The organism is Pseudocitrobacter sp. 73, assembly GCF_008369545.1.
In the GTDB taxonomy this organism is placed as follows: domain Bacteria; phylum Pseudomonadota; class Gammaproteobacteria; order Enterobacterales; family Enterobacteriaceae; genus Pseudocitrobacter; species Pseudocitrobacter vendiensis.
Genome location: NZ_VTZO01000003.1, coordinates 1 through 57,671 on the forward strand (window position 1 = coordinate 1; position 57,671 = coordinate 57,671).

The following is a 57,671-nucleotide window of genomic DNA, read 5'->3' on the forward strand; positions in this document are numbered from 1 at the left end:
ACAGATTAAATTAACCGGCGTAAGCGGGTTAATACAACAGAATTTGCCTGGCGGCACTAGCGCGGTGGTCCCACCTGACCCCATGCCGAACTCAGAAGTGAAACGCCGTAGCGCCGATGGTAGTGTGGGGTCTCCCCATGCGAGAGTAGGGAACTGCCAGGCATCAAATAAAATAAAAGGCTCAGTCGAAAGACTGGGCCTTTTGTTTTATCTGATGCTTGTCGGTGAGCGCTCTCCCGAGCAGGACAAAACCGCCGGGAGCGGATTTGAACGTTGCGAAGCAACGGCCCGAAGGGTGGCGGGCAGGACGCCCGCCATAAACTTCCAGGCATCAAATAAGCAGAAGGCCATCCGGAAGGATGGCCTTTTTGCGCTGGCGCGAAAAAAACAATGCCGGATGGCGGCTGCGCCTTATCCGGCCTACAAAAGAACAAACCCCACCGAATGGCACGAATCCGTAGGCCCGGTAAGCGCAGCGCCACCGGGCGACACAGCGCGCACTACCCCTTCAAATACGCCAGATTCAACAACGGATACGGCTTCCCAAGATCGTCCACCTCGCTGTGTCCTGTCACTCTAAACCCCATTTTCTTATAAAACCCAACCGCCTGCTCGTTCTGCTCATTCACGTTGGTCGTTAAATCAGGTGCCTGAGAAAGTGCATGTTCTACCAACAAACGGCCAACTCCCATTCCACGTGCATCAGGATCTACAAACAATGCATCCATATGCTGCCCGCTCAACAGCATAAAACCAACCGGCTCATCTTGCGCATTGGCTGCAACCCAAAGTGGTGCTTCCGGTAAAAATGAGCGTACCAGCCTTTCCAGCTCAGCCCGATACTCAGCGGACAAAAAATGGTGCGTGGCATCAACAGAACGGCACCAGACAGCCACCAGCTTTTCCCCTTCATCGTGCCGGGAACGTCGAATACTAATAACCATAGATACTCCTTTTATATATTCTTATATTCTACGGTAATGTTGTCGGTGAAACTTTCTCACCTTTCACATGCAGACTCGACATTTCACTTATTCCTGGTTATTGTCAGCTATCTGGATGTCTAAACGTTTATACGTATGTTGTGAGGTAACAAGGTTATGCCGATTCGGGTACAGGACGAGCTACCAGCCGTCAATTTCTTGCGTGATGAAAATGTCTTTGTAATGACCACATCACGCGCAACAGGTCAGGAAATCCGTCCGCTTAAAGTCCTGATTCTTAACCTGATGCCGAAGAAAATCGAAACGGAAAACCAGTTTCTGCGTCTTCTCTCTAACTCGCCGTTGCAGGTGGATATCCAACTGTTACGTATTGATGCGCGGGAATCGCGCAATACACCCGCTGAACACCTGAATAACTTCTACTGTAATTTTGACGAGATCCGCGATCAGAACTTCGATGGCCTGATTGTCACTGGTGCGCCGTTGGGGCTGGTCGAATTTAATGATGTCGCCTACTGGCCGCAGATAAAGCAGGTGCTGGAGTGGGCAAAAGATCACGTTACCTCCACGCTGTTTGTCTGTTGGGCCGTCCAGGCCGCGCTGAATATTCTTTATGGCATTCCAAAACAAACCCGCAGCGACAAACTTTCTGGCGTCTATGAACACCATATTCTTCAGCCACACGCCTTGCTTACACGTGGGTTCGATGACAGCTTCCTGGCACCGCACTCACGCTATGCCGATTTTCCGGCAGCGCTCATTCGCGACTATACCGACCTCGATATTCTGGCGGAAACGGACGGCGGGGATGCTTACCTCTTTGCCAGCAAAGACAAGCGCATTGCATTTGTGACGGGTCATCCTGAGTACGACGCTAACACGCTGGCAGGCGAATTTTTCCGGGACGTGGATGCCGGTCTTAGCCCGGAAGTACCGCACAACTACTTCCCGAAAAACGACCCGCAGAATAAACCACGCGCCACCTGGCGAAGCCACGGCAACCTGCTGTTTGCCAACTGGCTCAACTATTACGTTTACCAAATCACACCATACGATCTGCGGAATATGAATCCAACGCTGGACTGATCGTCTACGTCCCTCGATCCTAAAGCGTTTCAGCACTCTTCCTCAGGCACCTTCGGGTGCCTTTTTTATTTCCGAAACGCACCTCAATCATTTAAAAAAATTTAATTCCATTCTAATCATCACGTTACATGTAATTTAAATTAAAAATGGAAATCGTTTTTGATTTTTATTAATTCCTGGATAGTCTTAAAAGTGTTGAATGAAAACTATGCAGTGATCGTCCGTTCACCCCAGGGGGATCGATCGGAATACATAATGAGGATCAGCACAATGACACAACAGGCAACAACGGCGGATGAACTGGCGTTTACCGAACCTTTTACCGGGCAGGAGCAACAAATCTTAACGGCAGAAGCCGTTGAATTTCTCAGCGAACTGGTGACACGCTTTACGCCGAAGCGCAATAAACTGCTGGCTGCGCGCATTCAGCAACAGCAGGATATCGATGATGGAAAGTTGCCTGATTTTATTTCGGAAACCGCTTCCATTCGTAACAGTGACTGGAAAATCCGTGGTATTCCCGAAGACTTACAGGATCGCCGTGTAGAGATCACCGGCCCTGTTGAACGCAAAATGGTGATTAACGCCCTGAACGCCAACGTAAAAGTCTTTATGGCCGATTTTGAGGATTCGCTGGCACCGGACTGGAACAAAGTGATTGATGGGCAAATCAACCTGCGCGATGCCGTGAACGGCACTATCAGTTACACCAATGACGCCGGGAAAATCTACCAGTTGAAACCCAATCCCGCGCTGCTGATTTGTCGCGTGCGCGGCCTGCATTTACCGGAGAAACACGTTACCTGGCGCGGTGAAGCCATTCCGGGCAGCCTGTTTGATTTCGCGCTCTACTTCTTCCACAACTACAAAGCGTTGCTGGAGAAAGGCAGCGGCCCTTACTTCTACCTGCCGAAAACCCAGGCCTGGCAGGAAGCGGCCTGGTGGAGTGAAGTCTTCAGCTATGCGGAAGATCGTTTTGACCTGCCGCGCGGCACCATCAAAGCGACTCTGCTGATTGAAACGTTGCCCGCCGTCTTCCAGATGGATGAAATCCTGCACGCGCTGCGCGATCACATTGTCGGCCTGAACTGTGGCCGCTGGGATTACATCTTCAGCTACATTAAAACCCTGAAAAACCACCCGGACCGCGTGTTGCCTGACCGCCAGGTGGTGACGATGGACAAACCGTTCCTCAGCGCTTATTCGCGCCTGCTGATTAAAACCTGCCACAAACGCGGCGCGTTCGCGATGGGCGGCATGGCGGCGTTTATCCCGAGTAAAGACGCCGAGCGAAATACGCAGGTGCTTAACAAAGTCAAAGCGGATAAATCGCTGGAAGCCAATAACGGTCACGATGGCACATGGGTGGCGCATCCGGGACTGGCGGATACTGCGATGGCGGTTTTCAACGATGTGCTCGGCGAGCATAAAAATCAGTTATTCGTGACCCGCACCGACGATGCGCCGATCACCGCTGAACAACTGCTGGCCCCCTGTGACGGTGAACGTACCGAAGAGGGCATGCGCGCCAATATTCGTGTCGCGGTGCAGTATATAGAAGCGTGGATCTCCGGCAACGGCTGCGTCCCTATCTATGGCCTGATGGAAGATGCGGCGACGGCGGAAATCTCTCGCACCTCTATCTGGCAATGGATCCATCATGAGAAAACCCTGAGCAACGGCAAAGCCGTCACCAAAGCGCTGTTCCGCCAGATGCTGGCTGAAGAGTTATTGGTGATTCAGGAAGAGCTGGGCGAGCATCGCTTCAGCAGTGGGCGCTTCGATGACGCCGCGCGCCTGATGGAGCAGATCACCACCTCCGACGACCTTATCGACTTCCTGACACTGCCAGGCTACCGCCTGTTAGCGTAAATCACCACATAACAATATGGAGCATCTGCACATGAAAACCCGTACACAACAAATTGAAGAATTACAGAAAGAGTGGACTCAACCGCGCTGGGAAGGCATTCGTCGCCCCTACAGCGCCGAGGAAGTGGTGAAATTACGCGGCTCGGTTAACCCGGAGTGCACGCTGGCGCAACTGGGTGCGGCGAAGATGTGGCGACTGCTGCACGGCGAGTCGAAGAAAGGCTACGTCAACAGCCTCGGCGCGCTGACCGGCGGCCAGGCGTTGCAGCAGGCGAAAGCGGGTATTGAAGCTATCTATCTTTCCGGCTGGCAGGTAGCGGCTGACGCCAACCTGGCATCAAGCATGTATCCGGATCAATCCCTCTACCCGGCGAACTCGGTGCCTGCGGTAGTGGATCGGATCAACAACACCTTTCGCCGTGCGGATCAGATCCAATGGGCGTCCGGTATCGAACCGAATGATCCGCGTTATACCGATTATTTCCTGCCGATCGTCGCTGATGCGGAGGCCGGTTTCGGCGGCGTGCTCAATGCGTATGAACTGATGAAATCGATGATTGAGGCCGGTGCAGCGGCTGTTCACTTCGAAGATCAGCTCGCATCGGTGAAGAAGTGCGGTCATATGGGTGGAAAAGTGCTGGTTCCTACGCAGGAAGCTATCCAGAAACTGGTTGCGGCACGCCTGGCCGCTGACGTTATGGGCGTGCCGACGCTGGTTATTGCGCGAACAGATGCGGATGCGGCGGATCTGATTACCTCTGATTGCGACGCTTATGATAGCGAATTTATCACCGGCGAACGCACCTGTGAGGGCTTCTTCCGAACCCGTGCGGGTATCGAACAGGCGATTAGCCGTGGTCTGGCGTATGCGCCGTATGCAGACCTGGTGTGGTGTGAAACCTCCACGCCGGATCTTGACCTCGCGCGCCGTTTTGCCGAGGCGGTTCACGCGAAATATCCAGGTAAATTGCTGGCTTATAACTGCTCGCCGTCGTTCAACTGGCAGAAAAATCTGGACGATAAAACCATCGCCAGCTTCCAGCAGCAACTGTCGGATATGGGCTACAAATACCAGTTCATCACCCTGGCGGGCATTCACAGCATGTGGTTCAACATGTTCGACCTGGCGCGCTCCTACGCGCAGGGTGAAGGAATGAAGCACTACGTTGAGAAAGTGCAGCAGCCAGAATTTGAAGCGGGCAAAGACGGTTACACCTTTGTTTCTCATCAGCAGGAAGTGGGGACGGGCTACTTCGATAACGTGACGACCATTATTCAGGGTGGCGCTTCTTCAGTAACCGCGTTGACCGGTTCAACGGAAGAGTCACAGTTCTGATCCAGATGCCCGGTGGCGCGTCGCTTACCGGGCCTACACCGTTTTGTAGGCCGGATAAGCGTCAGCGCCATCCGGCATACCGCGCACCGGACGAGGTCGATTATGCCGCGTGGCCTGGAATTACTGATTGCCCACACCATTTTGCAAGGTTTTGACGCCCAGTACGGGCGTTTTCTGGAAGTGACCTCCGGCGCGCAGCAGCGCTTTGAACAGGCCGACTGGCACGCTGTGCAGAAGGCGATGAAAAGCCGTATTCACCTTTATGATCACCACGTTGGTCTGGTGGTGGAGCAGTTGCGCTGCATCACTGATGGCAAAGGCGCGGATGCCGAATTTTTGTTACGCGTGAAAGAGCACTACACCGCGCTTCTCCCCGATTACCCTCGCTTCGAAATCGCGGAGAGCTTTTTTAACTCGGTTTACTGCCGATTATTCGATCACCGCTCGCTCACACCGGAGCGGCTTTTTATTTTTAGCTCACAGCCGGAGCGCCGTTTCCGCACCATTCCACGCCCGCTGGCGAAGGATTTCTTTCCTGAACACGGCTGGGGGCTGCTGCTCAATCGCCTGCTGACTGACCTGCCGTTACGTCTGCCGTGGCAGAATAAACAGCGTGATATCAACTACATCATTGCACATCTGAATGAAACCTTCGGCCTGGCGATGCTTCAACAATCGCACCTGCAGGTGGCGAACGAACTGTTTTATCGCAATAAGGCAGCGTGGCTGGTTGGCAAGCTGGTGACACCCTCTGCTACGTTGCCCTTTTTAGTCCCCATTCACCGCACGGATGAAGGAGAGCTGTTTGTTGATACCTGTCTGACCACCGCGACGGAAGCGAGCATTGTCTTTGGCTTCGCCCGCTCCTATTTCATGGTTTATGCGCCACTGCCGGCGGCGATGGTGGAATGGTTGCGCGAGATTCTGCCCGGCAAATCCACCGCGGAACTGTATATGGCGATTGGCTGCCAGAAGCATGCAAAAACAGAAAGTTACCGCGAATACCTGCACTATATCGCCGGTACTGATGAGCAGTTTATTGAAGCGCCGGGTATTCGTGGCATGGTGATGCTGGTATTTACGCTGCCAGGCTACGATCGCGTTTTCAAGGTCATCAAAGACAAATTTGCTCCGCAAAAAGAGATGAATGCCGCGCACGTTCGCGCCTGCTATCAACTGGTTAAAGAGCACGATCGCGTCGGGCGGATGGCGGACACTCAGGAATTCGAAAACTTTGTGCTGGAGAAACGGCAAATCTCGCCTGCGCTGATGGCGCTATTGCAGCAAGAAGCGCCGGAGAAAATCACCGAACAGGGCGACCACATTGTTATCAGCCATCTTTACATCGAACGGCGAATGGTGCCGCTTAATATCTGGCTGGAGCAATCCGAGGGCCAGCAGTTGCGCGATGCGATTGAAGAGTACGGCAATGCCATTCGCCAGCTCGCCGCCGCCAATATTTTCCCCGGCGATATGCTGTTTAAAAACTTTGGCGTCACCCGTCATGGCCGCGTGGTGTTCTATGATTACGATGAAATTTGCTACATGACCGAAGTGAATTTCCGCGATATCCCGCCCCCGCGCTACCCGGAAGACGAACTGGCCAGCGAACCCTGGTACAGCGTCTCGCCGGGCGATGTCTTCCCGGAGGAGTTTCGCCACTGGCTCTGTGCCGACCCGCGTATCGGCCCGCTGTTTGAAGAGATGCATGCCGACTTGTTCAGCGCCGGCTACTGGCGCGGCCTACAGACGCGCATCAAAAATGGTCATGTGGAGGATGTTTACGCCTACCGTCGTCGCCAGCGTTTCAGCGTGCGTTATGAAACCGATCGTAGGTTGGATAAGGCGCTTGCGCCGCCATCCGGCGTTATGCCTCGATCAGCCTGATGGCGATTTGCTTATCAGGTATTCTGCAATGTATTGAATTAGCGAGGTTTGTAGGCCGGATAATGCGTTTACGCGGCATCCGGCAAGAACAACACGCACTTTGTCGGCCATCTGGAATACCCCATCAGCGATGGGGCATTTTTGTTATCGAATCCCACCATACGCCAGCGTTACTTCCTTCGCCGCCTTGATCACCATCGCGCCAAACTCAGTTACCCGGTCGTCGGTAATGCGTGAAATCGGCCCGGAAATGGAGATCGCTGCAAACGGCTCGCGGTGCTCGTCATAAATGCAGGACGCCACGCAGCGCAGCCCCAGCGCATGCTCTTCGTCATCAAAGGAGTACCCGCGCTTGCGCGTTTGGGCGAGGTCTTCCTTCAGATGTACCGGCGACACCAGCGTCGCATGGGTATAGGCGTGCAGCCCTTTGCGGTGCAGTAAGCCGGTAACTTGCTCTTCGCTCAGCTGCGATAAGAACGCCTTACCCGCACCGGAGGCGTGCATCGGAAGTTTGCCACCAATGGGGGCAGACATGCGCATCAACTGGGTACATTGCACCTGGTCAATAATAATGGCCTGATGGTCGCTTTGATCCAGCACCGCCAGGTTGACCGTCTCGCCGGAGTCTTCCATCAGTTTGCGCAGGATAGGGTGGACAATTGCCAGCAAATTACGGCTCTGCAAAAAACTGCTGCCGACGATAAATGCATGCGCGCCCACCGCCCAGTGCCCCAGCTCGCCCACCTGACGGACGAAACCTTGCTGCTGCATGGTGGTCAGTAAACGGTGAGTGGTGGAATTGGGCAATCCGGCCTGCTGGGCGAGTTCAGTCAGCGCAACGCTGCCGTTTGATTCGGCAATCCATTCCAGTAATTTCAGCCCGCGCGTTAAAGACTGAACCTGGCCACTCTGCGGAGCGGCGGCTGCGGCGGGTTTTCTTCCGCGCTTCGCGGGAACGGTGGCAACCATAGCGAACTCCTGTTTCTGTATCGTGGAAATCATTTTCGTTTTATTTGATTATAATGCAATCGCCAGACTTACTGATCCGATGAGTCATGGTGAACTTGTCTCATGTAGCGCGTTGTTCTCTTTTCCACCATCAGGGTTTATGCCAGTATGGTCTATTGCCGTTTTTTTCTCTGGGTTTGGTTGAGCGTGGTCGGGAGTGCGTGTGAGCAGCAAAGTTGAACAATTACGTCAGCAGTTAAATGATCGAATTCTGGTTCTGGACGGGGGCATGGGCACCATGATCCAGAGCTATCGCCTGAGCGAAGCGGATTTTCGCGGCGCGCGTTTTGCCGACTGGCCGTGCGACCTCAAGGGTAACAACGACCTGCTGGTGTTGAGCAAGCCGGAGGTGATCTCCGCCATTCATGATGCCTATTTCGAAGCGGGCGCGGATATCATTGAAACCAACACCTTTAACTCCACAACCATCGCCATGGCGGATTACCAGATGGAATCCCTGTCGGCGGAAATCAACTTCGCTGCCGCCAAACTGGCGCGTGCCTGCGCCGATGAGTGGACCGCACGCACACCGGAAAAACCGCGCTATGTGGCAGGTGTTCTTGGCCCCACCAACCGTACGGCCTCCATCTCACCTGATGTTAACGACCCGGCATTTCGCAATATCACTTTTGATGGGCTGGTGGCCGCATACCGCGAATCAACGAAAGCATTGGTGGAAGGCGGCGCGGACCTTATCCTGATTGAAACCGTCTTCGACACCCTCAACGCCAAAGCGGCGATTTTCGCAGTAAAAGAAGAGTTTGAAGCACTGGGCGTTGACTTGCCGATCATGATTTCCGGCACCATCACCGATGCCTCCGGGCGAACGCTCTCCGGGCAAACCACTGAAGCATTTTACAACTCATTGCGCCACGCCGAAGCGCTGACCTTTGGCCTGAACTGTGCGCTGGGGCCGGATGAACTGCGCCAGTACGTACAGGAACTGTCGCGTATTGCGGAATGCTACGTCACCGCCCACCCTAACGCCGGGCTGCCAAACGCCTTTGGTGAATACGATCTCGATGCCGACACCATGGCAAAACAGATTCGCGAATGGGCGGAAGCGGGCTTTCTGAATATTGTCGGCGGTTGCTGTGGTACCACGCCGGAACACATTGCCGCGATGAGCCGTGCCGTTGCCGGGCTGCCGCCGCGCAAGCTGCCTGAACTGCCCGTTGCCTGCCGCTTGTCTGGCCTGGAGCCGCTGAACATTGGCGACGACAGCCTGTTTGTGAACGTGGGTGAACGCACCAACGTCACCGGTTCCGCTAAGTTCAAACGTCTGATTAAAGAAGAGAAATACAGCGAAGCACTGGATGTGGCTCGCCAGCAGGTGGAAAGCGGCGCGCAGATTATCGATATCAACATGGATGAAGGGATGCTCGACGCCGAAGCGGCGATGGTGCGTTTCCTCAACCTGATTGCAGGTGAACCGGATATCGCGCGCGTGCCAATTATGATCGACTCCTCGAAATGGGACGTCATCGAAAAAGGCCTGAAGTGTATTCAGGGTAAAGGCATCGTCAACTCCATCTCGATGAAAGAGGGCGTAGAGACCTTTATACACCACGCCAAACTGCTGCGTCGCTACGGTGCGGCAGTAGTGGTGATGGCCTTTGATGAACAGGGCCAGGCCGATACCCGCGCGCGTAAAATCGAAATTTGCCGCCGGGCGTACAAAATCCTTACCGAGGAAGTCGGCTTCCCGCCGGAAGATATCATCTTCGACCCGAACATCTTCGCGGTGGCGACCGGCATTGAAGAGCACAACAACTATGCGCAGGACTTTATCGGCGCGTGTGAAGATATCAAACGCGAGCTGCCGCACGCGCTGATCTCCGGCGGCGTTTCTAACGTTTCTTTCTCGTTCCGTGGCAACGATCCGGTGCGCGAAGCCATTCACGCGGTGTTCCTCTACTACGCTATCCGCAACGGTATGGACATGGGGATTGTGAACGCCGGGCAACTGGCGATTTACGACGACCTACCCGCTGAATTGCGCGACGCGGTGGAAGATGTGATTCTTAATCGTCGCGACGATGGCACCGAGCGTTTACTGGATCTTGCCGAAAAATATCGCGGCAGCAAAACCGACGACACCGCCAACGCCCAGCAGGCCGAGTGGCGTTCGTGGGACGTGAAAAAACGCCTCGAATACTCACTGGTGAAAGGCATCACAGAGTTTATCGAGCTGGATACGGAAGAGGCGCGTCAGCAGGCAACTCGCCCGATTGAGGTGATTGAAGGCCCGCTAATGGATGGCATGAACGTGGTCGGCGATCTGTTTGGCGAGGGTAAAATGTTCCTGCCGCAGGTGGTGAAATCGGCGCGCGTCATGAAGCAGGCGGTGGCCTATCTCGAGCCGTATATTGAAGCCAGCAAAGAGAAAGGCTCCAGCAACGGCAAGATGGTGATCGCGACCGTAAAAGGCGATGTCCATGATATCGGCAAAAATATCGTCGGCGTGGTGTTGCAGTGCAACAACTACGAAATCATCGACCTGGGCGTGATGGTGCCTGCCGACAAAATTCTCAAAACCGCCAAAGAAGTGAATGCGGACCTGATTGGCCTCTCCGGCTTGATTACCCCGTCGCTGGACGAAATGGTTAACGTGGCGAAAGAGATGGAGCGTCAGGGCTTCACTATTCCGCTGCTGATTGGCGGTGCGACGACCTCTAAAGCGCACACGGCGGTGAAAATCGAGCAGAACTACAGCGGCCCAACGGTGTATGTACAGAACGCCTCGCGCACCGTTGGCGTGGTTGCGGCGCTGCTTTCCGATACGCAGCGTGACGATTTTGTCGCCCGCACGCGTAAAGAGTACGAAACCGTTCGAATTCAGCATGGGCGGAAGAAACCGCGCACCCCGCCGGTAACTTTGCAGGCCGCGCGTGAAAACGATCTGGCATTCGACTGGGCGAGCTACACGCCGCCGGTGGCTCATCGTCTCGGCGTGCAGGAAGTGGAAGCCAGTATCGAAACGCTGCGCAACTACATCGACTGGACGCCGTTCTTTATGACCTGGTCGCTGGCCGGGAAATATCCGCGCATTCTTGAAGATGAAGTCGTTGGCGAAGAAGCGCAGCGTCTGTTTAAAGATGCCAATGAGTTACTCGACAAACTGAGCGCCGGGAAAACGCTGAATCCGCGCGGTGTGGTCGGCCTGTTCCCGGCGAACCGGGTGGGTGATGACATCGAAATCTACCGTGACGAAACGCGCACGCACGTGCTCACCGTTAGTCGTCATTTACGCCAGCAAACCGAGAAAGTGGGCTTTGCGAACTACTGTCTTGCTGATTTTGTCGCGCCGAAACTGAGCGGCAAAGAAGACTACATCGGCGCGTTCGCCGTCACCGGTGGGCTGGAAGAAGATGCGCTGGCGGATGCTTTTGAAGCGCAGCACGATGATTACAATAAAATCATGGTGAAAGCGATAGCCGACCGCCTGGCGGAAGCCTTTGCCGAATATCTTCATGAGCGCGTGCGTAAAGTTTACTGGGGCTATGCTCCGAATGAGAACCTCAGCAACGAAGAGCTGATCCGTGAAAACTATCAGGGCATTCGCCCGGCGCCTGGTTACCCTGCCTGCCCGGAACACACGGAAAAAGGGACCATCTGGGAACTGCTGGACGTCGAAAAACACACTGGCATGAAGCTGACGGAATCGTTCGCCATGTGGCCCGGCGCGTCGGTCTCCGGCTGGTATTTCAGCCACCCGGACAGCAAGTACTACGCGGTCGCGCAAATTCAGCGTGACCAGGTGGAAGATTACGCCCGCCGCAAAGGGATGAGCGTAGAGGAAGTTGAACGCTGGCTGGCCCCGAATCTGGGGTATGACGCGGACTAACGTCACTTTTCCTTACAACAAACAGGGCGCTCATTGAGCGCCCTGTCTCTTTCTTGTGAGTAAACCCTTATACTGGAAGAAGGCTTCGTCGTTTTTGCCCGGTGGCGCTGCGCTTACCGGGCCTACATGGTTCGCCGCCGGATTCACGACTTGCGTGTAGGCCGGATAAGCGCAGCGCCATCCGGCAGAACCGCGCAGATAGCCTCAGGAAAACAATAACGATAAGGAGAACCCCACTCTGTGTTAACGCTGTTACACCTGCTTTCCGCGGTCGCCCTCCTGGTTTGGGGCACCCACATTGTCCGCACGGGCGTGATGCGCGTCTTCGGCGCGCGTCTGCGTACCGTCCTCAGCCGTAGCGTTGAAAAGAAACCGCTCGCCTTCTGCGCCGGCATTGGCGTCACTGCGCTGGTGCAGAGCAGTAACGCCACGACCATGCTGGTGACGTCGTTCGTCGCCCAGGATCTGGTCGCCCTGACGCCTGCCCTGGTGATTGTGTTGGGCGCTGACGTGGGGACCGCGCTGATGGCGCGTATCCTCACCTTCGATTTATCCTGGTTATCGCCGCTGCTGATTTTTATCGGCGTGATCTTCTTCCTCGGCCGCAAACAGTCGCGCGCCGGGCAACTGGGTCGCGTCGGGATTGGCCTTGGCCTGATTTTGCTGGCGCTGGAACTCATCGTCCAGGCCGTCACGCCGATCACTCAGGCCAACGGCGTACAGGTGATTTTTGCCTCGCTCACCGGCGATATCATGCTGGATGCGCTGATTGGCGCGATGTTCGCCATCATCAGTTATTCGAGCCTGGCCGCCGTGCTGCTGACCGCCACGCTTACCACGGCGGGGATTATTTCCTTCCCGGTGGCGCTGTGTCTGGTGATTGGCGCTAACCTCGGCTCTGGCCTGTTGGCGATGCTCAACAACAGTGCCGCTAATGCCGCCGCTCGCCGGGTGGCGCTGGGCAGTTTGCTTTTTAAGCTGGTGGGCAGCCTGATTATTCTGCCATTTGTACGCGTACTGGCCGAAACGCTGCACAAACTGCCGCTACCGGAATCAGAACTGGTTATCTATTTCCACGTTTTCTACAACCTGATTCGCTGCGTGGTGATGATTCCCTTCGCCGAGCCGATGGCACGTTTCTGCAAACGAATGATCCGCGATGAACCTGAACTGGACGCACGCCTGAAGCCAAAGCATCTGGATACCACCGCCCTCGACACGCCAACGCTGGCGCTGGCCAATGCCGCGCGTGAAGCGCTGCGTATCGGTGATGCGATGGAGCAGATGCTTGAAGGGTTGAAAAAGGTGATGCACGGCGAACCGCGTGAAGAGAAAGAGCTGCGCAAGCTGGCGGACGACATTAACGTGCTTTATACCGCCATCAAACTCTATCTGGCTCGCATGCCGAAGGATGAACTGGCGGAAGAGGAATCCCGACGCTGGGCGGAAATTATTGAGATGTCACTCAACCTGGAGCAGGCGTCTGATATCGTGGAACGGATGGGCAGTGAGATTGCCGATAAATCGCTGGCGGCCCGCCGCGCGTTCTCGGTAGAAGGCTTGAAGGAACTGGATGCACTTTACGATCAACTGCTGAGTAACCTGCAGCTGGCGATGTCGGTATTCTTCTCCGGTGATGTCACCAGTGCCCGTCGCCTGCGCCGCAGCAAACATCGTTTCCGCATCCTGAATCGCCGTTACTCGCATGCGCACGTCGATCGTCTGCACCAGCAGAACGTGCAGAGTATTGAAACCAGCTCGCTACACCTTGGCCTGCTGGGCGATATGCAGCGTCTCAACTCACTGTTTTGTTCAGTGGCTTACAGCGTGCTGGAGCAGCCGGACGAAGATGACGAACGGGATGACTATTAGTGCGTTTTGACGCCGGATGCGCTGCGCTTATCCAGCCTACAATCTGTAGGCCGTATCCGCGCAGCGCATCCGGCAACGTTTTTTACAAACGGTGTCCAGCCTCCAGTGGCACCGCCTCTTCACCCGCTTTAAACAGATAGTTGGTATTTGGCCCACCAAGCGTCGCGACTTCACCGCTCACCTGAATCCAGTTACCCTCCGGTAAACCAATTACCGTCAGTTCCGGCGCGGCAACCAGCAGTTCGCGGATGCGTTGCTCGCGCGTTTCCCCCTGGTGTCCTTCCGGCAGTGCATTGGTAAAGTGCGGGTTAATTTGCAGCGGGAACAGCCCCAGCGCATCAAAACCTTGCGGATCGACAATCGGCATATCATTGGTGGTACGAATGGTTGGGCAAGCCAGATTTGAGCCTGCGCTCCAACCAATGTAGAGCGCGCCGCGCTTCACCACATCAACAATCGGCGCCAGCAACCCACGCTCGCGGCTCTCTTTTAGCAACTGGAAGGTATTCCCGCCGCCGACAATCACCAGATCAGCATTTTTAATGGCGGCGACGGGATCGGCGGCGTTATGGATTCCGACGACCGACACGCCCATCGGCTCAAAGACTGCCGCCGTTTTTGCGGTGTAGGCGTCCCACGTTTGCGTTACGCCCGCGAAGGGAATAAATACCGCCGAACGGCGACCGTTTAGCGCGCCACGAATCAGCGGCAGCGCATGTTCCAGCCAGGCTTTACCCGGCAGCGTCGAGTTACTTAACAGCAGCAGTTCCATTCTTTCTCCAGACAATCAGGGAATTAAGGGGTTGATGACTATGCTATCATGCCGGGTAATAAGACTCGCTGACGGGGTTCACGGAGTTCTGGAAGAGGCGTACAAGTTGAAGAGTAATCTGTCAGCAGTGCTTACCGAAGCGCTGTGGGAGAATAAAGCGTTGAGTGCTAAAAGAGTGCGCATTGTTCATACCAGATGTGGCGTTAACGCCTTATTCAACCAAAAAAATGCGTTCGAATTCAATATGTTGAGTGACGAGTAGGCCTGATAAGCGTAGCGCATCAGGCAATTTTGCGTATGTCATCAGTATGAGCGCCTGCTAAGGCGCTCATGTCACTCACCCCTCGCGCGCAAACCTTGCTGCTTGCGCAATCAACTGCGCATCGGGTCGCACGCCGGTATACATCGCGAATTGCTCAACGGCCTGCAAGGCAATCACCTCCGCGCCGGTAATCGTCTGTTTATCAAGCTGTTGCGCCAGGCGAATGAGCGGCGTTTCCGGCGGCAAGGCCACAACATCAAAAACGACGCTTGCCGTAGAGACCATCGCTTCGCTAAAGGCCAGCTCATGGCTCTCTTTACCACCGTTCATGCCGACTGGCGTCACGTTGACCAGGATATCGCAGGCGATACCCTCCGGCAGCGGTTGCCACTGGAACCCATACTGCTTCGCCAGCATCGGGCCGCTCTCGCGGTTGCGCGCGGCGATGACGACATCCGTAAAGCCTGCGTCACGAAAGGCGGCAATCACCGCTTTGCCCATACCACCGCTACCGCGAATCATCACGCGTGCGGCGGTATTGAGCTGGTGGTGGGTAATCAGGCTTTTCACCGCGATATAGTCAGTGTTGAACCCGGTCAGTTTGCCGTCGTCATTCACGATGGTATTCACTGAATCAATAACCTTTGCTGACGGATCGATCGCGTCAAGAAAAGGCATGCAGCTTTCTTTAAACGGCATCGACACGGCGCAGCCGCGAATACCCAACGCGCGCACGCCTTTCACCGCCGCTGCAATATCCTGGGTAGTGAAGGCTTTATAGATGAAATTCAGCCCCAGCTTTTCATACAGATAGTTGTGAAAACGCGTGCCGAAGTTACCGGGGCGGCCGGCCAGCGACATACAGAGTTGAGTATCGCGATTAATCATGGGTAATCGCCTCTGCATGCGCGAGCAGGTATTGCTCCGCCTCGCCGGACCAGACTCCCTGATGACGCGCCAGAATCGCCGCCAGTTCTTCATCCTGAATCTGCGTGAGTGACGTCAGCGGCAGATATTTCCCGGTATACACCAGCTTTTTCCCGCCGCCGACGGCGGGCAATTCCAGCGTGGTTTCGCCCGCGGCATTCAGCCCAAGAATATGTGTTACCACTTTTGCGGCCTGCACTTTTTTCTCTTCAATCAGTTTGACCGCTGCGCGCATGTCGTCGGTATTGCCGCCCGACGTGCCCACGTAGTGGGTAAATGCATAATGCACATCGTAGAAATTAATCGGCGCGCTGAAGTGTTTATCCTGCGGCCCGGCGAAGAAGTTCATACAACCGTCGGCTGCCAGCAGCGAAGAGGCGAGGGTAACCAACCCTTCATTGGGCACGAAAACGAAAATATCGTCGAAGCCGTGGCCACCGCTCAGTGCCATTAACGTCTCGTACGAGGCCTCGGCGGCATTGAGATAGTGAATCAGCGTTTGCGGCTCTGACGGATAGTGTTTGCGCGCGTAGCTCAGCTTGTCGTTATTGGTATCGGTGACGATTAACAGAGATGGATTCACCGGCCCATGCAGCGCGTAGTCAATCGCCAACAGTCCCATTGGTCCGGTGCCGCCGAGGATCAGCGTGCGTCCCTGTGGGCGAATCCCCATCTTGTGGTTATAGGTGCCTTCCTGCAGATGATAATTGGCGTTGAACGCGCCAATTACGCAGGAGAGCGGCTCGACCAACGAGCCTTCAAAGTAGGTCTCGCCTTCGTATGCCAGCAGGCAATCCTGTTCCATGACCTCGTTCGGGATAACCACATGCGTCGCTTCACCACCCACCCACGGGAAGGAGTAGCCGGGGCAGTCCGGGCGATCGGGCAGTTGCAGGTTGGCCTGAATCACATAGCGCTGGCCGGGCTGAAACTTGTGCTGCCATTTTTTACCCACGGCCAGAATATCGCCGCAAAACTCATGGCCGATGATGATCGGATGGGTTGCCACATCGTCGGGTACTTTTTTATGGTTTTCACCCAGATTGGCCTCTTTCCAGGAGGAAAGACACAGGCTGTCGGTGATCACTGTCGCCAGAATTTCATCCTCCTGCATTTCAGGAAGGTCAAAGGTTTCCAGACGCAGGTTACGTTTACCGTAAAGACGCAGAGCTGTTGTTTTCATAAACCACCTCATGTTGAGCGATGGCCCCGGCAGTTGCGCCGGGGCGAAGAATCAGGACAGGAAGCCCAGCGCATTGCCGATAATCCCTAAGCCAAACAGGGCGAAGATCAGCCATACGGGGTTAATTTTTTTGTTGAGCAGACGCACCATCAGCAGTGTCAGACCGAGCGCCAGCAAACCAGGGCAAAGTTGGTCGAGAATGTTCTGCACGGTCATGGTGACGGTGGAGCCGTCTGCGGCAGGCGTTTGTGAAACCACCAACGGTACGTTGATTGACGTCCATTTGGTGACCAACACGCCCATCACAAACAGGCCAAGAATCGACGCGCCTTCGGTCAGTTTTTGCAGCACATTCCCGCCCATATCGCTGACAATATTCACGCCTTTGCGAAAGCCGAGCTGCAGCCCATACCACTTCATCGCCAGACGCACCGCGTTGAAAATAAAGAAGAACAGCAGCGGGCCGAGAATGTTGCCGGACAACGCCAGCGATGCGCCGAGCGCGGCGGTAATCGGGCGTAAGGTCCCCCAGACCAGCGGGTCGCCAACCCCGGCCAACGGGCCCATCAGGCCAACTTTGATCCCGTTGATGGCGCCGTCATCAATTTCAGCACCGTTGGCGCGCGCTTCTTCCATCGCGGCGGTCACGCCGATGACCGGGCCACACACGGCTGGTGTGGTATTGAAGAACACGAGGTGACGCTTCAGCGCGGCAACCTGGTCTTCTTTCAGTGGATACAGGCGCTTGATGGCGGGGATCATGTCGTAGCAAAAACCCAGTCCATGAATGCGTTCAAAATTGAAGGACGCCTGTTGCAGGTTGGAGCGTAGAAACATGCTCACCAGATCGCTGCGTGTGATTTTTCTCTGTTCCATGATGGGCTCCGTTAGTCGTCAAGCTGGTCAAGGGCGGTGGAGGAATTTGTCTGGGGTTGCGGTTCGGACTTACGCCATTGCGGATTCAACTGGATATAGACCAGCGCGATAATCACGCCGACGCCGCCAAAGGCCAGCAGGCTGAGGTCGAGATAGCCTCCCGCGATAAAGCCAAGGAAAAAGAAGGGCATCAGGTACTTTACGCCCATCATGCGCAGCACCATGGCGTAGCCGACGACGACAATAAAACCGCCCGCAATTTGCAGACCGCGCGTGACGAATTCCGGTATCGCGCTCAGCATATTGCTGACCATATCGGCGCTGACGAACAGCGAGACAATCAGTGCCGGAATAGCAACGCGCAGCGCCTGAACGCCAAGCGCGGAGACATGCAGAATATCGATGGTGCGAAAGCGTGCTTCTTCTGCGGCTTTATCCGCCGCGTGCTGGAACACCACGGTGATGGTGCGGGCGAAGACCGTCAGCACCTGGCCTGCCGCCGCCACGGGAAGGGCGATCGCGATGCCCGTGGCGATACTTTGCTGGCCGACGATAACCAGAATGGCGGAGATAATGCTGGCGAGCGCGGAATCCGGAGATTGCGCTGCACCGACGTTCATCCAGCCGAGCGCAATAAGCTCCAGTGTGCCGCCGAGCATAATCCCGGTTTTAATGTCGCCAAGGATTAATCCAATGACCGTACAGGCGATAAGCGGGCGGTGAGTCTGAAATTCATCCAGCACGCTGCCCATTCCGGCAATACAGGAAAAAAGAAATATGGCAATGATTTGTAGGGTACTTATTTCCATTATTTGTCACCTTTTAAGTGTCGTCATCCCTGCCTGTTAAAGCATACGTACACAGGCGCTATTATTTAATTTGTGGCTAATTGCTCTTTTATTTTGTCGATAATATTAATAGAAGGATCTGACGCTACAACGCGTAAATCCAGTGTGACGCCAAGATTATTCAGTTCATTAAATGCCTCAATATCCTCATCATCTAATGAGACGGCTTTGGTTAACTGTTTTTTGCCAGGCCGCCAGGCCATTCCACCTATATTCAGGGTGCCGATTTTCACTCCCTGACGAACCATCGCTAAGGCATCCTGGGGACGAGTGAAAAGATAGAATACGGTTTCGTCCTGGTATTGGGGGTTGTGATACACCGCGACGGCTTTTTCAATATTGACCACGTTAACCTTCATTCCCGGCGGTGCGGCCTGACGCAATAATGTCCGGCGAACGTCATCGTTATACACCTCGTCATTGCAGATAATAATGCGCTGGGCATTAGCCACTTTCGACCAGACGGTGGTGACCTGGCCGTGGATCAGGCGGTCATCAATGCGGGCGAGCGTAATGTTCATCAGAAATCCTCCTCAGCCGTTTCCAGTTGTTTCCAGACAACGCAGGTTTGCGTTGCGATTTGCGTCAGGTGTTCACACAGTTCATCAACGTTCATGCTGCCCTGGTTATCGACCAGCTCGAGCGCCAGCGGCAGAGAAAGGCCGCTGATCACCCGCAGGCGCGGGTTACGCATTGCAAGCGTCGCGGCCGCATTCCAGGGACTACCGCATTGTAAATCTACGGCAATCAGCCACTCGTCCTGATTGTAAATACTCACTAACTTTTCCAGCTTTGCCACGATGTCTCCGGCGTTCTCGCCGGGCACAAATTCCACTGCCTCGACATTGGCGTCGCCGTATACCATCTGAACCGATTCCAGCATGGCGCAGGCTAATTTGCCGTGGGCGCAAAAAATGGCGTTGACCATAAAGCTTCCTTACCCGCGCGTTTTACCGCCCGCGATGTTAGTGGTTACTCCGGTGATGTAGCTGGCGCGTTCAGACAGAAGATAACAAACAAAATCAGCTACTTCCGCTAATCTTCCGGAACGCCCAATAGGAATGGAATTTTTGGTGTAGCCTTCGCGCAGTTGCTCAACGGTGATATTGCGCGTCCACGCCAGCGCCTCTTCATATTCCGGCGTGCGCAGCCCGGTTTTTTCCAGAATTCCCGGCGCGATGCCGACCACACGGATACCGTGTTTACCCAGCTCTTTCGACCAGGAGCGGGTGAAACTATTGAGCGCTGCTTTGGTGGCGGCGTAGCAGCTCTGGCCCTCTGAGCCTTCCAGCCCGCTTTCCGAGGAGACGTTCACAATCACTCCATCGTGTTGTTTGACCATCTGCCGCGCCACTGCCTGTGACATCAGAAAAACGCCTTTCTGGTTGATATTGACCATTTTTTCAAACGCGGCTTCATTGAGTTCATATTGCCCGGCAGGCGCTTTTTCATCGACCAGCAGACGCGGGAAATTGACCCCGGCGTTGTTCACCAGACCGTCGATGCGGCCAAAGCGCTGGATAATTTCCGAAACCGTATGATTCACCTCTTTGGCGCTGGAAATATCGGTCGGCCAGAACTGATACCCTTTATGGCCTTCATATTGACCGTCACCACCGTGAATATCGGCCATCTGCACGTTTGCGCCTTGCGCTAATAATTCTTCGACAATTGCCAGGCCAATGCCGGATGCGCCGCCGGTGACAATAATGGTTTTATCCTGCAAATTTAACCACGTTTGCATAACAGACTCCTGATTTTAGGTAACAGAGGCCCGCCGTAATTTTTCATTACGGTAAAAGTCGGGCAGATTTTTTATTTCAGTAACAGTTCTGCGGTGTCGCTATTTGTTACCAGACAATTAATATATTTTCCGCGTAGTGCGCCAATAATACCGCTGTATTTTTCTTTGCCCATGGCAATGCCTATAGAATAACGCGCCTGCTTTAATTTATTCATCTCGATTGAGAGTGTTTTCTCACTCATATTGGTATCGACCGTTACGCCGTGAATATCATAAAAGCGCGAGCAAATATCGCCGGCGACCTGGCGGGCATTCAGGTCGTCACTCTCTTCGCCGCCATAAAATGCATGCCAGTTAGCACCATCGCGAATGGCTGGTGAACCAATCCCTACCAGCGCAACATCCAGGTTATCCCAGTAGGCCGAGATGGTTTTAAAGTGTTGAGACTGCATGATCCCATTACGAATTAATGGGTTATCCAATAGGGCAGGAAAATCTGCGAGATGCGATTCCCCTTTCAGCTTCGCCGCCGCGCTATAGGTTAATGTGTTCACGTGATAGCGGCTTTCGAGTTTTCCGGACGGCCCTCCGATAATCGGCACACAGATTAACTGCCGGGATTGCGCTGCTTGCGGTAGATTTTCGACCAGAGCGCGTACCGCGCGGCCCCAAGAAAAACCGACAATATCGCCCGGCTCCAGCAATCGATCCAGCAACTGCGCGCCGTGTAACCCCATCACGGTCAGTTGCGTGTCTTCCTCTTCATCATGCCCCGACACCACCACGGCTTCTTTCAGGGCAAACTTTTGCTTCAGTTGCTGCTCCAGCCAGAGGTTTTCGTTGTAGTCATAGTTGATAGCGATGGTGACAATACCCTGCTCGCGGCCTCGTTTAAGCAAGCGGCTGATCGTCGTTCGATAAATTCCCAGCTCACGCGCGATTTGCGCCTGCGTCATATCCTGTTCGTAATAGAGTTGGGCAATCTTTACAATCAACCGGATATCGTCACTGTTTTCCATTGCCGCCTCCTGGTTCTGCACATATGTGCAAATACGCTTTTTAACCGCTTGATCTGATATAACCCCATTGCGTGGGGCTTTAAAAGCGATTTTTCACTCTTTGCGTGAGATGAAACGGCGAATTCTCTTGCACATTTGTTTATGCGCGTAGCATTCATCAGCACAGATGTGCGGTAATTCGTAATCTCTTGATTATCTTGATTTTGACAACGCAAAAATGCACCCGGTTTGTGGCGACACTTTTGTGATAAAAGGCGCGGGAGATCACATTTAATTGCGACGTTGCCGCATAACCCTGTTTTTCATCGCTAACAGGTAGGGTATATTCCGCGTTTTAGAGGAGAACTTATGCTGCCCGACTCATCCATCCGTTTAAATAAATACATCAGCGAAAGCGGAATTTGCTCTCGTCGCGAAGCCGATCGCTATATCGAACAAGGTAACGTTTTCCTTAACGGTAAACGCGCCACCATTGGCGATCAGGTGAAACCTGGCGACGTTGTAAAAGTAAACGGTCAGTTGATTGAGCCTCGCGAGGCAGAAGATCTGGTGCTGATTGCGCTGAACAAGCCGGTGGGGATTGTCAGCACCACGGAAGATGGAGAACGCGATAACATCGTCGATTTCGTCAACCACAGCAAGCGCGTGTTCCCGATTGGCCGCCTGGATAAAGATTCTCAGGGGCTGATTTTCCTCACCAACCACGGCGATCTGGTTAATAAGATCCTGCGTGCCGGTAACGATCATGAAAAAGAGTATCTGGTTACGGTAGATAAACCGGTAACGGATGAGTTCGTGAGCGGTATGGCGGCGGGTGTACCGATTCTGGGTACAGTGACGAAGAAGTGCAAAGTGAAAAAAGAAGCACCGTTTGTGTTTCGCATCACCCTGGTACAGGGCCTGAACCGTCAGATTCGTCGCATGTGCGAGCACTTTGGCTATGAAGTGAAGAAACTGGAACGTACGCGCATCATGAACGTTAGTTTAAGCGGTATTCCGCTGGGCGAGTGGCGTGATTTAACCGACGATGAGCTCATCGACCTGTTTAAACTTATCGAAGGTTCCTCTTCGGAAGCGAAGCCAAAGGCGAAGGCAAAACCGAAAACGGCGGGCATCAAGCGCCCGGTGGTGAAGATGGAAAAAACGGCTGAAAAAGGGAGCCGCCCGGCGTCCAACGGTAAGCGTTTTACCTCGCCGGGGCGTAAGAAAAAAGGGCGTTAATCAGCGTCTGCCGCGCGTCGGCGTATTCGCTGACCAGGAAAACGACGCTTCCGCATCTGGTTTATAAGCCTGCTTTTTCTTCAACTGGCGGGCTTTCTTCGCTTCAGCTTCACGCGCAACCATCAGCTTATCGATGTACTCTTTCTTGATGCTGTTGGTTTCGGCATTGGTCAATACGCGGCCATGCGCGATACGGGCGCGATCAAGCAACGTTTTCAGTTCACGCTGCTCGCGTTCGGTCATCTCTTTTTGGGTGATGCGGGGGAGTGCCATGATGGTGCCCTCAGTTAGCCAGAGAGTCCAGTGTACGGGAAATTAGCTGAGAGCAGAATGGTTTAATCGAATCGTCAGGTCAGGCGAGGCGAGCGTACTGTCTTTTCTTTTCCGGTCCGATGATATCCATCGACTTTTCGTTTTGGCCGATTGCTGCGAGCTTACGGCCATCAATGGTTGACCAAAATGCTAAGGCTTGTTTTGCCGCTGCCCTGACGTCGACGGCATCAATTTTTTTATGGGGTATGGTCATGATGACTCCTGTATGAATTTTGTCCATCGAACGTCACTTTAACTTAAAATAGTTCGCATAACAAATAGGAAGAATAACGCGACATTCAGTATGCAATATCTTGTGCGTTGAGCGTTCTTCTTTGAATAATCTCTTTTATATCAATGACTTCAGCAGACATTTTATTATAGCTGTTGGCGACTTGTGCAAAGCCGTACGTACGATAACGCGGCTGAGCGTCCGGAACCGGATCACAAATGAATACCTCGTTTAATCCGAGCATGTCGCAAAAAGTGGTTGAGTAGATAAGGGCAATCGTCAGGATGTTTCCAGTTAGCATACTCACTTCATGCGCAATAAAGTTTTCCAGCATACAAATTGCGAATTCATTTCTTTTGGTATCGTATTTACAAAGGATGACCGCATGCAGCGAACCCGGCGTTGATCGGTCGGTGAGCTTGAGATGTATATCCAAAATACCGTTGCTGATACCACCGTAATAATGGCGCATCCCCCATGACCAGTTGAGAGAACTATCTGCAACCCCCGCAGCTAATAGAGATTTATCTTCTGCGCTTAGGATGTCTACCGAAATGGAGCGCCATCCCAAAATTAGAATGATTTCCTGAGTGATATTAATACAGTAATGGTGAATTTCCTGAATTGATAAGTTGCTCATCCGTGCTGCATCCCTCTGCCAGTGATCCTTGTACGAATCTTACCGCTGAGAGTTATCTTCACGAGATTTGTAATAAAAATCCGGAAAGCGTCTCGCAAATAATTTATGGATAGAACATCAAACCCGGCAAGTTCGCCTTACCGGGCTGTAAGTCATCCCTCTTTCACTGCATCCCTTGCCTTCTCATCAAGCGGCTTCCCGGACCAGTAACCCGCAAGCAGTGAGCCGGAAAGATTGTGCCAAACCGAGAACAGCGCGCCGGGCAGCGCCGCGAGCGGGCCGAAGTAGATTTTACCCAGAGCAGCCGCAAGGCCAGAGTTTTGCATCCCCACTTCAATGGCCAGTGTGCGGCAGGTGGACTCATCAAAACCAAACAGCTTCCCGCCCCAATAACCGCCGAGCAGGCCGATTGTGTTGTGCAGAATGACGGCGATAATCACCACAAAACCGACCGAAGCGATGTGTGATGCGGAACCGGCCACCACGGCGCTGATAATCGCCAGAATGCACACCATTGAAAACGCGGGAAGAAAAGGCTCTACGGCTTTCACCACGCGTGGGAAGAGATGGTGCACAATCAGCCCCAGACCAATGGGGATCACCACGATTTGCAGAATGCTCAACAGCATGCCCATTACATCAACCTGAATATGCGCATCGACGTACAGACGGGTGAGCAACGGCGTGGCGATCACCCCAACCAGTGTAGAAACAGACGAAATGGTGACCGACAGTGCGACGTCGCCTTTCGCCAGATAAATCATCACGTTGGATGCAGTACCGCTCGCCACGCTGCCAACCAGCACCATCCCGGCAGAAAGCTCCGGCGGCATCTTAAACAGTAGCGCCAACAGCCACGCGGCGAGCGGCATCACCAGATAATGCAGGAAAATCCCCGCCGCAACTGGTGCCGGGCGTGAAAGCACGCGTTTAAAGTCGTCCACTTTAAGATGCACGCCCATGCCGAACATAATCAGCATCAGCAGAGTTGGCACCCACGGGCCGATGGCAGTGAACGTGGGCGGCGTGTAATACGCAATAACGGAGAGCAGCAGCGCCCATAACGGGAACAGCCGGGTCAGAACAGCGAGCATGTTGTATTCCTTGCGATAGCGTTGTGTTTGCATTGTGTTGTTATAAAAAGGCCGGGTTCGAGCCCGGCCATAGGTATTGTTTATCGCGTGGAAGGGGATTATTCAAATAAATTATGCTCATGTTCCCTTGTGAACACTCTCCCAGCTCAATCCAAAACGTGCCAGATATTTACGTAATCGATCGGCGTCGTTAGGGTTGGCCTTTTTCTGCCGGGAGACAGCAAACAGCATTCTTCCTGCTTCTGAAAGCGATGCACTGGTACGGCACACGTCCAGAACGGTCTCCAACTGGCGCTGATCAAAGAGATCAATTTCCTGATTAACGATCGTCGTTTCACTTGTGGTTTGCCACTCGGCCTGTAAACGAGCAATTTCTTCACCGACGACAGCGAGCGTTATACGTCCGTTCTCGGCAAGTGTTGCCATACGCGTGATCGATGCGCTTAATTCTCTGAAGTTTCCGCGCCATATTGCGTGTGGTGAGCAGGCAAACGAAAGATAGCACTCACGCGCCTCTTTATCGAAACGCACCTGCGATTGTTGTTCACGGGTAAATCGCCCCAGTTCGTACTCAACGTTGGGTGCGATATCTTCACGCCGTTGAATCAGCCCTGGTAGTGCGAAACTCCACATATTGATACGCGCGTAAAGGTCTTCGCGAAAACGCCCTTCGGCGATCCATTGGCGCATATCGCGATGGGTGCCGGCAATCAGTTGAAAATCGCTATGCATCTCTTTATCAGAGCCAAAGGGGAAGAAGGTTTTTTCCTCAATGGCTTTCAACAGCATCGCCTGTTCATCCAGTCCCAGTTCGGCGATCTCATCAAGAAACAGGACGCCGCCATCGGCTTCCCGCAGCAAACCGGCGCGTGGTGTTAATGCGCCGGTAAAGGCGCCTTTGACATGCCCAAACAGCGTGGACATGGCGTTATCGCCGCGCAATGTGGCGCAGTTGATGGCCACAAATTTTCCCTCAACCCGATGACGCGACTGACGAAGCTGAAATATCCGTTTTGCCAGAAATGACTTCCCCGCACCGGTCGGCCCGGTGAGCAGGATGGGCGCACTGGAACGCAGGGCCACGCGCTCAATCTGGTCAATCAGCTTGTTAAAGGTGGCGTTTCGCGTCTCAATACCGGCTTTCAGAAAAGAGACAGATTGCTGCTGTTCGTGCTGAAAACGGCTGGTCAGGGTGGCGTAACGACTTAAATCAAGGTCGATAACTGAGTACTCGCCTGCAGCGATGGCTTCATCAGAAGAACCTTTCGGCGCCGGGCTGGTTTGCAGCAGGCTGGCGGGAAGATAGCGTGCTTCTGTGAGCAGAAACCAGCAAATCTGCGCTACATGCGTCCCGGTGGTGATATGCACCAGATACTCTTCGTTTTCCGTATCAAAAGGATAATGCGTCGCAAAGTCGAGAAAGGCGGCGTAAACCTCTTCGAAATCCCACGGGTCACTAATCGTCACCGCATGTGGACGCACATCGGTGTGCGGCGAGAGCAGGGCAACATCTTCAGCCAGCCGTTGTGCCATGTTTTCGTCACGCGGCTGGTGGAGTAATTCCAGGCGGTCTATGGGGAAATCAGCCTGCTGGCATAACCCTACCGTGGGCCGCCATTTCTTAAATCGATTTGCTCGCTTGCCACGTTTATCCAGGACTGTACCCAGAACGCCAATCACTACCCGCCGTTTTTTCATGGTTTATCCAGAAAGATAAATATCGATATAAAAAGATAAATTTTAAGCGAGGTAAAGGCAATGCCTCTTGCTCGCTTAAAAAATAAAATCGTTGTTAATCATGTGATTATAAAACTTTATTGCGATTTCTCTTTTCTGGCACGCTTCTGGCAATAACGACAATGGTCAACGTGCTGAATATGCAGGGGTTTAAAGCCCCGCCGGCGCCCCAGGAACAGCTGAGGCTGTTTTCCCGAGAGCGTTCCGTCTCAGTCGATGACACGCAAGGGTTCGATTCCCGATTCATTTACTCAATGAACACTGGTTGTTATTCATCGAACAAAACCGTGGATTGTGCAGGTGGCAATCCGCAAAACAGGCTGCCGGTAATGATGCCGTGCGACAGGCAAAAGGGAGTTCCCCTGTCGCTTCGCCTCTGCATTCGCACCTGATTTTTATAAGGAACAGAAAATGACGAAGAAAATCACAATCCGAAAAGGTCAACTGGGATTACTGGCAAAAAATGGCGATTACTACCGTGTTCTGGAGGCAGGTGAACATCGTTTACCCTGGTTCACCACGCCGGACGTGTTGGTAGTAAACCTGGACGGTGGCGAAGTGCCTGATGAGCTGGCGAACTGGCTGCGTCGCTATCAGCCAGAATGGGTTGAACGCTACTGCGTGATCGCCGATTTAACCGACTCTGAAGCGGGCGCGTTATATATCAATGGTGTATTGCAGGAGATCCTCGCGCCTTCCACGCGTCGTTTGTACTGGAAGCCCGTTGAAGAGATGCACGTGATGCGCATGGATACGCGGCAGGTTCAGGTGCCTGCAGAGGTCATGAACGCAGTGTTACAGCCACGACGCAGCGGTGCGGTAAAAGGACGCGATATTATTCTCACGGTCTCTATCGCAGCGTGGCATGTGGGGGTTTTAAAGGTTGATGGGGAAACGCAGGCATTACTGCCACCCGGTTTAAGCGCTTACTGGAAGGTGAATCATCTTGTAGAGGCCGAGGCGGTCGATACCCGACTTCAGGTTCTGGAAGTGGGCGGACAGGAGATTCTGACCAAGGACAAAGTGAATCTTCGTTTGAATCTGGCAGCGAACTGGCGTTACCAGGATGTTTTGCAGGCTTTTGGGCAACTGGCGAAGCCAGTAGATCACTTATATCGCGAGCTGCAATTTGCGCTACGTGAAGCCGTGGGAACACGCACGCTCGATGAATTGCTGGAAGATAAGCAGGTCATCGATCAGGTGGTGAGCGCACAAGTGAAAGGCCGCATGGCGCCGTTGGGGATTGAAATTGCGTCTTTAGGCGTGAAGGACATTGTGCTGCCGGGCGAAATGAAAACCATCCTGGCGAAGGTCGTTGAAGCGGAGAAATCGGCGCAGGCGAACGTTATCCGTCGACGTGAAGAGACGGCTGCAACGCGTTCGCTTTTAAACACAGCCAAAGTCATGGAAAACAGCCCAGTGGCGCTGCGACTCAAGGAAATGGAAACCTTAGAAAAGGTGGCTGAGCGTATCGATAAAATCTCGGTCTTTGGCGGTCTTGACCAGGTGCTACACGGTTTAGTGAATATAAAAGGGTAGAGTAAATGATGAATAACGGCGTTAACGGCGCGATGCGCGAGCGGGTATTACGACAGCTCGAAGAGGTGGAGCGCCGTTATGATGTAAGAGTGCTTTTTGCCTGTGAATCCGGTAGCCGGGGTTGGGGATTCGCCTCGCCTGATAGTGATTACGACGTGCGCTTTTTATATGTTCACCCGCCGGAATGGTATTTGCGGGTTGAGCCCCAGCGAGATGTGATCGAACTGCCGATAGATGAGGAGCTGGATGTGTGTGGTTGGGAGTGGCGTAAAGCGCTTGGGCTACTAAAAGGGGCAAATCCTACGCTTATCGAATGGCTGGATTCGCCAATCGTGTATCGGCAGGACGATGTGACAGTGTCGGCATTGAAAGCGCAGATCCCGTTTTGGTTTTCACCGCTTCGCGCACGCTGGCACTACCTCTCAATGGCGCGGAAAAACTTTCGTGGTTATTTGCAGGGGGATGAAGTCAGATTGAAAAAATATTTCTATGTACTGCGTCCGCTTCTTGCCGTTCGCTGGATTGAAGCGGGAAAAGGTGCTCCACCGATGCGCTTTGCCGAGTTGTTGGCAGGTAGCGATCTGGAGGCGTCATTGCGCAGGGAGATAGACGAACTGTTGATGCGTAAAATGCGTGCAGGAGAAGCGGTATATGGCATGCGGCGTCCGTTATTGCATGCATTCATCCTCTCAGAGCTGGCAAGAAGCGAAGTGGCTCTGACGCTGCCCGACACACGTGAGGGAAATATCCGCGCGCTTGATACACTGCTTTATCAAACGGTGATGGTGTGATCATATTGCCCGACAGCGATAGCGCTTGCCGGGCAATATTCCGCGGCAGTTTATTCAAACAAATTCTGATGCAGCTTCTGCACAACCTGTTCGGCTTCGCTGCCGGGTACCAGGAAGCACAGATTGTGGCTGGATGCGCCATAGCAAATCATGCGGATGTTGAACGGTTCCATCACCCCGAACACCTCTTTCCCCACGCCGCAGGCTTTAGAGAGATCGTTACCAATCAGCGCGACCAGCGCGAGATTTTCTTCCACTTCGACGCGGCACAGTTCGGAAAGCTCCATCAGCAGCGACTGAGTCAGCAGCGTATCGCCGGTGGAGGTTGAACCGGTGGTATCCAGCGTTAACGCTACGCTGACTTCAGATGTAGTGATCAAATCCACCGAGATATTGTGACGTGCCAGAATGCCGAAAACTTCCGCCAGGAAACCGCGTGAGTGCAGCATATTCAGGCTATGCAGGGTCACCAGCGTTTGTTTACGACGCAGGGCCAGTGCGCGGAACAGCGGTGGATTCTGCGTTTTGTTGCACACCAGTGTGCCGCCGGCTTTCGGGTCTTTGCTTGAGCCCACAAACACCGGAATATCGCTGCGTACGGCGGGCAGTAGCGTGGCCGGGTGTAGCACTTTCGCGCCGAAGGTTGCCATTTCGGCCGCTTCTTCAAAGGCGATTTCATCAATGCGTTTAGCTGCAGGGACGACGCGCGGGTCGGTGGTGTAGATGCCCGGCACATCCGTCCAGATATCAACACGGATTGCATGCAGCGCTTCACCCAGCAGGGCCGCCGTGTAGTCGCTGCCGCCACGGCCAAGCGTCGTGGTGCGGCCTTTGGCTTCACTGCCGATAAAGCCTTGTGTGATGACCATGCCTTCCGCCAGACGCGGGGCCAGTTGCTGGGTTGCCAGCTCGGCCAGCGCAGCAACGTCCGGTTCGGCGCGGCCAAAGCGATCGCTGGTGCGCATCACTTTACGCACGTCAAACCACTGCGCCTGCACATCCCGCTGGCGCAGCACTTCAACGAAAAGCAAGGTGGACATCAGTTCACCGTGGCTGACCAGTTCATCGGTCAGCGCGGTTGAGGTGGCCAGAGAAGCCGCTTCCGCAAGCGTGGTGATATTTTCCAGCAGGCGTTCCACTTCTTCGCGGATTACGTTCGGGTTCGCCAGGCGTTCCAGAATGGAGAACTGGATTTTGCGGATGGCATCCAGTTTGGCGAAGCGTTCGGTGGCCTCCAGCCCTTCGGCCAGCGCAACCAGCAGATTGGTCACGCCTGCGGAGGCGGAAAGCACCACTAAACGGACGCGGGAATCGGAGAGCACCACGTCCGCGCTGCGGTTCATGGCATCAAAATCGGCTACGCTGGTGCCGCCAAATTTGGCGACGACAAAATCTGTCATTGTGTACTGCCTCGTGTCAGGGGTTCCTTTTTTCAGCCTTGGCACAAGGGAAGAGCGGTATACAGGGGGACGCAGAAACTACGATTTCCCCAGAAGTGCTCCACCTTGCGAAACGCCGGACTGCCAACGTTTCTGGTGACAACCCAGGGGATTCAGCCCCTGTAGCCGATAGCGAACGTGACCAGGCGTTCAGCCACCTCGGCGTTGCTCCCCCTCACGTATCTTTCGCGGACTGGCTCCTGAAATACGATTACCTGGGCAACGCGCCTCTTCTGGCCTGCGCCATGCGCAGGTAGTGCCTTTATAAATAAAGGCTTAAGCCACCCCTGTCAACGCTGGGGTTATGCGGATTTTTCATGCAAAAAGGGGTGTCAGAAAAAACACTTATGACAGCTATACTTTTTGCGACTCTATGCCTTGTTTGTTGCCTGTAACACTAAAACGATCACAAATTTTTGTAACTGGCGCTACAATCGAGGGCAGTAACGATTCTCAAATCAGAAGGGTATTGCTAATGAAAAATATCAACCCAACGCAGACCGCTGCGTGGCAGGCACTACAGAAACACTTCGATGAAATGAAAGATGTCACTATTGCCGAGCTGTTTGCCGAAGATAGCGACCGTTTCAGCAAGTTTTCCGCTACGTTTGACGATCTGATGCTGGTGGATTTCTCTAAAAACCGCATCACGGAAGAAACCCTGAGTAAGCTGCAGGATCTGGCGAAAGAGACCGATCTGAGCGGCGCGATTAAATCGATGTTCTCCGGTGAGAAAATCAACCGTACCGAAGACCGTGCCGTGCTGCACGTGGCGCTGCGTAACCGCAGCAACACCCCGATTATCGTTGACGGCAAAGACGTGATGCCGGAAGTTAACGCTGTGCTGGATAAGATGAAAGGTTTCTCTGAAGCCATCATTTCCGGTAGCTGGAAAGGCTATACTGGCAAAGCGATCACCGACGTGGTCAACATCGGTATCGGCGGTTCTGACCTCGGCCCGTTCATGGTGACCGAAGCGCTGCGTCCGTACAAAAATCATCTGAATATGCACTTTGTGTCTAACGTCGATGGTACTCACATCGCGGAAGTGCTGAAAACCGTTAACCCGGAAACCACCCTGTTCCTGGTCGCATCCAAAACCTTCACCACGCAAGAAACCATGACCAACGCCCACAGCGCGCGCGACTGGTTCCTGGCGACGGCGGGCGATCAAAAACACGTGGCGAAACACTTCGCGGCGCTTTCCACCAACGCGAAAGCGGTGGGCGAGTTTGGTATTGATACCGCCAACATGTTCGAGTTCTGGGACTGGGTGGGCGGCCGTTACTCTCTGTGGTCAGCCATCGGTCTGTCGATCATTCTCTCCGTCGGCTTCGACAACTTTGTGGAGTTGCTCTCCGGCGCGCACGCGATGGACAAGCATTTCTCCACCACGCCTGCTGAGAAAAACCTGCCGGTTCTGCTGGCGCTGATCGGCATCTGGTACAACAATTTCTTCGGCGCGGAAACTGAAGCGATTCTGCCGTACGACCAGTATATGCACCGTTTTGCGGCCTACTTCCAGCAGGGCAACATGGAGTCCAACGGTAAGTATGTTGACCGCAACGGTAACAAAGTGGCGCACCAGACCGGCCCAATCATTTGGGGCGAGCCGGGTACTAACGGCCAGCACGCGTTCTATCAGTTGATTCACCAGGGCACCAAAATGGTTCCTTGTGATTTCATCGCGCCGGCTATTACTCACAACCCGCTTTCCGATCACCACCCGAAACTGCTGTCTAACTTCTTCGCCCAGACCGAAGCGCTGGCGTTCGGTAAATCTCGCGAAGTGGTTGAACAGGAATATCGCGATCAGGGTAAAGATCCGGCCACGCTGGAACACGTGGTGCCGTTTAAAGTCTTTGAAGGCAACCGCCCAACCAACTCCATCCTGCTGCGCGAAATCACCCCGTTCAGCCTGGGCGCGTTGATTGCGCTGTATGAGCACAAAATCTTTACTCAGGGCGCTATCCTGAACATCTTCACGTTCGACCAGTGGGGCGTTGAGCTGGGTAAACAGCTGGCAAACCGTATTCTGCCGGAACTGAAAGATGGCAGCGAAATTAGCAGCCACGATAGCTCTACCAACGGCCTGATTAACCGTTATAAATCCTGGCGTGCATAAGTCGTCTTAATCTGAAAATGCCGGCGTAATAGCCGGCATTTTTTTATCGGATAAATCCCCTTGTCCGTGATCTCAGCTGAAAATTGCCGATGAGCATATTCCTAAAACATAAACAGAGCTGAATTAAATAAGAGTTCATTTTCAGATATTACGCAGGTTTAATATATGTGTTTTATTCGTAACTTGCTGATTTACCGATTTTTATAATCAATAAATAATACTTATCTGTTACCTTTTTCTCATTTTCTTAAAATCCCTTGCTCACTTCCCCTGACGCTAATTCCCGGTATTGAGTTGTGTATACTCGATGACGCCTGAATATTTCAGGTATACCCGCTTATTTTCAGGTTGTATGTGCGTGAGCCACGCATGTATTTCATGCTGACTTTCACTCTGCAATCCGGAATTCCCAGGGTATGTACCTCCATTTATTCAATGAAGGGAAATTGTTATGAAGAAAATCATTTATGGCATTCTTGCCATATCTGCGTTTGCGGCGGCATCCGCGTCAGCAGCGCCGGTGGAAACCGGTGATGCGGCGGGCTCTGCGGCGACGTCTGTCTCCGCGGGGAGTTCTACCGCGACCAGCGCCAGCACCGTGAGTTCTGCGGTAGGTGTCGCGCTGGCAGCGACAGGTGGCGGTGATGGCTCCAATACCGGAACCACGACCACCACAACCACCAGTACCCAGTAATACGGGTGCGTTTACCCATAACCACACTTCGGTGTGGTTATTTTGCCCCTTCGGAGAAACGTCGTGAAGCGACTTGCCATTATCACTCTTTGCCTGCTGCTTCAGGCGTGTTCATCCAGCACAAAAGGTCTGGGAAAATCGTTATGGGATAGCCTGTTCGGCACGCCCGGCGTGCATCTTACAGCGGACGATATCCAGAATATGCCCTACGCCAGCCAGTATATTCAGCTCAATAACGGCCCGCAGATTTTTGTGGCTCTGGCTTACTCGGAAAACGGTCAGCACAAGTGGGTGACGCAGGATCAGGCCACGCTGGTCACGCAGCACGGCCGTATCGTCAAGACGCAACTGGCAGGCGACAACCTGCTGGATGTTAACAATCTCGCCAGCGACCCGTTAGCCAAACCTAATCAGGTGGTGGATGGCGCAAGCTGGACGCGCACGATGGGCTGGACCGAGCACCGTCAGGTGCGTTACGCCACCGCGCACTCCACCTTCCACTGGGGCGATCGCGAAACGCTGACCTTAGCCGGAAGCGAGACGCCGGTCCGCGTGCTGGAAGAAACAGTGACCACCGACCAAACAACCTGGCGCAACCGCTTCTGGATTGATGACGAAGGCCAGATTCGACAATCAGAACAATACCTTGGGGCGGGCTTTTTCCCGGTGAAAACGACCCTGATCAAGGCCGCAAAACAATGAAAAAAATCACGCTCATCGCAGGACTTTTCTGCGCCATCTCGGGTGGCGCATTCGCAGCAGGCACCGTGGATGTTCATCGTGAAGGCGAGGCAAAAACGCTGACCTTGACCAACGCCGACCGTCTGGCGGATCTCGTTGCGCAGCCACGACTCGCCGGAAGCTGGTGGCGCGGTGCGGTGATCGCCGAACAGCAGGCGACCACGATAGCTCAGCAACAGCATCAGGTATTACTCGCCGCGTTAAGCCGCGCGGCGATGGAGGCGAGCGGAAGTGATGCCGCTGCCATTAATGCCTTACGCCAGCAGCTTCAGGCCATCAACGTCACGGGACGACAGTTTGTCTCGCTGGACCCGGATGAGGTTCGCATCGGTGAAGGGAAAAATCCGCCACTTCAGGGGAAATACAGCCTGTGGGTAGGCAATGAACCCTCGACGATAACGCTTTTCGGTTTGATCAATCGCCCTGGCAAAGTGGCGTTTACGCCCGGTCGCGATGTCGCAGGCTATCTCAAAGATGTTGAACGACTCAGCGGCGGCGAGCGGAGCTACGCGTGGGTGATTTATCCCGATGGCCGCACGCTGAAGGCCCCCATCGCCTACTGGAACCGACGTCATATTGAGCCGATGCCCGGCAGCATCGTGTTTGTTGGCTTTGCCGATTCACTGTGGACGAAGAAATACGATGAACTCAACGTCGCCATTCTTCGCTCCCTGTCGCAGCGGATACCTGATTAATGAAGAAAAAATACCTCTATAGCCTGCTGGCGCTGGGCGTCAGCGCCGCGTGCCATGCCGAAACGTATCCGGCGCCCATTGGCCCTTCGCAGTCTGATTTTGGCGGCGTCGGCCTGCTGCAAACACCTACCGCTCGAATGGCGAGGGAAGGGGAAATCAGCCTTAACTATCGCGATAACGATCAGTACCGCTACTACTCTGCCTCCGTGCAACTGTTCCCGTGGCTGGAAACGACGCTGCGTTATACCGACGTGCGAACCAAACAATACAGCAGCGTCGATGCGTTCTCGGGCGATCAAACCTATAAAGATAAAGCCTTCGACCTGAAACTGCGCCTGTGGGAAGAGAGTTACTGGATGCCGCAGGTTTCCGTCGGCGCGCGCGATATTGGCGGTACCGGGCTGTTTGACTCGGAATATATCGTTGCCAACAAAGCCTGGGGGCCGTTCGATTTCTCCCTCGGAATGGGCTGGGGCTATCTGGGCACCAGCGGCAACGCCACGAACCCGTTCTGCTCTTACAGCGATAAATATTGCCATCGCGACAACAGCTACCGCGAAGCGGGATCGATGGACAGCAGCCAGATGTTTCGCGGCCCGGCGGCGTTTTTTGGCGGGGTAGAATATCAAACGCCCTGGCAGCCATTGCGCCTGAAGCTGGAGTATGAAGGCAATAACTACCAGCAGGATTTTGCCGGAAAACTGGACCAGAAAAGCAAGTTTAACGTCGGCGCTATTTATCGCGTTGCGGATTGGGCCGACGTTAACCTGAGCTACGAGCGTGGGAATACCGTAATGTTCGGCTTCACCCTGCGCACGAATTTCAACGATCTGCGTCCGTCTTACAACGACAACGCGCGGCCAAAATATCGCCCGCAGCCGCAGGACGCGATTCTGCAACATTCGGTGGTAGCGAATCAGCTTACGCTGCTGAAATACAACGCCGGTTTTGCCGACCCGAATATCCAGACTAAAGGCGATACGCTCTATGTCACCGGCGAGCAGGTGAAATATCGCGACTCGCGCGAAGGCATTGATCGGGCAAATCGCATCATCATGAACGATCTGCCGGAAGGCATTCGCACCATCCGCATTACCGAAAATCGCCTCAATATGCCGCAGGTGACCACGGAAACTAACGTCGCCAGCCTGCAACGTCATCTGGAAGGCGAGCCGCTCGGCCACGAAACGCCGCTGGACCAAAAGCGCGTCACGCCGATCGTGCCGGAAACCACCGAGCAGGGCTGGTATATCGACAAATCGCGCTTCGATTTCCATATCGATCCGGTGCTGAGTCAGTCCGTCGGCGGGCCGGAAAGTTTCTATATGTACCAGTTAGGCGTGATGGGCACAGCGGACTGGTGGGTCACCGATCACCTGCTGACCAGCGGCAGTCTGTTTGCCAACATCGCCAACAACTATGACAAATTTAACTACACCAACCCGCCGAGCGACTCGAAACTGCCGCGCGTGCGTACTCACGTGCGTGAATACGTTGAGAATAACGTCTATGTGAATAACCTGCAGGCGAACTATTTCCAGTATCTGGGGAATAATTTCTACGGCCAGGTTTACGGCGGCTATCTGGAAACCATGTTCGGCGGGGCGGGCGTCGAGGCGCTATACCGCCCGGTAGACAGCAACTGGGCGGTGGGTATCGACGCCAACTACGTGAAACAGCGTGACTGGCGCAGCGCGCAGGACATGATGAAATTCACCGACTACAGTGTGAAGACCGGGCATCTCACCGCGTACTGGACGCCGCCGTTTGCCCAGGATGTGCTGGTCAAAGCCAGCGTAGGTCAATATCTGGCGGGCGATAAGGGCGGCACGCTCGATATCTCTAAACACTTCGACAGCGGCGTGGTGGTCGGTGGCTACGCTACCATCACCAACGTTTCCGGTGATGAATATGGGGAAGGGGAGTTCACTAAAGGCGTGTATGTCTCTGTGCCGCTGGATCTCTTCTCCTCCGGCGCCACCCGCAGCCGCGCCGCGGTGAACTGGGTACCGTTGACCCGTGATGGCGGCCAGAAGCTGGGGCGCAAGTTTGACTTGTATGGGATTACCAGTGATAAGAGTATGAATTTCCGGTAATTGTGCGGTCTGTGTGCCGGATGGCGGCGTAAACGCCTTATCCGGCCTACGGGGAATTTGAAGGTGCTATGCAACGTTTTGACGCGCTCTGTAGGCCGGATAAGGCGTAGCCGCCATCCGGCACTGCTGATGTAAAAAATGTAGATCTGGATCACATTTTTGCGTTATACAGGAGGCTCAGCCTGCACAGGAGAGGCCGCCATGACATCACTCCCCCGTCCACGCGTCGAGTTTATCTCGACGATCTTACAGACTGTCCTCAACCTTGGGCTACTCTGCCTTGGTATGATTCTGGTCATCTTTCTCGGCAAAGAGACGCTGCACTTAGCCGACGTGCTTTTTGCGCCTGAGCGCACCAGCAAATACGAGCTGGTGGAAGGCCTGGTGGTTTATTTCCTCTACTTCGAATTTATCGCACTGATCGTGAAGTACTTTCAGTCCGGTTTTCACTTCCCGCTGCGCTACTTCATCTATATCGGGATCACCGCGATTGTGCGCCTGATCATTGTCGATCACACCTCGCCGCTCGACGTGTTGATCTACTCCGGGGCGATCCTGTTGCTGGTGATCACCCTGTGGTTGTGTAACTCCAAACGCCTGAAACGGGAATAAAAAAATGGCGCTCCGAAGAGCGCCAAACAACAGTCACAAGTTAAATCGAGGATTGCAGTGGCTTTTCCCGTTTCCGGGAGGGTAGAACGAGGGTATTAACCTTTCACACCGCCTGCCGTCAGGCCATTAACCAGCCAGCGCTGCGCCAGCAGGAACACGACGGTAATCGGAATGGCAGAGAGCACAGCGGCTGCGGCAAAGTCGCCCCACAGGTAGTTTTGCGGGTTGAGATATTGCTGCATACCAACCGCCAGGGTGTAGCTGTCCACATCGCGCAGCAGCAGTGACGCTACCGGCACTTCAGTGATAGCGGCGATAAACGACAGAATAAACACCACCGCCAGAATCGGTACGGAGAGCGGCAGCAGTACCAGGCGGAAGGCCTGCCACGGTGTTGCGCCATCCAGTGCCGCCGCTTCTTCCAGCGAGTTATCGATAGTTTCGAAGTAGCCTTTAATCGTCCAGACGTGCAGTGCGATACCGCCTAAGTAAGCGAAGATCACGCCGCCGTGGGTGTTCAGGCCGATAAACGGAATGTACTGACCGAGGCGGTCAAACAACGCGTACAACGCCACCAGAGAGAGCACCGCCGGGAACATCTGGAAAATCAGCATCCCTTTCAGCAGGGTCGCTTTCCCCGGGAAACGCATACGGGCAAAGGCGTAAGCACAGGTTGTGGAGAGGGTGACGATGCCAATCGCAGTAATGCCCGCAATTTTCACCGAGTTCCACAACCACAGCAGAACCGGGAAGGGTGGCGGTGTGACGCGGCCATCAGCGTGTTCTACGCTGAAGCCCAACGCCAGCCGCCAGTGCTCCCAGGAGATTTTTTCCGGGATCAGACTCCCGGTGGCGAAGTTACCTTCGCGCAGAGAAATGGCGATAACCATCAGCAGCGGGAACATGATTGCCGCGATGAAGATCAGGAGTAACAGGTGCGTTGTAAACAAGCGCAGTTTCTGAGATTTCGGTTGTACCATAGCCATTGTCGTTATCTCCCTTAATCAAACTTCATACGCGTGGCTTTCAGGTTCACTATCGCCAGCGCACCCACCAACAGGAAGATAAGCGTGGCAATTGCCGCTGCGAGGCCGAAGTCCTGACCGCCGCCGCCTTCGAAGGCGATACGATAGGTGTAGCTCACCAGCAGGTCGGTATAACCGGCAGGCGTCGTGGTGCCGAGTCGGTCCGGGCCACCGTTGGTCAACAGCTGAATCAGAACGAAGTTGTTAAAGTTAAAGGCGAAGCTGGCAATCATCAGCGGCGTCAGCGGCTTAATCAGCAGCGGCAGCGTAATCTTGAAGAAGTTCTGGAACGGGCCTGCGCCGTCCATTGCCGAGGCTTCATACAGGTCGTCCGGAATCGCTTTCAATAAGCCCATGCACAGGATCATCATGTACGGGTAACCCAGCCAGGTGTTGACGATGATAATCATCGAACGCGCGGTGGTTGGGTCGCTGAACCAGGCGGGTTTGATACCGAACAGCGCGCTCAGCATCATGTTGATTTCACCAAAGCTCTGGTTGAACAGCCCTTTGAAAATCAGAATCGAGATAAACGACGGTACGGCGTAGGGCAGAATCAGCAACACGCGGTAAATCGCTTTGCCTTTCAGGGCTTCCCACTGCACCAGGCATGCCAGTACCATGCCGACGGCAACGGTCAGAATGACGGTCAGTACCGAGAAGACAATCGTCCAGATAAAGATGGCGAAAAATGGTTTCTGAATCCCTTCATCGGTGAAGACGCGGGTGAAGTTGTCCCAGCCGATGGTCACGGTATAGCCTGGGCTCAGCTTCTCGCCGGTAAGATTACCGGAGGCATCGACCGCCTGGTAGTAACCTGCATCGTTGTTCGGCAGATATTTCACGCCGGTTTGGTTGTTGGTCAGTTCGTCGTTAGCGCCCAGTGTGTAAAGCGCGCGAGTGCCGGAGAACTGACGTAAAGAACTCATCACGACTTTGCTTTCGTCAGGCAGAACGGCGGTTAACTGGTTCAGGGCCTGACGATTTTGAGTGATCACGCGAAGCGCCGCACGCTCGCCTTCCGGCAGGGCATCCGCTTCCTTAAGCGTAATTTTCTGTTCGCCGCCTAATTTAAAGGCGTCGGAAAGGTAATTCTTGCCACTTTCACCGTCGGTAAGCGCCAGCTGCCAGTCGTCACCCGCCGGGATCAGCGTGAAGTTGTAAGACTTACCCGCCTGATAAGAACGGTCCATCAGCACCTGCTGAGCACGTTCAAAGGTGAGCTGGTTAGTGCTGCTGTAGTTGGTGAAGGCGATGGCGATGGTGCAAATCAGTGGGAACAGGACAAACAGCCCCATCCCGGCCATGCCCGGATAAACATAGCGCCAGGCGTACGCTTTACGATTGGCGAAAATATACAGGCCAGCAGAGCTTAAAATCAGCGTCATGATGGCGAACAGGTACTCCCCTTGTGCGTACATTAAAACTACAAGGTAACCCACCAGCAGGCCCAGCAGACCGATCGCTGACCATTTCAGCGCGTCACTTTGCCACCAATGTTTCTTTTTAATGACATCCATGGGGATCTTCCTCTACAACGTTGAAACTTCCTGGCCGGAGATGTGCCGGATGGCGGCATAAATGCCTTATCCGGCCTACAACCCTCTGTAGGCCTGATAAGCGAAGCGCCATCAGGCACATCGACAGCATTACTTAGTGATACGACCCTGCGCGTCTTTCAGTGCGGCATCGACAGTCTGACGACCGCTTGCGGCGTTGATGACCGCAGTACGAACGGCATACCAGAATGCAGACATCTGCGGGATGTTCGGCATGATTTCGCCTTTCTGGGCGTTATCCATGGTGGCCGCGATGCGCGGATCTTTAGCCAACTGATCCTGGAAGGATTTCAGTGCAACGGCGCCCAGCGGTTTGTCCTTGTTGACTTCATCCAGACCCTGGTCGGTCAGCAGATAGTTTTCGAGGAACTCTTTCGCCAGCTCTTTGTTCGGGCTCGCGGCGTTGATACCGGCGCTCAGCACACCGACGAACGGTTTAGACGGCTTGCCTTTGAAGGTCGGCAGCAGCGTCACGCCGTAGTTCACTTTGCTCTTATCGATGTTAGACCATGCCCACGGGCCGTTGATGGTCATCGCGGTGTCGCCTTTGTTAAAGGCCGCTTCAGCGATGGAGTAATCGGTGTCCGCGTTCATGTGTTTGTTTTTAATCAGGTCAACCAGGAAGGTCAGGCCCGCTTTCGCGCCAGCGCTATCTACGCCCACGTCTTTCACGTCATATTTGCCGTTTTCAAACTTGAACGCATAGCCACCGTCAGCAGCAATCAGCGGCCAGGTGAAGTACGGTTCTTGCAGGTTGAACATCAGCGCGCTCTTACCTTTCGCCTTCAGCTCTTTATCCAGCGCAGGAATTTCTTCCCAGGTTTTCGGCGGGTTCGGGACCAGGTCTTTGTTGTAAATCAGGGAGAGCGCTTCAACCGCAATCGGGTAAGCGATCAGTTTGCCGTTGTAGCGAACGGCGTCCCAGGTGAACGGATAGAGTTTGTCCTGGAAGGCTTTGTCCGGGCTGATTTCAGCCAGCAGACCAGACTGGGCGTAGCCGCCGAAACGGTCATGCGCCCAGAAGATGATGTCCGGGCCATCACCGGTTGCCGCAACCTGCGGGAATTTCTCTTCCAGCTTGTCCGGGTGTTCAACGGTGACTTTAATGCCGGTGTCTTTCTCGAATTTTTTACCTACCTCGGCGAGGCCGTTATAGCCTTTATCGCCGTTGATCCAGATAACCAGTTTTCCTTCTTCGATTTTCGCGAGGGCTGAGGCGGAAAACATCATCGTGGTCAGAGCAGACAGCGCGAGGATGCGAGCGCCAGTTTTAATTTTCATATATCCCGTCCTTTTTGGTGATGTACTCGTGGATACACAGAGGTGGTTTTTACGTTGTTGAGTCTCCTTTTTTAGCAACCTCTTTCCATCCTCCCTTCCTCTACGCCCCGAGGGGTGTTTATGTGATCTCTGTTACATAAATCAGAGTTATGAGTCCTGGCGCACACAAAAAACGCCCCGTTTTTGCAGGCCAGGTCACGATTTTCCCTGTAGCCCCTAACCCCCGGTGGCAGAGGGCGTTTTCTCATCCTCCCGCCTCCTCCCCCATAAAAAACAGGGGGGGTGGAGGATTCGCGACAACAAGGGATACCCCATAGTTCAATCCATCTTGAATGTTTCTGTTAGTGACGGGTTGTAACAAGGGAGAAGGCGATGGCAAACGTACAACTGCGAAATGTAACGAAAGCCTGGGGCGACGTGGTGGTATCGAAAGATATCAACCTGGATATCCAGGAAGGGGAGTTCGTGGTGTTTGTTGGGCCGTCGGGCTGTGGCAAATCTACACTGCTTCGCATGATCGCCGGGCTTGAGACTATCACCAGCGGCGACCTCTATATCGGGGAAACCCGGATGAACGAAATCCCGCCTGCGGAACGCGGTGTGGGCATGGTGTTCCAGTCCTATGCGCTGTACCCGCATCTCTCCGTCGCCGAGAACATGTCCTTCGGTCTGAAACTGGCGGGCGCGAAAAAAGAAGTCATTAACCAGCGTGTGAATCAGGTTGCCGAAGTATTGCAGCTGGCGCACCTGTTAGAGCGCAAACCAAAAGCGCTTTCCGGTGGTCAGCGTCAACGCGTGGCGATTGGCCGTACGCTGGTGGCGGAACCGAATGTGTTCCTGCTCGATGAACCGCTGTCCAACCTGGATGCCGCGCTGCGCGTGCAGATGCGTATTGAAATTTCCCGCCTGCACAAACGTCTGGGCCGCACGATGATTTACGTCACCCACGATCAGGTTGAAGCGATGACGCTCGCCGACAAAATCGTGGTGCTGGATGCAGGCCGCGTCGCGCAGGTCGGCAAGCCGCTTGAACTCTATCACTACCCGGCCGACCGCTTCGTCGCGGGCTTTATCGGCTCGCCGAAGATGAACTTCCTGCCGGTCAAAGTCACCGCTACGGCGATTGACCAGGTGCAGGTTGAGCTGCCAAACCGTCAACAGGTCTGGCTGCCGGTAGAAAGTAACAATGTGCAGGTCGGCGCCAACATGTCACTGGGTATTCGCCCTGAACATCTGCTGCCCAGCGACATCGCGGATGTCACCCTCGAAGGCGAAGTCCACGTTGTGGAACAGCTTGGTCACGAAACGCAAATTCATATCCAGATCCCCGCCATCCATCAGAACCTGGTCTATCGCCAGAATGATGTGGTGTTAGTAGAAGAGGGAGCCACATTCGCTATTGGCTTGCCGCCAGAGCGCTGCCACCTGTTCCGTGAGGATGGCACCGCATGTCGTCGGTTGCATAAAGAGCCCGGCGTTTGATTCCCATAACAAAGGCACAAAACCCGGCTACAAGGGTTCGTGTTTCAAAGAAAAGCAATGATCTCAGGAGATAGAATGATGATTACTCTGCGCAAACTTCCACTGGCAGTCGCCGTTGCGGCAGGCGTTATGTCTGTTCAGGCACTGGCAGTTGATTTCCACGGCTACGCGCGTTCCGGTATTGGCTGGACTGGCAGCGGCGGTGAACAACAGTGTTTCCAGGCAACAGGTGCACAAAGTAAGTACCGTCTCGGTAACGAATGTGAAACCTATGCGGAACTGAAGCTGGGCCAGGAAGTCTGGAAAGAAGGTGATAAGAGTTTCTACTTTGACACCAACGTGGCGTACTCCGTTGCTCAACAGAATGACTGGGAAGGTACTGACCCGGCATTCCGTGAAGCCAACGTGCAGGGTAAAAACCTGATTGAATGGCTGCCAGGTTCCACCATCTGGGCCGGTAAGCGTTTCTATCAGCGTCATGACGTTCACATGATCGACTTCTACTACTGGGATATTTCTGGTCCTGGTGCGGGTCTTGAAAACATTGATGTAGGTTTCGGTAAATTATCTTTGGCCGCAACCCGTTCTTCTGAAACTGGCGGTTCTTCATCTTTCGCAAGTAACAGTATTTATGATTACACCACGCGTACTGCGAACGATGTGTTCGACGTCCGCTTAGCGCAAATGGAAGTCAACCCAGGTGGTACGCTGGAATTAGGTGTTGATTACGGCCGCGCAAACCCACGTGACAACTATCGCCTGGTTGATGATGCATCTAAAGATGGCTGGATGTTCACCGCTGAACATACCCAGAGCATGCTGAAAGGCTATAACAAATTTGTTGTTCAGTACGCGACTGACGCGATGACGGCTCAGGGCAAAGGCTTATCTCAGGGTGCTGGTGTGGGCATTGATGAAAACACTGGCTTCGCTTATGACATCAATAATAATGGTAGCTTGTTACGTATCCTCGACCATGGTGCAATCTCTCTTGGAGAGCGTTGGGATCTGATGTATGTCGCGATGTATCAGGATATCGATTGGGATAACAACAACGGTACCAAATGGTGGACCGTCGGTATCCGTCCAATGTTCAAGTGGACGCCAATTATGAGCACCTTGCTGGAAGTTGGCTATGACAACGTGAAATCTCAGAACGTTGACGAAACAAATAACCAGTACAAAATCACTCTTGCACAGCAGTGGCAGGCAGGCGACAGCATTTGGTCCCGCCCGGCTATCCGTGTCTTCGCAACCTATGCGAAGTGGGATGAGAAGTGGGGTTATGACTACACTGGTAACCCAGCCACTAACACGAACTACGGTACCGCAGTTAATAAAGGCTTTAACGGCGGCTCATTCGGTCGTGGCGACAACGATGAATGGTCTTTCGGCGCACAGATGGAAATCTGGTGGTAATACTCGTTTAACCCGATGTAATGCCTGAAAAGAGGGGCGCAAGCCCCTCTCTCTTTACGCGCAGCGCGCTATTGCCTGGCGAGCGCTGAGCTCTGTATCTGAGGTAATAACAATGAAAATGAAGAAAAGTCTCATCGCCCTCGGCCTCTGCGCAGGTCTTATGGCAAGCGTACCGGCAGTCACTTTTGCAGATGTAAATTACGTGCCGCAGAACACCTCTGCCGCGCCAACCATTCCGACCGCTGCGTTACAGCAACTGACCTGGACGCCGGTGGATCAATCTAAAGTCCAGACCACAACGCTCTCCACGGCTGGCCAGAGCCTGAATGTGCCTGGTATCAGCGGCCCGGTTGCGGCCTACAGTGTGCCGGCCAACATTGGTGAACTCACGCTCACGCTGAGCAGTGAAGTCAATAAACAAACCAGCGTCTTTGCACCGAACGTTCTGATTCTGGATCAGAACATGACGCCATCAGCGTTCTTCCCGTCAAGCTACTTCACCTATCAGGAACCGGGCGTCATGAGCGCTGACCGTCTTGAAGGTGAAATGCGTCTGACGCCTGCGCTGGGCCAACAGAAACTGTATGTGCTGGTGTTCACCACCGAGCAGGATCTGCAAAAAACCACCCAATTACTGGATCCGGCGAAGTCCTACGCCAAAGGCGTCGGTAACGCGATTCCTGATATCCCGGACCCGATTGCCCGTCATATCACCGATGGCACGTTGAAGCTGAAAGTGAAAACCAATAGTACCTCCAGCGTTCTGGTTGGCCCACTGTTTGGCTCTTCCGGCCCGGCACCTGTCACGGTGGGTAACACCGCTGCACCGACTTACGCCGCACCTGCCGCCGTAGCCGCCGCACCTGCGCCAGCACCGGCGAAGAAAAGTGAACCGATGCTGAACGATACCGAATCGTACTTCAACAAAGCCATAAAGCAGGCGGTTGCGAGTGGTGATGTGGATAAAGCGTTGAAACTGCTGGATGAAGCTGAGCGCCTCGGTTCTACCTCTGCGAGATCCACCTTTATCAGCGCTGTAAAAGGCAAGGGGTAATGACATCCCCACAGTGCTGATGTTTAGGCTATGCCTTTCGGTGCGCCCCTCGGGGCGCACTTTTTTTCTGTTGTGCGACATGCTGTTGCATAACTGTTGCGTCAATGATCGTATTTAGCCATTACTGCACTCCCGCCCGCCCCATTCTGCGATACAATAGCCGCACATTATGTACTGGAGAGTCAGGCATGACGCATCCCGCACTGACGCAACTGCGTGCGCTAAACTATTTTGACGCAATCCCCTCGCTCGACGCTGAACAACTCGACTGGCTGTTGCTGGAAGATTCCATGACCAAACGCTTTGAACAATATGGTGTGGTCAGCGTCACACTGATTGACGAAGGGTTTGTCACCCGCGATGCTATAGCGGAAGAGTTACCCTTGTTGCCCGACGAGCAACGCTACTGGCTACGAGAAATATTGCTGTGTGTGGACGGCGTGCCCTGGCTTGCCGGGCGCACAGTAGTGCCGGAATCGACTTTAAGTGGCCCGGAACTGGCGCTGCAACAGCTTGGCAAGACGCCGCTGGGTCGTTACCTGTTTACGTCTTCCATGCTCACGCGTGATTTTATTGAGATAGGTTGCCATGCAGATCTCTGGGGGCGTCGTTCCCGCCTCCGGTTGAGTGGGAAACCACTGCTCCTGACCGAGCTGTTTCTGCCTGCATCGCCGTTGTACTAAGAGGAAGAGAAAATGGAGAGGAGTCTGACGCAGAATAAGCTGCTGGCCTTTCATCGCCTGATGCGTACCGACAAGCCGATTGGTGCGCTGTTGCTACTGTGGCCGACCTTGTGGGCGTTATGGGTTGCCGCGCCCGGCGTACCGCCGTTGTGGATTCTGGCGGTATTTGTCGCGGGTGTCTGGCTGATGCGCGCCGCCGGTTGCGTGGTGAATGACTATGCTGACCGTAAATTTGATGGTCATGTAAAACGCACCGCCAATCGCCCGTTACCGAGCGGTGCGGTGACGGAAAAAGAAGCGCGAACCCTGTTTGCCGTGCTGGTGCTGCTGTCGTTCCTGCTGGTGCTGACGCTTAATACCATGACCATTCTGCTCTCCGTCGCCGGGCTGGCGCTGGCGTGGGTTTATCCGTTTATGAAGCGTTATACCCATCTGCCGCAGGTGGTATTGGGCGCGGCGTTCGGCTGGTCGATCCCCATGGCATTTGCCGCCGTCAGTGAATCGCTGCCGCTGAGCTGCTGGTTGATGCTGCTGGCGAATATTCTGTGGGCTGTGGCGTACGATACGCAGTATGCGATGGTTGACCGCGACGATGACGTGAAAATTGGCGTGAAATCAACAGCAATTCTGTTTGGTCAATACGATCGCTTAATCATCGGTATTTTGCAGGTGGGCGTGCTGGTATTAATGGCGGCGATTGGTTACCTGAACGGGCTTAACTGGGAATTCTACTGGTCAATCTTCATTGCGGGCGCGCTGTTCGCGTACCAGCAAAAGCTGATTCAACACCGTGAACGCGCGGCCTGTTTCCAGGCGTTTATGAACAATAACTACGTTGGGCTGGTATTGTTTATCGGTCTGGCGATGAGTTACTGGCACTTTTAAAAAGGAAAAAAGCCGGATTTTATCCGGCTTTTTTTATGGCGGGGGCGCTGCGCTTGCCCGCCCTACAAGTTCCGAACCCGTAGGCCTGATAAGCGAAGCGCCATCAGGCGTCTTTCGGCGCCGGTTCTTCGTCCTGCGTCACACTCTCAATCGTCAAACGCACGTCCGGGGTGATGAGGTTCGCCATCATCTGGTACACCTTCATCGTCTCTTCCGGCTCGGCGTCACCGCTGTCGCTGATATAACCTTCATCACGCAGCGTCAGCACCAGCGAGGAGAACACCGCCTTGTCAAAGAACTCCGGCGAGTTAATGCCGTGCAGCACCGACAAACGTTGTGCCACGGTACGGCTCTCTTTCTCCAGCGTACTACGGTTCATCGAGGGGTTGGCGCTCAGCAGCCAGAACGTTATGGCATAACGTTGCAGCGTTTCACGCGCGCCTGCGGCCAGCAGTTGCAGGGTGCGGGAATGCGACGGATTGATGTGCAGTTCATCGCCCTGACGGGTGATCAGCGCCTGGCGTTCCATCTCATCAACCAGGGTATCAATCACCGACGCCAGCTCTGATTTTTCCCAGCGCAGGAACAGCTCAGCTTTCAGCATCGGGTAGATCACTTCAACCATGTTCTGCACATCCGCGCGAGAAACATGGCGATGCTGGGTCATGATGGTCGCCAGCAGCGACGGCATGATCAGCATATGGGCGATGTTGTTGCGGTAGTAAGTCATCAGCACCGCCTGCTCGCGCGGCAGAATGATGATATCGCCGATGGTGTCTTTCTCGACTTCGAACTTGTTCATCTGCAGCGCGTGGTCGATAAGCTCACTGGCCGTCACGTTTGGCGTGGTGGCATCCGGCGAATACGGCGCATTGCGCAGCAGCGACAGGTAACAATCCAGCTGTTGAGTCAACTGCTCACGTGTCAGAGAACGCTGACGAGATGCCAGCAGCGCGGTACAGCACAGGTTCATGGCGTTTGCCGCACCAGCGTTGTTAATGCGCACCATCAGTTCGGCGGCGATACCGTTCACCGTAGGCGTCAGCCAGGCCGGACGAATGGCTTCGATAGGATCGATAGACTCACGCCACTCCGGTACGTGATGGTTCAGGTAGTTCATCAGCGGAATTGGCTCACCGAAGTTCACGTAGCCCTGACCCAGGTTACGCAGCTTGCTCAGGCCTTTGAGCATCTGCGGCAGGCTCTCTTTCTCTTTGGTCGCGCCACGCAGCTCTTTTGCGTACGTGCCCACTTCCATCACGTGCTCGTAACCGATGTAAATCGGCACCAGTGTGATAGGACGTGTACCGCCGCGCAGCATCGCCTGAATGGTCATCGACAGGGTACCGGTTTTCGGGTCCAGCAGGCGGCCAGTACGGGAACGTCCACCTTCCACAAAGTATTCAACGGAATAACCACGGCTGAACAGCTCGCCGAGATATTCGCGGAACACGGTGGAGTAGAGTTTGTTGCCCTTAAAGGTACGGCGAATAAAGAACGCGCCCAGGCGACGGAAAATCGGGCCAGCGGGCCAGAAGTTCAGGTTGATACCGGCAGCAATGTGCGGCGGCACCAGCCCCTGGTGATAGAGCACGTAGGAGAGCAGCAGGTAGTCCATATGGCTACGGTGACACGGCACATACACAATCTCGTGGCCGTCATGCGCCAGCTGGCGAACGCGCTCAGCGTTGTGCACGTTGATACCCTGATAGAGACGGTTCCAGGTGAAGCCCAGAATACGGTCCGTCAGTCGAATCATCTCGTAGGAGAAGTTGGCGGCAATCTCTTCCATCAGCGCGATGGCGTTTTGCTGCGCTTTCTCATGAGAGATTTTTTTGCTGCGTGCTTCATCTTCAACGGCTTTGGCAATCGCACGCGAGGCGAGCAGCTTGTTGAAGAGATCCTGACGCGCTGGCAGGCGAGGGCCTACCGCGGCCAGACGCTGGCGAGCGAAGTGCATACGCGCCACGCGCGCCAGTTTTTGCGCGATAATTTTATCGGTACCGTGTTCATCGGCCATGCGGCGCAGAGAGACGGACGGTGAGAAACGCACAAAGCTGTCGCGGCCAAGCCAGGAGACGGCAAAGAATTTCTGAATGCCGTTCAGCATGCGCAGAGGCGGGTTCACCTCGCCTTTTTCACGCCCCGGACGACGACCAAACATCACCGATACCGGTACCATCTGCACGTCCAGATTCGGATTGCTGCGGTGCAGATCAAGATAGTCGTGGAACAGCTTGATAGACTCTTCTTTCGGCGTGTAATAGGTAAACACGCGCGGGCCGCCATGGATAAACACATAGCGGGGCAGTAAGGTGCCGTCGATCTCCAGCGGCTCAAGCGGGTCTGGGAGATCGTGCGCCAGGCACTGGGCGCGCAAGGTCAGTAAGTCGGCCTTAGAGTTATAAGGCAGGACGTACATGATTGGGCGCGAGGTATCGAGCCCCAATTCCTGGGCAGGCTCTGCCGGAATAGACTTGCTTTTTACCAGTATGCTTAATGGTAAATTCAGTAATTTGTAGTAAATTCGTGGCCAACCGGACATAAACGATGTAAAGCCTCTGGTTAATCATGCAAATGCGCGGCAAGAATATCAGAAAGTCAGCAGGATTTCTGTTCTACCGCCGATAACAGCTACTGTCATTGATGCGTATAACGCTAAAAGGTTCTATTTGATGGCCAATAATACCACTGGACTCACCCGAATTATCAAAGCGGCTGGTTATTCCTGGAAAGGTTTTCGCGCGGCGTGGATAAACGAAGCCGCGTTCCGTCAGGAAGGGGTCGCCTCGGTTGTGGCCATTATCATTGCTTGCTGGCTGGACGTTGACGCCATTACCCGCGTCCTGCTGATTAGCTCCGTCCTTCTGGTGATGATAGTGGAAATTCTCAATAGTGCGCTGGAAGCCGTGGTTGACCGCATTGGTTCGGAGTATCACGAACTCTCGGGGCGCGCGAAAGACATGGGGTCCGCGGCGGTATTGCTGGCGATTTTCGTTGCGGTGATGACCTGGGCCGTTCTGTTGTGGTCACATTTCCATTAAGGCTCGCAGAATCTGCGAAAACTCCTGAATTTTGTGTGTTTTGCGGTTCCAAAATAGCCATTGACTGTATATACTCACAGCATAACTGTATATACACCCAGGGGGCGGAATGAAAGCGTTAACGACCAGGCAGCAAGAGGTGTTTGATCTCATTCGAGATCATATCGGCCAAACGGGCATGCCGCCGACACGTGCGGAAATTGCTCAGCGCCTGGGGTTCCGTTCCCCGAATGCGGCGGAAGAGCATCTGAAAGCACTGGCGCGTAAAGGCGTCATTGAAATTGTTTCGGGTGCCTCGCGTGGCATTCGTCTGCTGGTTGAAGAAGAAACCGGCCTCCCTCTGATTGGCCGCGTCGCCGCAGGTGAACCGCTGCTGGCACAACAGCACATTGAAGGTCACTATCAGGTCGATCCTTCACTGTTCAAACCAAACGCTGACTTCCTGCTGCGGGTTAGCGGCATGTCGATGAAAGATATCGGTATTATGGACGGTGACCTGCTCGCGGTGCACAAAACCCAGGACGTGCGTAACGGCCAGGTGGTTGTCGCGCGTATCGACGAAGAAGTGACGGTAAAACGCCTGAAAAAACAGGGCAACGTCGTCGAACTGTTGCCTGAAAACAGCGAATTCTCTCCGATTGTTGTCGATCTTCGCCGTCAGAACTTCTCTATTGAAGGGCTGGCCGTTGGCGTGATCCGCAACGGCGAATGGCTGTAATCCTCTCCCAATAACAACGGCGCTTATGCGCCGTTGTCCGTTCTCTTATCTGTTCAGGTTCCTAACCATGTCGCTCTTCACGGCTGCCGACAAGGCATTATGGCGTCTCGCCCTCCCCATGATTTTCTCCAATATCACGGTTCCCTTACTGGGGCTGGTGGATACGGCGGTAATTGGTCATCTGGATAGCGCGGTCTATCTCGGCGGCGTGGCGATTGGCGCAACGGCAACCAGCTTCCTGTTTATGCTGCTGCTCTTTTTACGTATGAGTACCACCGGCTTAACTGCGCAGGCCTTCGGCGCGAAAGATCCCCTTCGGCTTGCCCGTGCGCTGGTGCAACCGCTGCTGCTGGCGCTGGGGGCAGGGTTACTTATCGTACTGTTCAAAGGTCCGCTGATTAATCTGGCGCTCACCGTTGTCGGCGGCAGCGATGCGGTGCTGGAGCAGGCGCGGCGCTTCCTTGAAATTCGCTGGTTAAGCGCGCCCGCCTCGCTGGCCAACCTGGTGTTGCTGGGCTGGTTGCTCGGCGTTCAGTACGCGCGTGCACCGGTAATTTTGCTGATCGTCGGCAACGTCCTGAACATCGTTCTCGATCTGTGGCTGGTGATGGGCCTGCATATGAACTTGCAGGGGGCGGCGCTGGCGACGGTGATTGCCGAATATGCCACGATGCTCATTGGCCTGCTGATGGCGCGTAAGGTGCTGGTGCTGCGCGGTATTACATCTGAAATGCTGAAGACGGCCTGGCGCGGAAATATGCGCAGCCTGCTGGCGCTCAATCGCGACATTATGCTGCGCTCGTTACTGCTTCAGCTCTGCTTTGGCGCATTAACCGTATTTGGCGCGCGGCTGGGCAGCGATGTGGTGGCGGTCAATGCGGTACTGATGACCATGCTCACTTTCACCGCCTACGCGCTGGATGGCTTTGCCTATGCTGTGGAAGCGCACTCCGGGCAGGCTTATGGCGCGCGTGATGATAGCCAGTTGCAGCAGGTCTGGCGCGCGGCATGCCGACAGGCAGGGATTGTGGCGCTGGCGTTTGCGCTGGTGTACGCCCTGGCAGGCAGCCATATCGTGGCAATGTTGACGTCACTGCCGTCGTTGCAGCAGCTTGCCGATCGCTATGTGCTCTGGCAGGCAGTCTTGCCGGTAATCGGTGTCTGGTGTTATCTGCTGGATGGCATGTTTATTGGTGCGACACGGGGTGCGGAAATGCGTAACAGCATGGCCGTGGCTGCCGCCGGGTTCGCCTTAACGCTGCTGACGGTGCCGGTATTAGGCAACCATGGTTTATGGCTGGCACTGGCGGTATTCCTTGCGCTGCGTGGCCTGTCGCTGGCGGTTATCTGGCGTCGTCACTGGCAAAAAGGCACCTGGTTTTCGCCGCAGACTTAACGGCGAGGATGGTTAAAAATTCTGAATAGTGAATCGTCAGTAATATCCTCTTCTACACTTATTATCACGTTCAGCAGAAATGAACGCCGAAGGACGAAGTGATATCTCATCCATGATCGAATGATAAGGAGCTGATGATGAACAAAGACGAACTCAGCGGTAACTGGAAACAGTTCAAAGGTAAAGCGAAAGAGAAATGGGGCAAACTGACCGACGATGACATGACCGTTATCGAAGGTAAACGCGATCAGCTGGTCGGTAAAATCCAGGAACGCTATGGATATGCTAAAGACCAGGCCGAGAAAGAAGTCAGCGATTGGGAAACCCATAACGATTACCGTTGGTAATCTCGCTGATGCGTAACGCTTAACTCCCCTCAATAAGCGTTTCTACCCGCTGGTACAAGGATGTGCCAACCCTCGAATTACCGTGCCTTTTTCTTGATCTGAATTGTGTGGTCGTGGTGGCAATGTTCATGTGAACTGCATGCCTCTACCTCCACACATTCTGCGCACAGGCCGTGCGCTTCAATTACGTTATGACGTAGGGCAAAGCCCATGCGTGCCGCGACCATATGCATAATATCTTCTACGCCTTCCGCACACTCTTCCTTCACCACGCCGCAGCGATCGCAGATGAACATTGCTGATGTATGCGTAGGTTGATCAAACAGATGGCACAGCACGTAGCTGTTGGTGGATTCCACCTTATGCACAAACCCTTGCTCGAGCAGGAATTCCAGCGCGCGATAAACGGTAGGCGGCTTGGCCTGCGGCTCTTTCAGGCGTAACAGATCGAGAAGGTCATACGCGCTGATAGCACCCTGTTGCAGGCTCAACAGACGTAGCACTTCCAGACGCTGTGGAGTCAGGCGCACGCCGCGCTGCGCACACAGCTTTTCAGCCTGCGCCAACATATCTTGCGAAGTGGTCTTATCCATTTTGCGTCCTCGCGCTACGGGGGAAATAGACCTCTACTTTACCATGTTATGGCAAAAACACCGAGTGTCTGAATAATCGCCAACCTGAGGTAAATCTTAAAGCACATCCTTAAGCCTGATTGAATGGCATAAATGCTGGGAAGCGCGGTGTCACTCATCTATAAATAGGAAGGGTAACGTTAATAAGAACGATAAGGCGAAAAGCCAGATATATCCTGCTTTTTCTCACTTCATTCCACTTTTTCGCAGCAATAGTTCCCCCTTAGGCGTTATTCGCAAGGGGCGTTTTCACCTGCAAACAAACGGTACGACTGTGAAAATAAACATTAAATATTCGCTTATTCCTTTGACGGCATCTTTATTTATGGCAAATCAGGCGCATGCCGCCAACACCTGGTCAGAAGCGCGGAATGACGCGATGGGGGGCACCGGCGTTGCGTCGGCAAATTATGGGAGCGGCGTGCTGATTAACCCGGCGCTGTTGGCGAAAGCCAAACCAGACGATGACATTACGGTAATTCTTCCTGCCGTGGGCGCGCAAATTACCGACAAAGACAATCTTCAGGATGAAATCGACGAGATTAATGACAAAGTGAATAACTATCGCGGCGTACTTAATGACCTCACCTTGCAGGATATTCTGCTCGACCCGCAGGGTACGTTAGGGCAGTTTCAGGGCGCGGCAGGCGATCTGGCCAGCGAGCTGGATTATCTGAAGGGTAAAACCGCGCGCGCCAGCGGAGGAGCAGGGATTGCCGTCAGTATTCCAAACGACGTGCTCTCGGTGGCGTTTGTCACTAAAGCCTACGCGCATGGCCGGGTGAGTTCCGCAATCGATCAGGGCGATATCGACTATCTGCGTGGGATCGAAGGCAGCCAGGTGACGGCGATTACCGAGGCCGGGAAAGCCGTTGTGGGAGGCTCGGACGAAATCACCAAACACCTCAATTCTACCGCATCGGGCCGGGTGGCGATTGTCTCTGACTACGGCGTCGCCGTGGCGCGGCAATTCGACGTGGGCGATGTGCCCGTTTCAGTCGGCATCACGCCAAAGCTGCAAAAAACCTGGCTCTATAACTACACCACCTCTATCTACAATTATGACAGCAGCGACTGGAACAGCAGCCGCTACCGCAACGATGATACCGGCTTTAACGTCGATGCCGGTATTGCAGCAGACTTTGGCGAGAACTGGACGGTGGGCGTAAGCGGGCAAAACCTGATCTCCCGGGATATCGACACCAAAGATGTCTTCATCACCAATGGCGAAACGGGCGTGACCACCAACTATAAAGACACCTATCAGATTCGCCCGCTGGTGACCGCGGGGGTGGCGTGGCATAACGATTTGGTGACCGTGAGCGCCGATGGCGATTTGACTGAGACGAAAGGCTTTAAAAGCGAGGATAACTCGCAGTATGTTGGCGTCGGGGCGGAAGTTCGTCCGCTCGACTGGCTCGCCGTGCGCGCCGGTTATCGTGCGGACGTGAAGAATAATGACAGTAATGTCTTCACCGGCGGTGTGGGTTTCGCGCCGTTTAACCGCGTGCATGTCGACCTGATGGGGCTGGTTGGTGAAGATGAAACCTGGGGGGCTGGCGCGCAGTTAAGCGTCACGTTCTGACGTGCGTTGTTAAATATGGGGCCTGGCTGTCACATTATGAACGACGCGGCCCCTGATTTGACCTTAGGTTATTGTGGCGCTATCGCTCTCTGGATTATTTGATGAAGGCTATGATCACGAATTTGTTCGGGGTCGCCCTTCACATAAGTGAGCAACTGATTGCGGGACAACCAGTTGCAATGCGATGGCTGGATTCGCTCGATAATTTCTTCACTCTCGAGGATAAGTTCCTTCCAACTCAATGGTTCAGAAGGCTCCAGTGCTGAAATCTTTCGAGCGAGCGCATAGAGCCAAAGATTCACTTGATGTGCATTACTGAAGGCTTTCCAGTCTCTCTGAGCACCCAGGGGCAACCTGATATTACGCGCCAATGCATCAAATACTTTTCGAAGCTCTTTGAGAATATACTCCTGATCTCCCGAGCTTAAATATCGTGTCACTGCAGCCAGCTCATCAGTGAATGCCCCGTCCGCTTCTGGGGTGAAACCAATACTGTCGTTTTTGAGCGCAGATCGCCATTGAGTCAGCAGCTCTGTTAGCCAATGGCGGGCGACCTGGCTGATATCGATAGTCTTTTGCTCCAGCATGGGGATAAGCATGGACTCAAGAATCCAGGGCGTGAAATGGTGTAACCTACCAAGGCGGCCACGGACGGGTTGAAGGATATTCTTGAGTTCCTCATCTGTGAGTGGAGCATTCAATGACTGGGTTAATGCGTTGATGAGCTGTGGCTTAGCTGCAGAATTGAGGAAATTAGCTTCATTAATCAGCCAGCACAGGATAGTTCGTCGTACAGTCGCGGATTCGATGTAGTCAATTTTTGAGAGCGTTTCGATCTCCCAATCGCCTTTATTAATAGCGCTTTCAAGAGCGTGAAGCCCTATCCAGACAATGATACTTGCCTTGCTCTGCAATAGTGCGTCGATTTCTTCATGATGCTTGTCGAAGCTAACACACAAACAAATATGTTTAAGAGTTTCAACCACCAGTGCATGGCTGCGAGGATATTCGATTGGTTTAGAGAGTATCGCGTCCAGCCAGCTGATTAACTGCTTTGGTGCATGTGACCATAATAATTTTATCGCGTAGTAGTCGCTCCATGACGTCCCTACGGGCGAGTATTGGAATATATCGAAGGGGTCAGTTTTCGAAAGCAATAATGTGGTGAGTGCCTGTGAACGGTAGTACTCAATATCTAGCTGTGCTTTCGTGTGGCGTGGCGGTAGCGCATTTGCCCGGCTAGGGGAAATATGCTCCAGAAGAGCAAGCGTAACGTGGGGAGATAACAATGGCTGCTCTTTATTGTAGAACCCACCCGCGTAGCGACTCGCTGGAGAATGGGCTATTACATAACCAAGGGCGTCCCAGGCTGAAGAAAAATCGGCAAATGACAACCCATCAGTCCAAAATTTGGCTGGGAGAGAGTCAAAGCGCTCAGGGTCAAGCCGCCCCTCCTTAACGTATCCTTTGGCACCCATCTGTTCCATGAGTGCCGCGCCTGATAAACCAGAGAGCTGATCATCATCAAGCCACCAGGCCAGGACATAACCTGCGTATGGCGGTTCGTCGAATGATTTGTGGTGTATTAAGTCCTTACGCTGGTCTTCCTCGCGTGCTTCGATTTCATCAGAATTGAAAACTATATTTGCAGGGGGTTGAGTCTTACCGTCGCTATGGAGTGTACTTTGGATGATCTGATCAATGTACTCAAACACATGCGGCATCACGTCAAGAGGGATTGGGGTCGCTAAGAGGGGATGGTTTTCGCTAGCTCTCTGAATAGAGTTGGAAAGATGATATCCTGCGAGTGGCTGACCATTTGCTGACCTTATAAGGATCATACGGTCGTGCAGTTTGCTTTCCGGCACTGCAAGTACCTTGAGCCTAACGCTTCCATAGTAGCCATTATTCCAGTCCGAGCATCTCGCCAAAAGCTTCTCAATACGGCTATGTTGACCGTTCAGTTTAGTACAAACATTATTCGATATTCTCTCTGTTGTGATGATTAGATAATCAGCACGGGTGGTACCTAAGCGATTGAGAAGGTCGATGCCGACGTCCTCCATATACGGGTCGATCCACGCTATTCTCGCATCGTGGTGCCGTTCGAAAATGTTTTTGAGCCAATCTTTCAACTCAAGACGACTCATACCATTACTATTGTCGAGTGTGGGAAAGAACTGACCATCAGATTTCCTCGGGTGTAACTGTTCGACTCTGTTCTGGATAAGCCTGTTGAGTGGAACCCATGGATCTCTCATATTCCCACCCATTGTTGATCGGGAAGGTGTAACGGCACGCCCAATATATCCTGCAGCTTCCAGCCTGGCTTTCTCCTTTTTAGGTACTTTTTTTGCCAACCATGTGAACTGATCAGTAGCCCTAATAGAGTCCATTATCTGCGTATTGAGATGCATTTCGCGCAAAAAGTGCGCGCCGATTTGAAGCAGAAGGAATGACGGTTCCCCATTAATACCAGGTGTATAGATTTCCATCGTATAAGCTGTGCAGGCCTGATTTTGAATCGCATTGATTTCAAATGTGTGGTGAAGGGGATAAGAGGCGTTCTTATTGAGTGTGGTGATGTACGAAAATTGAGTGCTGTCATCACTGAATAATTTAATAATAACCAGTAGATCTGAAGGTTCACGGGTCAGTGGTTCAAATAATGTCAATGATGACTGCGGTCCCTTTAGATAAATCTCATATTTGCGTCGTTCTGCGGTATTAAGACCCGGAGCGCAAATTAACTCAAAATCCCCGATTCGCCAGGCGTCGATTCCAGAGAACTCCAGACCAGTATCTGCATCCAATGCCTGGAATGCGGCTTCGGCAATCGCTTTGTCATATCCTTCTGGGGTGCTGAATACCCTTGGTTTACCTTCAGACAAAATTGCGGCGCTATCCACACTGCAAAAGCTGGTTGGACTGAGATGACGGGACTTGAATCGATAGTAATCGCGTGTCGGCAAATGCATTACTGGGCGAATGATGCAGTTCTCACCGAATTTACAGTTACCCACCGAGTTAGCTAATTTGTCATTGATACTCAGCCCTGAGAGCAAGCTGGCTTTCTCAAGTGTTGAACCGTTGGTGAAGTGCTCGATGAA

The 57,671-nt window shown here is 53.8% G+C and carries 48 protein-coding genes, 1 rRNA gene and 1 riboswitch (1 of these 50 running past the window's edge); of the genes, 26 read left to right on the forward strand and 23 right to left on the reverse strand.

What is annotated here, in order from left to right; translation table 11 throughout:
* Positions 1-46: 46 nt before the first annotated feature.
* Positions 47-162: ribosomal RNA gene (gene rrf, locus F0Q32_RS01950) — 5S ribosomal RNA — on the forward strand.
* Between the two features lie 338 nt (positions 163-500).
* On the opposite strand, the gene F0Q32_RS01955 is transcribed toward rrf, so the two are convergent.
* Complete coding sequence (locus F0Q32_RS01955) at positions 501-944, reverse strand: acetyltransferase (protein ID WP_149461743.1); 444 nt, start codon at positions 942-944, stop codon at positions 501-503.
* 156 nt (positions 945-1,100) lie between these two features.
* Here F0Q32_RS01955 and metA point away from each other — a divergent pair, with 156 nt between their 5' ends.
* From metA to aceK, 4 genes are all read left to right on the forward strand, one after another.
* A complete protein-coding gene (gene metA / locus F0Q32_RS01960; protein WP_149461744.1) occupies positions 1,101-2,030 on the forward strand; it encodes a homoserine O-succinyltransferase in 930 nt (309 codons plus the stop codon).
* A 270-nt stretch (positions 2,031-2,300) separates the two neighbouring features.
* Positions 2,301-3,902 carry a malate synthase A gene (gene aceB, locus F0Q32_RS01965; protein ID WP_149461745.1) on the forward strand — a complete coding sequence of 534 codons (1,602 nt, stop codon included), beginning with the start codon at positions 2,301-2,303 and terminating at the stop codon, positions 3,900-3,902.
* Between the two features lie 31 nt (positions 3,903-3,933).
* The gene (aceA, locus tag F0Q32_RS01970) at positions 3,934-5,238 is read left to right on the forward strand and encodes an isocitrate lyase (protein WP_149461746.1); all 1,305 of its coding nucleotides are present in this window, start codon (positions 3,934-3,936) and stop codon (positions 5,236-5,238) included.
* A 102-nt stretch (positions 5,239-5,340) separates the two neighbouring features.
* A complete protein-coding gene (aceK, locus tag F0Q32_RS01975; protein WP_149461747.1) occupies positions 5,341-7,125 on the forward strand; it encodes a bifunctional isocitrate dehydrogenase kinase/phosphatase in 1,785 nt (594 codons plus the stop codon).
* A gap of 144 nt (positions 7,126-7,269) precedes the next feature.
* Here aceK and iclR read toward each other — a convergent pair whose 3' ends face one another.
* On the reverse strand, positions 7,270-8,094 hold the full coding sequence (gene iclR / locus F0Q32_RS01980) for a glyoxylate bypass operon transcriptional repressor IclR (RefSeq protein ID WP_149461748.1): 825 nt from the start codon (positions 8,092-8,094) through the stop codon (positions 7,270-7,272).
* Between the two features lie 202 nt (positions 8,095-8,296).
* Here iclR and metH point away from each other — a divergent pair, with 202 nt between their 5' ends.
* Positions 8,297-11,980, forward strand: coding sequence for a methionine synthase (metH, locus tag F0Q32_RS01985; protein WP_149461749.1), 3,684 nt, complete (start codon positions 8,297-8,299; stop codon positions 11,978-11,980).
* Between the two features lie 240 nt (positions 11,981-12,220).
* The gene (locus tag F0Q32_RS01990; RefSeq protein WP_149461750.1) at positions 12,221-13,852 is read left to right on the forward strand and encodes a Na/Pi cotransporter family protein; all 1,632 of its coding nucleotides are present in this window, start codon (positions 12,221-12,223) and stop codon (positions 13,850-13,852) included.
* Between the two features lie 82 nt (positions 13,853-13,934).
* On the opposite strand, the gene pepE is transcribed toward F0Q32_RS01990, so the two are convergent.
* The 9 genes from pepE to F0Q32_RS02035 form a co-directional block, all read right to left on the reverse strand.
* Entirely contained in the window at positions 13,935-14,624 is a 690-nt protein-coding gene (gene pepE / locus F0Q32_RS01995) for a dipeptidase PepE (RefSeq protein ID WP_149461751.1), read from the reverse strand.
* Positions 14,625-14,961: 337 nt separating this feature from the next.
* Positions 14,962-15,774, reverse strand: a complete 813-nt coding sequence (locus F0Q32_RS02000) for a shikimate 5-dehydrogenase (RefSeq protein WP_149461752.1) — start codon at positions 15,772-15,774, stop codon at positions 14,962-14,964.
* Positions 15,767-16,996 (reverse strand): L-sorbose 1-phosphate reductase, encoded by a 1,230-nt coding sequence (gene sorE, locus F0Q32_RS02005; RefSeq protein WP_149461753.1) that lies wholly within the window; start codon positions 16,994-16,996, stop codon positions 15,767-15,769. The genes F0Q32_RS02000 and sorE overlap by 8 nt, the downstream gene beginning before the upstream one ends.
* Positions 16,997-17,047: 51 nt before the next feature.
* A complete protein-coding gene (locus F0Q32_RS02010) occupies positions 17,048-17,872 on the reverse strand; it encodes a PTS system mannose/fructose/sorbose family transporter subunit IID (protein WP_015966358.1) in 825 nt (274 codons plus the stop codon).
* 11 nt (positions 17,873-17,883) lie between these two features.
* On the reverse strand, positions 17,884-18,681 hold the full coding sequence (locus F0Q32_RS02015; RefSeq protein WP_149461754.1) for a PTS mannose/fructose/sorbose transporter subunit IIC: 798 nt from the start codon (positions 18,679-18,681) through the stop codon (positions 17,884-17,886).
* 65 nt (positions 18,682-18,746) lie between these two features.
* Positions 18,747-19,241, reverse strand: coding sequence for a PTS system mannose/fructose/N-acetylgalactosamine-transporter subunit IIB (locus F0Q32_RS02020; protein WP_149461755.1), 495 nt, complete (start codon positions 19,239-19,241; stop codon positions 18,747-18,749).
* Entirely contained in the window at positions 19,241-19,648 is a 408-nt protein-coding gene (locus F0Q32_RS02025) for a mannose/fructose/sorbose PTS transporter subunit IIA (protein WP_149461756.1), read from the reverse strand. Before F0Q32_RS02025 ends, F0Q32_RS02020 begins: the two co-directional genes overlap by 1 nt.
* Positions 19,649-19,657: 9 nt before the next feature.
* On the reverse strand, positions 19,658-20,464 hold the full coding sequence (locus F0Q32_RS02030) for an SDR family oxidoreductase (RefSeq protein WP_149461757.1): 807 nt from the start codon (positions 20,462-20,464) through the stop codon (positions 19,658-19,660).
* 71 nt (positions 20,465-20,535) lie between these two features.
* Positions 20,536-21,483 carry a sugar-binding transcriptional regulator gene (locus F0Q32_RS02035; RefSeq protein ID WP_149461758.1) on the reverse strand — a complete coding sequence of 316 codons (948 nt, stop codon included), beginning with the start codon at positions 21,481-21,483 and terminating at the stop codon, positions 20,536-20,538.
* A gap of 348 nt (positions 21,484-21,831) precedes the next feature.
* Here F0Q32_RS02035 and rluF point away from each other — a divergent pair, with 348 nt between their 5' ends.
* Positions 21,832-22,704, forward strand: a complete 873-nt coding sequence (gene rluF, locus F0Q32_RS02040) for a 23S rRNA pseudouridine(2604) synthase RluF (protein ID WP_149461759.1) — start codon at positions 21,832-21,834, stop codon at positions 22,702-22,704.
* Here rluF and F0Q32_RS02045 read toward each other — a convergent pair whose 3' ends face one another.
* The 5 genes from F0Q32_RS02045 to rtcR all read right to left on the reverse strand — a co-directional run bounded on the left by F0Q32_RS02045 (position 22,705) and on the right by rtcR (position 26,680).
* The gene (locus F0Q32_RS02045) at positions 22,705-22,977 is read right to left on the reverse strand and encodes a DUF3811 domain-containing protein (RefSeq protein WP_149461760.1); all 273 of its coding nucleotides are present in this window, start codon (positions 22,975-22,977) and stop codon (positions 22,705-22,707) included.
* Positions 22,978-23,056: 79 nt separating this feature from the next.
* Complete coding sequence (locus F0Q32_RS26075) at positions 23,057-23,230, reverse strand: hypothetical protein (protein ID WP_188016814.1); 174 nt, start codon at positions 23,228-23,230, stop codon at positions 23,057-23,059.
* Between the two features lie 85 nt (positions 23,231-23,315).
* Positions 23,316-23,888: a hypothetical protein gene (locus F0Q32_RS02050; protein WP_149461761.1), complete on the reverse strand. Its 573-nt coding sequence runs from the start codon at positions 23,886-23,888 to the stop codon at positions 23,316-23,318.
* Positions 23,889-24,040: 152 nt separating this feature from the next.
* Positions 24,041-24,982, reverse strand: coding sequence for a ketopantoate/pantoate/pantothenate transporter PanS (gene panS, locus F0Q32_RS02055; RefSeq protein ID WP_108475993.1), 942 nt, complete (start codon positions 24,980-24,982; stop codon positions 24,041-24,043).
* 117 nt (positions 24,983-25,099) lie between these two features.
* The gene (gene rtcR / locus F0Q32_RS02060; protein ID WP_149461762.1) at positions 25,100-26,680 is read right to left on the reverse strand and encodes an RNA repair transcriptional activator RtcR; all 1,581 of its coding nucleotides are present in this window, start codon (positions 26,678-26,680) and stop codon (positions 25,100-25,102) included.
* A gap of 450 nt (positions 26,681-27,130) precedes the next feature.
* Between rtcR and F0Q32_RS02065 the strand changes: the two genes are divergently transcribed.
* Together F0Q32_RS02065 and F0Q32_RS02070 are read left to right on the forward strand one after the other, a co-directional pair.
* Positions 27,131-28,258 (forward strand): slipin family protein, encoded by a 1,128-nt coding sequence (locus F0Q32_RS02065; RefSeq protein WP_149461763.1) that lies wholly within the window; start codon positions 27,131-27,133, stop codon positions 28,256-28,258.
* A gap of 5 nt (positions 28,259-28,263) precedes the next feature.
* Positions 28,264-29,049, forward strand: a complete 786-nt coding sequence (locus tag F0Q32_RS02070; protein WP_149461764.1) for a nucleotidyltransferase domain-containing protein — start codon at positions 28,264-28,266, stop codon at positions 29,047-29,049.
* Between the two features lie 50 nt (positions 29,050-29,099).
* Here the strand turns inward: F0Q32_RS02070 and lysC are convergent, their stop codons facing one another.
* The gene (gene lysC, locus F0Q32_RS02075; RefSeq protein WP_149461765.1) at positions 29,100-30,449 is read right to left on the reverse strand and encodes a lysine-sensitive aspartokinase 3; all 1,350 of its coding nucleotides are present in this window, start codon (positions 30,447-30,449) and stop codon (positions 29,100-29,102) included.
* 85 nt (positions 30,450-30,534) lie between these two features.
* A riboswitch (Lysine riboswitch) is annotated at positions 30,535-30,729 on the reverse strand.
* 234 nt (positions 30,730-30,963) lie between these two features.
* Between lysC and pgi the strand changes: the two genes are divergently transcribed.
* The 6 genes from pgi (at position 30,964) to psiE (ending at position 37,451) form a co-directional block, all read left to right on the forward strand.
* On the forward strand, positions 30,964-32,613 hold the full coding sequence (pgi, locus tag F0Q32_RS02080) for a glucose-6-phosphate isomerase (RefSeq protein WP_149461766.1): 1,650 nt from the start codon (positions 30,964-30,966) through the stop codon (positions 32,611-32,613).
* A 451-nt stretch (positions 32,614-33,064) separates the two neighbouring features.
* Positions 33,065-33,307 (forward strand): exopolysaccharide production protein YjbE, encoded by a 243-nt coding sequence (gene yjbE / locus F0Q32_RS02085; RefSeq protein WP_149461767.1) that lies wholly within the window; start codon positions 33,065-33,067, stop codon positions 33,305-33,307.
* Between the two features lie 63 nt (positions 33,308-33,370).
* Positions 33,371-34,009 (forward strand): YjbF family lipoprotein, encoded by a 639-nt coding sequence (locus F0Q32_RS02090; RefSeq protein ID WP_223145793.1) that lies wholly within the window; start codon positions 33,371-33,373, stop codon positions 34,007-34,009.
* Complete coding sequence (locus tag F0Q32_RS02095) at positions 34,006-34,743, forward strand: capsule biosynthesis GfcC D2 domain-containing protein (protein WP_149461769.1); 738 nt, start codon at positions 34,006-34,008, stop codon at positions 34,741-34,743. The genes F0Q32_RS02090 and F0Q32_RS02095 overlap by 4 nt, the downstream gene beginning before the upstream one ends.
* A complete protein-coding gene (locus tag F0Q32_RS02100) occupies positions 34,743-36,839 on the forward strand; it encodes a YjbH domain-containing protein (RefSeq protein ID WP_149461770.1) in 2,097 nt (698 codons plus the stop codon). Before F0Q32_RS02095 ends, F0Q32_RS02100 begins: the two co-directional genes overlap by 1 nt.
* Positions 36,840-37,040: 201 nt before the next feature.
* A complete protein-coding gene (psiE, locus tag F0Q32_RS02105; RefSeq protein ID WP_015966341.1) occupies positions 37,041-37,451 on the forward strand; it encodes a phosphate-starvation-inducible protein PsiE in 411 nt (136 codons plus the stop codon).
* 95 nt (positions 37,452-37,546) lie between these two features.
* On the opposite strand, the gene malG is transcribed toward psiE, so the two are convergent.
* The 3 genes from malG to malE all read right to left on the reverse strand — a co-directional run bounded on the left by malG (position 37,547) and on the right by malE (position 41,316).
* The gene (malG, locus tag F0Q32_RS02110) at positions 37,547-38,437 is read right to left on the reverse strand and encodes a maltose ABC transporter permease MalG (protein WP_015966340.1); all 891 of its coding nucleotides are present in this window, start codon (positions 38,435-38,437) and stop codon (positions 37,547-37,549) included.
* Positions 38,438-38,451: 14 nt separating this feature from the next.
* Positions 38,452-39,996 (reverse strand): maltose ABC transporter permease MalF, encoded by a 1,545-nt coding sequence (gene malF, locus F0Q32_RS02115; protein ID WP_149461771.1) that lies wholly within the window; start codon positions 39,994-39,996, stop codon positions 38,452-38,454.
* A gap of 129 nt (positions 39,997-40,125) precedes the next feature.
* Positions 40,126-41,316, reverse strand: coding sequence for a maltose/maltodextrin ABC transporter substrate-binding protein MalE (malE, locus tag F0Q32_RS02120; protein WP_015966338.1), 1,191 nt, complete (start codon positions 41,314-41,316; stop codon positions 40,126-40,128).
* A gap of 372 nt (positions 41,317-41,688) precedes the next feature.
* On the opposite strand from malE, the gene malK reads away from it, so the two are divergent.
* The 5 genes from malK (at position 41,689) to ubiA (ending at position 46,839) form a co-directional block, all read left to right on the forward strand.
* Positions 41,689-42,798: a maltose/maltodextrin ABC transporter ATP-binding protein MalK gene (malK, locus tag F0Q32_RS02125; RefSeq protein WP_015966337.1), complete on the forward strand. Its 1,110-nt coding sequence runs from the start codon at positions 41,689-41,691 to the stop codon at positions 42,796-42,798.
* Positions 42,799-42,873: 75 nt separating this feature from the next.
* Positions 42,874-44,217: a maltoporin gene (locus F0Q32_RS02130; RefSeq protein ID WP_149461772.1), complete on the forward strand. Its 1,344-nt coding sequence runs from the start codon at positions 42,874-42,876 to the stop codon at positions 44,215-44,217.
* A gap of 112 nt (positions 44,218-44,329) precedes the next feature.
* The gene (gene malM / locus F0Q32_RS02135) at positions 44,330-45,271 is read left to right on the forward strand and encodes a maltose operon protein MalM (protein ID WP_149461773.1); all 942 of its coding nucleotides are present in this window, start codon (positions 44,330-44,332) and stop codon (positions 45,269-45,271) included.
* 188 nt (positions 45,272-45,459) lie between these two features.
* Positions 45,460-45,954 (forward strand): chorismate lyase, encoded by a 495-nt coding sequence (gene ubiC / locus F0Q32_RS02140; RefSeq protein WP_149461774.1) that lies wholly within the window; start codon positions 45,460-45,462, stop codon positions 45,952-45,954.
* A gap of 12 nt (positions 45,955-45,966) precedes the next feature.
* Positions 45,967-46,839, forward strand: a complete 873-nt coding sequence (ubiA, locus tag F0Q32_RS02145) for a 4-hydroxybenzoate octaprenyltransferase (RefSeq protein ID WP_149461775.1) — start codon at positions 45,967-45,969, stop codon at positions 46,837-46,839.
* Between the two features lie 103 nt (positions 46,840-46,942).
* Here the strand turns inward: ubiA and plsB are convergent, their stop codons facing one another.
* Positions 46,943-49,384 carry a glycerol-3-phosphate 1-O-acyltransferase PlsB gene (gene plsB, locus F0Q32_RS02150; protein ID WP_149461776.1) on the reverse strand — a complete coding sequence of 814 codons (2,442 nt, stop codon included), beginning with the start codon at positions 49,382-49,384 and terminating at the stop codon, positions 46,943-46,945.
* Positions 49,385-49,514: 130 nt separating this feature from the next.
* Between plsB and F0Q32_RS02155 the strand changes: the two genes are divergently transcribed.
* From F0Q32_RS02155 to F0Q32_RS02170, 4 genes are all read left to right on the forward strand, one after another.
* Positions 49,515-49,883, forward strand: a complete 369-nt coding sequence (locus tag F0Q32_RS02155; RefSeq protein WP_113859023.1) for a diacylglycerol kinase — start codon at positions 49,515-49,517, stop codon at positions 49,881-49,883.
* 109 nt (positions 49,884-49,992) lie between these two features.
* The gene (gene lexA, locus F0Q32_RS02160; protein ID WP_108476009.1) at positions 49,993-50,601 is read left to right on the forward strand and encodes a transcriptional repressor LexA; all 609 of its coding nucleotides are present in this window, start codon (positions 49,993-49,995) and stop codon (positions 50,599-50,601) included.
* A gap of 67 nt (positions 50,602-50,668) precedes the next feature.
* Positions 50,669-51,997, forward strand: coding sequence for an MATE family efflux transporter DinF (gene dinF, locus F0Q32_RS02165; RefSeq protein ID WP_149461777.1), 1,329 nt, complete (start codon positions 50,669-50,671; stop codon positions 51,995-51,997).
* A gap of 137 nt (positions 51,998-52,134) precedes the next feature.
* Positions 52,135-52,344 (forward strand): CsbD family protein, encoded by a 210-nt coding sequence (locus F0Q32_RS02170; RefSeq protein WP_015966328.1) that lies wholly within the window; start codon positions 52,135-52,137, stop codon positions 52,342-52,344.
* A gap of 77 nt (positions 52,345-52,421) precedes the next feature.
* Here F0Q32_RS02170 and zur read toward each other — a convergent pair whose 3' ends face one another.
* Positions 52,422-52,937, reverse strand: coding sequence for a zinc uptake transcriptional repressor Zur (gene zur / locus F0Q32_RS02175; protein ID WP_149461778.1), 516 nt, complete (start codon positions 52,935-52,937; stop codon positions 52,422-52,424).
* 364 nt (positions 52,938-53,301) lie between these two features.
* Between zur and F0Q32_RS02180 the strand changes: the two genes are divergently transcribed.
* Positions 53,302-54,561: a conjugal transfer protein TraF gene (locus tag F0Q32_RS02180; RefSeq protein ID WP_370516865.1), complete on the forward strand. Its 1,260-nt coding sequence runs from the start codon at positions 53,302-53,304 to the stop codon at positions 54,559-54,561.
* A gap of 68 nt (positions 54,562-54,629) precedes the next feature.
* Here the strand turns inward: F0Q32_RS02180 and F0Q32_RS02185 are convergent, their stop codons facing one another.
* Positions 54,630-57,671, reverse strand: partial view of a VPA1262 family protein gene (locus F0Q32_RS02185; protein ID WP_149461780.1) — the 3' portion only. 273 nt of this gene lie beyond the right edge of the window; 3,042 of the gene's 3,315 nt are visible here — the last part of the coding sequence; its start codon lies beyond the right edge, outside the window — the gene reads right to left on this strand; it ends in the stop codon at positions 54,630-54,632.

What these genes read in the sequence shown, in the direction of transcription:
- F0Q32_RS01955 (WP_149461743.1), bottom strand. Translation starts at nt 944, where the DNA reads ATGGTTATTAGTATTCGACGTTCCCGGCACGATGAAGGGGAAAAGCTG.
- metA (WP_149461744.1), top strand. Translation starts at nt 1,101, where the DNA reads ATGCCGATTCGGGTACAGGACGAGCTACCAGCCGTCAATTTCTTGCGT.
- aceB (WP_149461745.1), top strand. Translation starts at nt 2,301, where the DNA reads ATGACACAACAGGCAACAACGGCGGATGAACTGGCGTTTACCGAACCT.
- aceA (WP_149461746.1), top strand. Translation starts at nt 3,934, where the DNA reads ATGAAAACCCGTACACAACAAATTGAAGAATTACAGAAAGAGTGGACT.
- aceK (WP_149461747.1), top strand. Translation starts at nt 5,341, where the DNA reads ATGCCGCGTGGCCTGGAATTACTGATTGCCCACACCATTTTGCAAGGT.
- iclR (WP_149461748.1), bottom strand. Translation starts at nt 8,094, where the DNA reads ATGGTTGCCACCGTTCCCGCGAAGCGCGGAAGAAAACCCGCCGCAGCC.
- pepE (WP_149461751.1), bottom strand. Translation starts at nt 14,624, where the DNA reads ATGGAACTGCTGCTGTTAAGTAACTCGACGCTGCCGGGTAAAGCCTGG.
- F0Q32_RS02000 (WP_149461752.1), bottom strand. Translation starts at nt 15,774, where the DNA reads ATGATTAATCGCGATACTCAACTCTGTATGTCGCTGGCCGGCCGCCCC.
- sorE (WP_149461753.1), bottom strand. Translation starts at nt 16,996, where the DNA reads ATGAAAACAACAGCTCTGCGTCTTTACGGTAAACGTAACCTGCGTCTG.
- F0Q32_RS02010 (WP_015966358.1), bottom strand. Translation starts at nt 17,872, where the DNA reads ATGGAACAGAGAAAAATCACACGCAGCGATCTGGTGAGCATGTTTCTA.
- F0Q32_RS02015 (WP_149461754.1), bottom strand. Translation starts at nt 18,681, where the DNA reads ATGGAAATAAGTACCCTACAAATCATTGCCATATTTCTTTTTTCCTGT.
- F0Q32_RS02020 (WP_149461755.1), bottom strand. Translation starts at nt 19,241, where the DNA reads ATGAACATTACGCTCGCCCGCATTGATGACCGCCTGATCCACGGCCAG.
- F0Q32_RS02025 (WP_149461756.1), bottom strand. Translation starts at nt 19,648, where the DNA reads ATGGTCAACGCCATTTTTTGCGCCCACGGCAAATTAGCCTGCGCCATG.
- F0Q32_RS02030 (WP_149461757.1), bottom strand. Translation starts at nt 20,464, where the DNA reads ATGCAAACGTGGTTAAATTTGCAGGATAAAACCATTATTGTCACCGGC.
- F0Q32_RS02035 (WP_149461758.1), bottom strand. Translation starts at nt 21,483, where the DNA reads ATGGAAAACAGTGACGATATCCGGTTGATTGTAAAGATTGCCCAACTC.
- rluF (WP_149461759.1), top strand. Translation starts at nt 21,832, where the DNA reads ATGCTGCCCGACTCATCCATCCGTTTAAATAAATACATCAGCGAAAGC.
- F0Q32_RS02045 (WP_149461760.1), bottom strand. Translation starts at nt 22,977, where the DNA reads ATGGCACTCCCCCGCATCACCCAAAAAGAGATGACCGAACGCGAGCAG.
- F0Q32_RS26075 (WP_188016814.1), bottom strand. Translation starts at nt 23,230, where the DNA reads ATGACCATACCCCATAAAAAAATTGATGCCGTCGACGTCAGGGCAGCG.
- F0Q32_RS02050 (WP_149461761.1), bottom strand. Translation starts at nt 23,888, where the DNA reads ATGAGCAACTTATCAATTCAGGAAATTCACCATTACTGTATTAATATC.
- panS (WP_108475993.1), bottom strand. Translation starts at nt 24,982, where the DNA reads ATGCTCGCTGTTCTGACCCGGCTGTTCCCGTTATGGGCGCTGCTGCTC.
- rtcR (WP_149461762.1), bottom strand. Translation starts at nt 26,680, where the DNA reads ATGAAAAAACGGCGGGTAGTGATTGGCGTTCTGGGTACAGTCCTGGAT.
- F0Q32_RS02065 (WP_149461763.1), top strand. Translation starts at nt 27,131, where the DNA reads ATGACGAAGAAAATCACAATCCGAAAAGGTCAACTGGGATTACTGGCA.
- F0Q32_RS02070 (WP_149461764.1), top strand. Translation starts at nt 28,264, where the DNA reads ATGATGAATAACGGCGTTAACGGCGCGATGCGCGAGCGGGTATTACGA.
- lysC (WP_149461765.1), bottom strand. Translation starts at nt 30,449, where the DNA reads ATGACAGATTTTGTCGTCGCCAAATTTGGCGGCACCAGCGTAGCCGAT.
- pgi (WP_149461766.1), top strand. Translation starts at nt 30,964, where the DNA reads ATGAAAAATATCAACCCAACGCAGACCGCTGCGTGGCAGGCACTACAG.
- yjbE (WP_149461767.1), top strand. Translation starts at nt 33,065, where the DNA reads ATGAAGAAAATCATTTATGGCATTCTTGCCATATCTGCGTTTGCGGCG.
- F0Q32_RS02095 (WP_149461769.1), top strand. Translation starts at nt 34,006, where the DNA reads ATGAAAAAAATCACGCTCATCGCAGGACTTTTCTGCGCCATCTCGGGT.
- F0Q32_RS02100 (WP_149461770.1), top strand. Translation starts at nt 34,743, where the DNA reads ATGAAGAAAAAATACCTCTATAGCCTGCTGGCGCTGGGCGTCAGCGCC.
- psiE (WP_015966341.1), top strand. Translation starts at nt 37,041, where the DNA reads ATGACATCACTCCCCCGTCCACGCGTCGAGTTTATCTCGACGATCTTA.
- malG (WP_015966340.1), bottom strand. Translation starts at nt 38,437, where the DNA reads ATGGCTATGGTACAACCGAAATCTCAGAAACTGCGCTTGTTTACAACG.
- malF (WP_149461771.1), bottom strand. Translation starts at nt 39,996, where the DNA reads ATGGATGTCATTAAAAAGAAACATTGGTGGCAAAGTGACGCGCTGAAA.
- malE (WP_015966338.1), bottom strand. Translation starts at nt 41,316, where the DNA reads ATGAAAATTAAAACTGGCGCTCGCATCCTCGCGCTGTCTGCTCTGACC.
- malK (WP_015966337.1), top strand. Translation starts at nt 41,689, where the DNA reads ATGGCAAACGTACAACTGCGAAATGTAACGAAAGCCTGGGGCGACGTG.
- F0Q32_RS02130 (WP_149461772.1), top strand. Translation starts at nt 42,874, where the DNA reads ATGATGATTACTCTGCGCAAACTTCCACTGGCAGTCGCCGTTGCGGCA.
- malM (WP_149461773.1), top strand. Translation starts at nt 44,330, where the DNA reads ATGAAAATGAAGAAAAGTCTCATCGCCCTCGGCCTCTGCGCAGGTCTT.
- ubiC (WP_149461774.1), top strand. Translation starts at nt 45,460, where the DNA reads ATGACGCATCCCGCACTGACGCAACTGCGTGCGCTAAACTATTTTGAC.
- ubiA (WP_149461775.1), top strand. Translation starts at nt 45,967, where the DNA reads ATGGAGAGGAGTCTGACGCAGAATAAGCTGCTGGCCTTTCATCGCCTG.
- plsB (WP_149461776.1), bottom strand. Translation starts at nt 49,384, where the DNA reads ATGTCCGGTTGGCCACGAATTTACTACAAATTACTGAATTTACCATTA.
- F0Q32_RS02155 (WP_113859023.1), top strand. Translation starts at nt 49,515, where the DNA reads ATGGCCAATAATACCACTGGACTCACCCGAATTATCAAAGCGGCTGGT.
- lexA (WP_108476009.1), top strand. Translation starts at nt 49,993, where the DNA reads ATGAAAGCGTTAACGACCAGGCAGCAAGAGGTGTTTGATCTCATTCGA.
- dinF (WP_149461777.1), top strand. Translation starts at nt 50,669, where the DNA reads ATGTCGCTCTTCACGGCTGCCGACAAGGCATTATGGCGTCTCGCCCTC.
- F0Q32_RS02170 (WP_015966328.1), top strand. Translation starts at nt 52,135, where the DNA reads ATGAACAAAGACGAACTCAGCGGTAACTGGAAACAGTTCAAAGGTAAA.
- zur (WP_149461778.1), bottom strand. Translation starts at nt 52,937, where the DNA reads ATGGATAAGACCACTTCGCAAGATATGTTGGCGCAGGCTGAAAAGCTG.
- F0Q32_RS02180 (WP_370516865.1), top strand. Translation starts at nt 53,302, where the DNA reads ATGGCAAATCAGGCGCATGCCGCCAACACCTGGTCAGAAGCGCGGAAT.